The organism is Bacteroides sp., assembly GCF_030151085.1.
Lineage (GTDB): Bacteria > Bacteroidota > Bacteroidia > Bacteroidales > Bacteroidaceae > Bacteroides.
Map to the genome: position 1 here is coordinate 1 of NZ_JASLER010000058.1, position 47,757 is coordinate 47,757.

Annotated in this window: 24 protein-coding genes and 2 pseudogenes; 6 read left to right on the top strand and 20 right to left on the bottom strand. The window is 41.0% G+C overall.

The window, feature by feature from the left end; translation table 11 throughout:
- From Q1W14_RS12105 to Q1W14_RS12115, 3 genes and pseudogenes are all read right to left on the bottom strand, one after another.
- A pseudogene (locus tag Q1W14_RS12105) lies at positions 1 to 1,117 on the bottom strand (hypothetical protein); the annotation flags it as partial.
- A 33-nt stretch (positions 1,118 to 1,150) separates the two neighbouring features.
- A complete protein-coding gene (locus tag Q1W14_RS12110; protein WP_300701781.1) occupies positions 1,151 to 2,854 on the bottom strand; it encodes a RagB/SusD family nutrient uptake outer membrane protein in 1,704 nt (567 codons plus the stop codon).
- Positions 2,855 to 2,871: 17 nt separating this feature from the next.
- Positions 2,872 to 6,042, bottom strand: a complete 3,171-nt coding sequence (locus tag Q1W14_RS12115) for a TonB-dependent receptor (protein ID WP_300701782.1) — start codon at positions 6,040 to 6,042, stop codon at positions 2,872 to 2,874.
- Positions 6,043 to 6,362: 320 nt separating this feature from the next.
- Here Q1W14_RS12115 and Q1W14_RS12120 point away from each other — a divergent pair, with 320 nt between their 5' ends.
- Entirely contained in the window at positions 6,363 to 8,006 is a 1,644-nt protein-coding gene (locus Q1W14_RS12120; RefSeq protein WP_300701783.1) for a sigma-70 family RNA polymerase sigma factor, read from the top strand.
- A gap of 82 nt (positions 8,007 to 8,088) precedes the next feature.
- The gene (locus Q1W14_RS12125) at positions 8,089 to 9,033 is read left to right on the top strand and encodes an acyltransferase family protein (protein WP_300701784.1); all 945 of its coding nucleotides are present in this window, start codon (positions 8,089 to 8,091) and stop codon (positions 9,031 to 9,033) included.
- 21 nt (positions 9,034 to 9,054) lie between these two features.
- On the opposite strand, the gene Q1W14_RS12130 is transcribed toward Q1W14_RS12125, so the two are convergent.
- From Q1W14_RS12130 to Q1W14_RS12185, 12 genes are all read right to left on the bottom strand, one after another.
- Positions 9,055 to 11,370: a DUF5703 domain-containing protein gene (locus Q1W14_RS12130; protein WP_300701785.1), complete on the bottom strand. Its 2,316-nt coding sequence runs from the start codon at positions 11,368 to 11,370 to the stop codon at positions 9,055 to 9,057.
- A gap of 55 nt (positions 11,371 to 11,425) precedes the next feature.
- Complete coding sequence (locus Q1W14_RS12135; protein ID WP_300701786.1) at positions 11,426 to 13,744, bottom strand: glycoside hydrolase family 3 N-terminal domain-containing protein; 2,319 nt, start codon at positions 13,742 to 13,744, stop codon at positions 11,426 to 11,428.
- 59 nt (positions 13,745 to 13,803) lie between these two features.
- Complete coding sequence (locus Q1W14_RS12140) at positions 13,804 to 15,354, bottom strand: alpha-L-arabinofuranosidase C-terminal domain-containing protein (RefSeq protein WP_300701787.1); 1,551 nt, start codon at positions 15,352 to 15,354, stop codon at positions 13,804 to 13,806.
- A 542-nt stretch (positions 15,355 to 15,896) separates the two neighbouring features.
- Positions 15,897 to 17,108, bottom strand: a complete 1,212-nt coding sequence (locus Q1W14_RS12145; protein ID WP_300701788.1) for a glycoside hydrolase family 5 protein — start codon at positions 17,106 to 17,108, stop codon at positions 15,897 to 15,899.
- Positions 17,109 to 17,152: 44 nt separating this feature from the next.
- Positions 17,153 to 19,930 (bottom strand): glycoside hydrolase family 2 protein, encoded by a 2,778-nt coding sequence (locus Q1W14_RS12150; RefSeq protein WP_300701789.1) that lies wholly within the window; start codon positions 19,928 to 19,930, stop codon positions 17,153 to 17,155.
- A 36-nt stretch (positions 19,931 to 19,966) separates the two neighbouring features.
- The gene (locus Q1W14_RS12155) at positions 19,967 to 21,490 is read right to left on the bottom strand and encodes an alpha-L-fucosidase (RefSeq protein ID WP_300701790.1); all 1,524 of its coding nucleotides are present in this window, start codon (positions 21,488 to 21,490) and stop codon (positions 19,967 to 19,969) included.
- A 26-nt stretch (positions 21,491 to 21,516) separates the two neighbouring features.
- Positions 21,517 to 23,499, bottom strand: coding sequence for an alpha-L-arabinofuranosidase C-terminal domain-containing protein (locus Q1W14_RS12160; RefSeq protein ID WP_300701791.1), 1,983 nt, complete (start codon positions 23,497 to 23,499; stop codon positions 21,517 to 21,519).
- 282 nt (positions 23,500 to 23,781) lie between these two features.
- Positions 23,782 to 25,515 carry a RagB/SusD family nutrient uptake outer membrane protein gene (locus Q1W14_RS12165; protein WP_300701792.1) on the bottom strand — a complete coding sequence of 578 codons (1,734 nt, stop codon included), beginning with the start codon at positions 25,513 to 25,515 and terminating at the stop codon, positions 23,782 to 23,784.
- Between the two features lie 25 nt (positions 25,516 to 25,540).
- A complete protein-coding gene (locus Q1W14_RS12170) occupies positions 25,541 to 28,390 on the bottom strand; it encodes a TonB-dependent receptor (protein ID WP_300701793.1) in 2,850 nt (949 codons plus the stop codon).
- Between the two features lie 30 nt (positions 28,391 to 28,420).
- Positions 28,421 to 30,265, bottom strand: a complete 1,845-nt coding sequence (locus Q1W14_RS12175) for a RagB/SusD family nutrient uptake outer membrane protein (protein WP_300701794.1) — start codon at positions 30,263 to 30,265, stop codon at positions 28,421 to 28,423.
- Positions 30,266 to 30,276: 11 nt separating this feature from the next.
- Positions 30,277 to 33,414, bottom strand: coding sequence for a TonB-dependent receptor (locus Q1W14_RS12180; RefSeq protein ID WP_300701795.1), 3,138 nt, complete (start codon positions 33,412 to 33,414; stop codon positions 30,277 to 30,279).
- Between the two features lie 294 nt (positions 33,415 to 33,708).
- A complete protein-coding gene (locus Q1W14_RS12185; protein WP_300701796.1) occupies positions 33,709 to 35,502 on the bottom strand; it encodes a hypothetical protein in 1,794 nt (597 codons plus the stop codon).
- A 238-nt stretch (positions 35,503 to 35,740) separates the two neighbouring features.
- Between Q1W14_RS12185 and Q1W14_RS12190 the strand changes: the two genes are divergently transcribed.
- On the top strand, positions 35,741 to 39,694 hold the full coding sequence (locus Q1W14_RS12190; RefSeq protein ID WP_300701797.1) for an ATP-binding protein: 3,954 nt from the start codon (positions 35,741 to 35,743) through the stop codon (positions 39,692 to 39,694).
- A gap of 66 nt (positions 39,695 to 39,760) precedes the next feature.
- On the opposite strand, the gene Q1W14_RS12195 is transcribed toward Q1W14_RS12190, so the two are convergent.
- Both Q1W14_RS12195 and Q1W14_RS12200 read right to left on the bottom strand, forming a co-directional pair.
- Positions 39,761 to 41,179 (bottom strand): cellulase family glycosylhydrolase, encoded by a 1,419-nt coding sequence (locus Q1W14_RS12195; protein ID WP_300701798.1) that lies wholly within the window; start codon positions 41,177 to 41,179, stop codon positions 39,761 to 39,763.
- 24 nt (positions 41,180 to 41,203) lie between these two features.
- Complete coding sequence (locus Q1W14_RS12200) at positions 41,204 to 42,721, bottom strand: glycoside hydrolase family 43 protein (protein WP_300701799.1); 1,518 nt, start codon at positions 42,719 to 42,721, stop codon at positions 41,204 to 41,206.
- A 226-nt stretch (positions 42,722 to 42,947) separates the two neighbouring features.
- Between Q1W14_RS12200 and Q1W14_RS12205 the strand changes: the two genes are divergently transcribed.
- On the top strand, positions 42,948 to 43,907 hold the full coding sequence (locus Q1W14_RS12205; RefSeq protein WP_300701800.1) for a FimB/Mfa2 family fimbrial subunit: 960 nt from the start codon (positions 42,948 to 42,950) through the stop codon (positions 43,905 to 43,907).
- Between the two features lie 603 nt (positions 43,908 to 44,510).
- On the opposite strand, the pseudogene Q1W14_RS12210 reads toward Q1W14_RS12205, so the two are convergent.
- From Q1W14_RS12210 to Q1W14_RS12220, 3 genes and pseudogenes are all read right to left on the bottom strand, one after another.
- Positions 44,511 to 44,693 (bottom strand): annotated as a pseudogene (locus tag Q1W14_RS12210) (GNAT family N-acetyltransferase); the annotation flags it as partial.
- A 17-nt stretch (positions 44,694 to 44,710) separates the two neighbouring features.
- Positions 44,711 to 45,487 carry a class I SAM-dependent methyltransferase gene (locus Q1W14_RS12215; RefSeq protein WP_300701802.1) on the bottom strand — a complete coding sequence of 259 codons (777 nt, stop codon included), beginning with the start codon at positions 45,485 to 45,487 and terminating at the stop codon, positions 44,711 to 44,713.
- Between the two features lie 30 nt (positions 45,488 to 45,517).
- A complete protein-coding gene (locus tag Q1W14_RS12220; protein WP_300701803.1) occupies positions 45,518 to 46,453 on the bottom strand; it encodes a GNAT family protein in 936 nt (311 codons plus the stop codon).
- A 101-nt stretch (positions 46,454 to 46,554) separates the two neighbouring features.
- On the opposite strand from Q1W14_RS12220, the gene Q1W14_RS12225 reads away from it, so the two are divergent.
- Both Q1W14_RS12225 and Q1W14_RS12230 read left to right on the top strand, forming a co-directional pair.
- On the top strand, positions 46,555 to 46,896 hold the full coding sequence (locus tag Q1W14_RS12225; protein ID WP_300701804.1) for a hypothetical protein: 342 nt from the start codon (positions 46,555 to 46,557) through the stop codon (positions 46,894 to 46,896).
- A 25-nt stretch (positions 46,897 to 46,921) separates the two neighbouring features.
- Positions 46,922 to 47,757, top strand: an 836-nt coding sequence (locus tag Q1W14_RS12230; RefSeq protein WP_300701805.1) for a transposase, incomplete at its 3' end; no start/stop codon positions are given.

Here is a 47,757-nt window from a genome sequence, read left to right on the forward strand (position 1 = left end):
CACCTGATGAAGTGAAAACCAATTTAGTAGCTGCAATCATATCGGCATCATAAGCAGACCAACCATTATTGTAATCTTCAGGCTTAGAAAAATTATTCATCATTGATCCATCCAACGCAGCCCAATCGTACGGAGATTGTATAGACAATGCCCATGTCTTTGATTTGCTGGTTGTAATTACTTCATTAGCATCTCCGTCAATCTCCGGAACGGGATCTGGTTTATCGGCAGGTACGTAGCTATCGGCCCAGTCTTTAGAAACAAAGTTCCATACAAGCCACCAAGGATCTTCACCAGATACATCTTTACCGCCACGCATTACACCAACTTGCATGTGATTTTCATCCAACGCCACCAGTGTCAAACCTTTTGCCCAGTTCAATGTTTTAGAATCCCATCCTTGGGTATGCATAATATTACTATCGGTAAATGTAATCGTATGATTATCTACATCGAGCATAAAAGTTCCGGTTTCATCTTTCACGGCTACAACATCGCCGTTAGTATAGGTATTATGCACCTTTACATTTGCACCGCCATTCAAATCGAAGGTCATATAACTATCCCAAATGTTATTATCACCTGTATGACCTTTACCCGGCAACCAACCCGAAGCTGGAATACCCCATCCCAAAGGACTGGCAGGATCAGAATAGTCCATTTCTCCCGTTGCATAACCATAATTACCATCGTCGTATACCCAAGTTTTAGATTTACCAACACCACCGGTCAAGAATGTCCAAAGATCGTTGTTTACAAACTCTGCACAGAAATCATCGATAGTAAATGTAGCGGGTTCGCCATAAACCACTCCACCACGGGTCTCAACACCAAACTTCACCGTATAAGTTCCTTCAAAAGGAATCTTCAATATAACCTTCTTGTCTTGGCTGCGTCCTTGCGGGTGTTCCCACAGAGGAGTATAGTTATTATTCAGTTTACTCTCCAAATAAATGATATTAGGATTCTCCGAATCATGGGTAATAGTATAGGCAATGCCTTCCACCAAATCATCGGCCGTTATATTCTTTCCTCCCAAATCGAAATCTTCGGGCGAACAAGCCGTGAACAACAGCATCACGCTTGCAATGAATGAATAGATATATTTCAATTTCATATTCTTAGAATTATTAAGTTGTTATTACTCTAATCACCAGCCTTCATTCTGCTTCAATACTTGATTGGAAAGCGTAATCTGGTTATATGGTATCTGAGACAAACCTTTAGTTGCCTTAATCTTTTCGGCCTGAATGGTTACTACATCAGAGGTATTTCCACTCAGCACATTGGTTGAACCGGCAATATGGTCAGCAGCGTAGTCAATACCCTGACGCAATAAATCCCAATAACGTTGTCCTTCGAAAGCAAACTCCAGCATACGCTCTTTCAAGATATTTTCTTTGGTTGCTTCCACTTCACCGAAGTTGGGCGATACGGTACCGTCAGCAGTATAAGCACGTCTGCGCACTTGGTTCAAATACTCTTTTGCATTCGGGCTACCCAATTCGGCCGCCATCAACAGTACATCTGCATAACGCATCACTACGAAATCCTGGTATTGAGAGATTTGGAAATCACCTTCACCCAAACCGAGCACTGCATTAACCTGCTTCCATTCACCAGTTTTTTCGTCTTGACGCCATTCGCCCATCGGAGTATACTTCTTTACAGTGTAGCCGGTGTATTCGCGTTGATCTTTCACATGAGTTTTCACAAAATCCTGCACCTTAGTAATACCTTCGGTTTCAAGATCAATAATAGATGCTACCTTGCGGTTGTCTCCATTACCATAGGCGTTCACTATTTTAGGATTGACGGTACAGGCTCCCCAGCCTTGTCCGTAAGGAGCGGAAGTAATGCCACGAACTCCCATCATCACCAACCAACGGTTGCCATCGGAGTCACCGTTATAGTTCTGTGTATAGTTGAATTTCTGTGCCAATACGGTCTCTTTATTACCGTCGCCGGCATAAGTATTGGTTTGCACATACTTGTTACCATCTTTTGCCCATGAGGATGAAGCTGCCGGCCAAAGGTTCTTGAAATTGTCTACCAAGCCATAACCTTTAGATTCGGCCACGCTAATAAAATCTTCAAGACCTTGCAATACTTCTGCTTTGGTTACGTTAGCAGGCTCTTTGCCGTAATATCCGGTATAGAACAAATATACACGTGCCAGCAAGGCTTTAGCGGCATAAGCTGTGATATGTCCGTCGTTTGTTGCCGCATCCGATTTCGGATATGTGTCTACAGGAATATTTGTAGCTGCATACTTCAAATCTTCAAAGATAACATTGTACACCTCGTCCGGAGTGGCTTGCGCACGGTTCTCATTTACAGGTTCAGTGAAAAGAGGAATATTACCCCACAAGCGTACCATATCAAAATAGCATAATGCACGAAGGGCACGACACTCGCCCATATAAGTTCCTTGGGTTTCGGTGCTGTTCCAAACAATTTGTTCTTCGTGTGTAATCAACTCATTGCAACGATAGATAGCAGCATAATAGCTTTTCCAATCTGTTTCAAACATATTCAAGTCGGCAGAAGACTGAGCTATATCAAAGCGGTCAATCGCTTGATAATTACGTGCATCAGCAGTACCAACGCCACCAAAGCACTCATCAGCCATCATCTCGGAAGCAATATAAAAGCCCACACCACCATTCGAAGTGGTGCATTGCCAACCATCATAACATCCCAACAAAGCCCGATAAGCATCACTTTCCGTCTTGTAGAAGTTACCGGTAGAAGATTCTGTTTTGGACTCCACATCCAAAAAGCTTTCGGAGCAGGCAGTAAGTCCGAGACCTGCAAATCCTAATGCCAATATGTTTATTTTAAACTTATTCATACTTATATGTTTTAGAATTAGAACTTAAGATTTACACCCACAAGAATAGTACGTGGACGAGGATAGTAGCCCAAGTCAATGCCCGATACCCAGCCATTGTCTTCGGTACCATATCCTATTTCAGGGTCCATGCCATCGTACTTGGTAAATGTAAAGGCATTTTGTACTTGCGCATACAAACGAGCCTGGCTGATAGCTTTGCACTTAATCAACTTAGCAAAGTCGTATCCGATTGTGATGTTGCTGATACGCAAGAAATCACCATCGTGTACATAAAGGTCAGAGAATTGCCAGTTAATATTAGTATCTGTAACACGCGGCATACGATTGGATGTACCTTCACCGGTCCAACGATCAAGAATAGCAGTTGTATAGTTAGAAACTTTATTAGTATGGTTGCGGTAAGACTGAACAATCTTATTTCCGACAGAGCCGTTGGCAACAAGAGAGAAATCAAAATTCTTATAGCTGAAACCTAAGTTGAAACCATAAGTAAAATCAGGCATGCCGCTTCCTAGATCGACTTTATCTTTATCGTCGATTATACCATCGTTATTTTGGTCTACGAAGATAACATCACCAGGTTGCGGATTTGATTGCAGAATACCATGTTTACCGTCAGTATTCCAATTTGCAATCTGTTCTTTGTTTTGGAAGATTCCTTGTGTCTGATACCCCCAAAAATAACCAATAGTATGTCCGTTCTGTGCACGATAAAACTCAGGAGTATTGTCATACAACTGGTTGGTTGAACCATGTATAATTCCATCTTCAGTAGGAATGTTTCCAACTTCATTTTTATTGTAAGCACCATTCAAACCTATATTATAGTTGAAATCCTTACCGATATTATCATTCCAAGATAAAGCAAGCTCCAAACCGGTATTCTTTACATCACCTCCGTTTATGTATGGACCACCCGTTCCTGCTGTAGCCAAAATAGGAGCTTGAACCAACCAGTCTTTTGTTTTCTTCACATAGAAATCAGCATTCAAACCCAAACGGCTATTCAGGAAACGAGCGTCAAGACCAATGTTAGTTTGCTCGGATGTTTCCCACTTAATCTTTTCATTAGCCAAGCGGCTAGGATATGCACCCCAGAAACCGGATTGTGCTAATGCCCCGTATTGTGTACCAAAAATATAATAGGTATGATCGGATTTAATAGGAGCTGTATATTGATAATTGGATATATTCTGATTACCTACTTGTCCCCAGCTAGCACGTATTTTTAGGAAATCGAGCCAACTTTGTGTACTTTCCATAAACTTTTCATTAGAAATAGTCCAACCAGCCGATACTGAAGGGAAGTAGCCATAACGATTGCCACGGGCAAACTTGGAAGAACCATCTGCGCGCAACGTAGCATTAATCATATAAGTTTCTTTCCAGTTCCAGCCAATACGACCGAAGTAAGATACACTACGTGACTGGTCATGAGGTTTGCCTTCTGCCTTCATGCCGTCGTCCTGACTGGTAGCTGTGCCATTGTCTACCCAAGCATGATCCCAATCGTCGAAACCTTCTTTCAAGCTACCATTCTGTGCACCAACATACGAGCCTGCATAACGGTAAGATTCCATACCAATCAATGCATTGAAAGAATGGTCTTTAATGGTCCAGTCATACGAAGCTGTATTCGTCCATGTCATCCCCAGGCTGGTATTCATATTCTGCGAGACCTTTGTACGGGTAGTGTTGTACGAATAAATAGAGAATTGATACATCGGAGTGAAGCTACGATATTCTGATGAACCATAAACCGCACCAAATACAGTTCTAATCTTCAAGTTCTTGATAGGTTGAAGTTCAGCATAAATATTACCGGCAAATGTAGCATTCTTATTTTCATTATTTGTATTTGTCATCATTGCACCATAAGGATTACCATCTGCATTGTACCAATCAGAATTGCTGGTATCGTTATAAGGACTACCACTGTAACCATTATCGCTGTAGATAGGAGATAAAGGAGAAGTACCGAATGCACCGCGCAGTGTATTATTATACTGATTGCCTACATTGACTCCATTATTCTGCTTATATACAAAACTTACTTGCTCGCCAATCTTCAAAAGATTACCCAATAACTTGTGGTCTGAATTAATACGGAAGTTATAACGTGAATAGTTAGATATATCTTTTCCGCCTACTACACCTTCCTGATTCAAATATCCTAAAGAAAGAGCATAAGTAGAGGTTGCCGAACCACCGGTAACACCTAATGTATAGCTTTCAGTAGTAGCATCATCCTTAAACATAGCATCTACCCAGTCTGTATCTATCAAACTACCGTCTGTATTATAAATACTTTTGTATGAATCCCAGTTATAAGCGGCATTACCAGAATTCAATGCCTGCTCGTCCATAATTACTTTATATTGCTCAGCATTCAGCATATTTGCTTTGCGGGCAACATTTTGTACACCATAATAGGCATCAAATGAAATCATCGCTTTACCTTCCTTACCTTGTTTGGTAGTAATCAATACCACTCCATTGGCAGCCTGTGCACCATAGATGGCAGCAGAAGCAGCATCTTTGAGTACGTCAATGCTTTCAATGTCGGCGGGATTCAAAGTAGAGATATCCCCACCCACACCATCAATCAAATAAAGAGGACCAGACTTACCTACCGTACCCAAACCACGGATGGTCACCTTCATGTCTGCGCCCGGCTGACCGGAAGTAGAAGCAATGTTGACACCCGGTGTCTGTCCTTGCATTGCTTGCAAAGGATTCGTAGTGTTCAGTTTGGCAATATTTTCACCTTTCACCTGAACAGTAGCGCCAGTTACCAGTTTCTTCTTCTGAACACCGTAACCCACTACTACTACTTCATCCAACATCTCTGTATCTTCTTTCAAAGAAACATTGATAACAGAAGAAGCACCTACTTTAATTTCTTGAGTTGTGTAACCGATATAAGAGAATATCAGCGTTTGCCCTGATTGGGCACTTACAGAATACCGACCATCCATGTCGGTGATACCACCTGTAGAAGTTTCTTTCACCTGGACACTGACACCAATCAATGGCTCATTGTCTGTACCAGATTTCACAACTCCCGTAATGGTTTTGTTTTGAGAAGGGTTAGCCCAAAGACTAACAGGTACCAGCATTAGCAGTACCAATGCAACACGGCATAAATGCAGATTTATGCACTTTTCCAAGAATGTTTTTCTCATTGTACATTGTTTAATGGTTAATATCAAAGATTTTATTGCTTGCTTTTCGTATGCAAAAGAAATCCGATGCAAATGTATGAATGAACACAAGAAGAAAACTGAGAAATTGTTATTTATAGGATACAGATTGGTTAAGACAACCCTCTAAAATGTTACTAACAAAGGTACAATTTGTTTCCACCCCTATCATAATGCCTTCAAAGAGGGGTAAGCGGCTTAAACCATAGACCTTACATATCAGTCTCAGCATTATTACTTTTAAAATGTTAAAAGGAGAAAAGCGATGCAGTCTTATTCTATTTTACGCATCTTATTAAAATATGGATAAGAAAGATTTTGTAGAATTATGTCAGAAAGGAGATGAGCAAGCTTTAAACTTGCTCTACAAAACATATTCAGGAAAGATGATGAGAATATGCCTTTGCTATGTATCTGAAAGACAAATTGCACAAGATCTGCTTCACGATGGTTTCATTGTCATTTTCACTTCCATTGGTTCTTTGCGCAATCCAGAAAGACTGGAAAATTGGATGGGAGTCATAATGAAGAACATTGCACTCCGTTATCTCAACCAGAATAATTCATTCCACACGATCCCCCTATCAGAAATATCCGAAGAGGATGAACCGCTAGAAAGTCCCTTTAAAACCGATTCCGTATCATACGATCAAATGATGGAATTAGTAGAATGTCTACCTGAAGGCTACTCGAAAGTATTCAAATTAGCAGTACTCGAAGGTTTACCTCATAAAGAAATAGGAAAACTATTAAATATTGCTCCCCACTCATCGTCTTCACAACTATACCGTGCAAAAGCAATGCTGAAAAAGCTGCTTCTCAATTACCGGTTAATTCTTATCTTGCTATTGTTATTACTAATTCCATTGTTTTATAGTCCTACTTATTGGAAAAAGAAACAAAGTTATTCTTCGAAGATAGTATTACCCAGCTTAAAAAAAGAAAAGAAACAAGCAAACATACTGGCAAATTCCCACCAACCTGATTTTTTTTGCCCAAAAGATGTACACCTGCAACTACCAGCTCTAACCATCGCTCCACTACCAGTGTATACTGAGAAAGCTCCGTCTACCCTAGTCATGAAAGATGTTACAGCAAGTATACCTTCTGTTACCAAACAGGCTTATATTTCCGAATCACCAGAAGTTACCCTCTCCGACTCTCACCCGGCAGAGAGATTCATCTTCACACATCGAAACAAGAAAACAATGAAGTGGAAGCTTATATTGGCTGGATCAGTAGGTCCTCAACTGGCTCAGAGCTTATTCAAACTTATTGCCACTCCACATTCTGATAGTGGAATAGGTTCCGATTTACCTCAACAAGTTAGCACATGGGAAGATTATTACAATTATCTCAATACCCGCTATCAGGAAGGTACTCTGGGAGACTCAATTGCATTAATGGAAATCGCCAAAAACAACAAGGGACAAATTGTAGAACAACAACACCATGATGCACCTATCACCATCGGACTCTCAGTAAACAAAAAGCTTAATGAACGTTGGAGCCTGGAAACAGGATTGCAATATACCCTCCTGAAATCGGAATTCACCACAGGCAATGAATACCGCATTCAAGAAACACAAAAGATTCATTATGTAGATATTCCACTACGTATTTCTTATCGTTTAGGAAGTTATCGAAAGTTTTCACTCTACTCTACAGCTGGTGTACAAGTGGGTATTCCACTAAAAGGAACTCTTCGTACTGACCATATAACAGATAGTATACCGATGAACATAAGCAAACAGTCGTTGAAAGTACCTTTGCAATGGTCCATCAATGCAAGTATGGGCATACAATATAATTTCACATCCCATACCAGCTTTTATATAGAACCAACGATCAATTATTATATCCCCGACGGAAGTGAATTACGTACCATTCGCAAGGAACATCCAGTAACACTGACCATTCCGGTTGGAGTACGTTTCAGTTGGTAAAGTATAAATCCACTCTAGCCATGCAGTCTTCCATCTAAAAGATTATCCTATTAATAGATAATAATAAAATGGGAAAAGAAAAATGCTGAATAGGATTTTTCAGATAGACTATCTAAAGTGTGTATTTATCATTCTTATGATCATCTTTCATCTAGCATACATCGGTGACAAATACCCTTATGTAAAACAAATCGTTTATACGTTTCACATGCCAGCCTTTCTAATCATCTCAGGTTATCTGGCTAACATTAAAAAAGAACAGTTTATTATTTCAATAGTATGGCTTTTCATTCCTTACGCAATAATGGAAACAGGCTATGTCTTTATGTCAGCAATATTACCGGTACGTGAAAAAGTAGAAAATATCTCTATATCACTCTTATTAAATAAGGTATTTGTATCTCCGATGGGGCCTTATTGGTATTTACACACTTTAATTATTGGCTATTCTATTTATTATGTAACAGAAAAAATCCACTCCCGAATGAATGAGATTTCTTTCTTCATTTTATTAGGAATCAACTTCTGGCTACTATCCTATTGGCTCAATCTTATTTCAATGGCTAATGCCATCTATTTTATGATAGGGATTATTATCAGGCAATGCAAACAAAATTTTCTTTCAGTGTTCCAACCTTCTTTTTCAAGTATATTCCCACTCCTCATATTATGCTATTATCCCATGAACTTAAATAGATTTACTTTAGCAGGAATCATCATTACCTATCTTTCAATAAGCTTCTCTCTTGAAGTATACCGATATATACCCGGTAAAATAAAAAACATTTTGCATTTTATAGGAGAGAATACTTTATCTATATTATTATTCTCCCCTATATTTACTATAACATCTAAAGTTTTAATACCTATATTTTCTTTTGATCCATCCGGTTTATGCTTTATATGCATATCAATAGCCCTTGTTATCAGTGGAAGTTTATTTATTGCATGGTGTATGGATAAGATTAACTTATCCTATTGGTTTTGTGGCAAAAAGAGTTTATTAAACTATAGATTAGCGACTTAAAATAGAGTCGAATTATACCTATTAAAGACCGTTATTACAAAAAACAATATCTTTCATACGTTCTTTAGGAGTAACCAAGCAATTCACAATTTTGCCTTCCCGATAATCCACCTCTACAACAGTGCCTTTAGGAGCATGTAATTTGAAATGTATATCCCAGTCCAAAGGCCATGCCGGAAGTACCAAAATCGAATCTCCTACAGATTGAAGCAGCATTTCTTGTATACCTATCATTCCACTTCCTCCCCAGTTATGATCCGGTGTCCAGTCAAATCCCGGTCCCCAAAATGCAGGGAAGCGGTGCGGGCCATCCGCCATCTTCTGCAAGGTCAATGAACGTGCTTCTTCGGTCAACCCCAAGCATGCCGCCCAAATATTGTCTTGCTTCCAACCACGGTGACTGCGAAATTTCAAAGCTTTGGGATCATAAAGATATGTATCTACAGCTACCTTCAAATCCGGACGACCTATTCCGTACATCCTCCACGGGTAAACCGGATAAAGCTGAGGTGTTTCTTCATTGTTCACACGTTCCCATATCTTGGCGGGTGACAGTATCTTTTTACCATCAATTTCGCAGAAGCTCAATGGAGGTACTCGTTTTAACCACTCAGCCCAACGAGTACGTTCCTCTAGTGTTGTTTCAGTCTCAGGTAGTTCTAACAAACGACGGAGAATGGTTTCTAAAGCAGCTACGGTAGAAGTTGCATTGGTAGCCATCTTGTAAGTTTCGGCAGCCGAACCCGGATATAAAACCCAATGTCCGTCTCCATCCAGCTCCATAGTTCCTCTCTTCGCAGCCAAATAGCGGTAATGCTCGTCAAAAAAGCGAACAGCACTTTCAATAAAAGACAAGTGTGGCCGGATAGGTTCATTATTATAATCGTAAGCATCCAACATCATCAAACCAAACTCTAATGCCGTATCCCAAGTATATTCCAGCCAAGGATTACTCTCTACACCACGATCCATTCCCGGGCGATGTGGTTGCCAGGCATATTCACTTAGATTAGGCAAACCAAATTGCTCTATTTGTTCTGTAAAGCAAGCTCCCTCATGTCCCCAATATACCAGACTTCGTAACTCTGCATTTCTCAACATACGCTCATAGAAGTTAAACTGGGTATGCATCATATCAAAATCACCGCTTTTCAGCATCGGAAAATAAACAAGCCGCTGATTCTGAGCTGTCATCGTTCCACCACCCCACAAACGAAAATCGGGGGTAAAAGCACGTATACTATCTACATATATCGGATCGAATGTAAATAGTCCGCCATTAAATTTCGTCGGTTCACTGCCATAAGCATTACATGCAAGCATGTACCGGAATAATTGATAATTTCTACCTATTTTCCACGCTTCACTATCCCGATTACCCGAATCTATACGTACAAAACTACGTTGCCAAAAGCAATGCCACCAATCCAAAGTGGCGTTCTTACTCTTTTTTCCTACTTTTTGTTCATCAAGTATCAACTTCTGAAGAGCATTCTTCCAATCAGTCACCAATGCAGCCTGTTCATTATGCAAATATAACTTCACTTCATGGCGCTTTGCGGCATGGCTACTCTTCAAAGTCCATCCTTTAAATTTCGTACCCGTATATTCACCTTCATAAGTCCCTTTACTAACAAATGATTTACCTGCCAACATTCCTCCAAAAGTAAGATTTGCCAACGGATTCATCATCTCATTCTTCACTTTCGCCATACCCTGACGTTCTACTGCCACATCAAATACTGTTTCCGCCGGGTTACGATGGTAAAAGCAAATCGCATTATCTTCAAAGTCGATAATATCCTTCGTTATTTTCAGTCCTGCCGGAGGAGCAAATTTATATGAGTTAGCATGGCTTTCGTCCTTTCTCAATATAAAGTCTTCATGACGCCAGCTTTCCAGACTAACTTCCGCCTCAACCTTCTGTCTGCCATCTATTTCGACATGAACTACCGGACGAAATACATCTGCCCAAAGCATTACCTTCACCAGATTATTCCCTTCGCCTCCTGTTATTTCAACACATCCATCATTTAGTTTCAACTCTTGGCGGAAAGCAGATGATAGAAAAGGATTCGGGGATAAATGAATACGAACGCGCCCTCCCTTCAGAAAATCATTGCTTTCATCAAACGTTCCACTATGCGAAAAGTAGAAAAACAGATCCCCATTCTCCACCCAGACATTTGTACCTATGGAGCCACCACCGCAAGGCATCGACTCGTGTGACCCTGTAGAAGGAGTGTTCCACACTACGTTGTACTCTGATGGGTATTGAGCAGTAACCATCACCGACCATCCCAGCGTCAATATCACTAATAGTTGCTTAAGTTTCATAATAGGAAGCAAAATTAAAATTTAATCTGATATTCATAAGAATCTGTATTACTATTTATTTTACCGTTAATACAACACTCTGCAAATCCTCGTCACGAGAAGATGTTCCCAACATAATCTTAAACGTACCCGGCTCAACTCCATATTTCATATCCACATCATAGTAAGCAAGCTTGTCGGGAGTTATATCAAAGGTGACAGTCTTAATTTCTCCCTTTTTCAAGGTGACACGACGGAAATCTTTCAATTCCTTCACCGGACGAGTAGCCGAACTATAGTCATCACGAATATATAACTGTACGATTTCATCCCCATCTACTTCTCCCACATTTGCTATATCTACACTGACTTTCACACTTTCATCTTTTCCAATTTCGGACTTGTCGATCTTCAAGTTATCATACTTGTACTTCGTGTAGCTCAAGCCATAACCGAAAGGATAAAGCGGATCGCTCTTACCAATGGCATACGGGAACCATCCGGTAGTGAATTTGTGGTTATAAATACTCTGTATCTGTCCTACACTGCGAGGTACAGTAACCGGCAGTTTGCCGGATGGATTGACCTTGCCATATAATATTTCGGCAACAGCTTGTCCCCCAAAAGAACCCGGCTCCCAAGCCTCAACTAATGCAGGCACATGTTCGGCAATCCACTCTACACCCAATTGACGTCCGTTTACCAATACAACGACGGTAGGAACTCCCGTATTATAAATTGTTTCTACTAATTCTTCCTGCAATCCCGGCAGGTTTATATCTGAACGGTCTGTGTTTTCTCCGCAAGTCTTATCACCCCACTGCTCACGCATGGAATTCTCTCCTACAACAACAATTGCCAAATCAGCTTTACGTGCCATCAACCCTGCCTCTTTTACTTTCTCAGGACTCATAGTTCGCAAATTCCAACCAAAATCCAAAGTAGAGAATTCTGTTTCGGGAGAAATTGTTTTCAACCCTTCCACGATGGTGACAATATTCTCATCCGGTTGGGGAACTGCCCAATCTCCCAAGATGACATGGGTACTCGCATTGGGGCCTGTAACGAATACCTTTTTGTATTTCTTTACATTCAAAGGAAGTAAATCATCATTCTTCAACAGAACGATTGATTTGCGTGCCATTTCTAAAGCCGTCGCCTGATGTTCTTTGCTGAACAATACAGTCTTACTCTGATTTTCATCATAGTACGGATTTTCAAACAAGCCCAGCTTAAACTTAGCAGTCAATAGCTTACGAACTGATTCATCTATACGTTTCTCCGAAATACGTCCTTCCTTCACAGCTGCGATAATCCCTTCCATAAAATCAGGACCGTGCATGTGCATATCCATACCTGCGGCAACGGACAGTTCGAAAGCATCATTCATAGTCGGTGCAACAGTATGATAATCGTGCAGACGCTCGATATCCATCCAGTCGCTGACGACAAATCCCTCAAACCCCCATTCATTACGAAGTACATCAGTCATCAGCCATTTATTGGCATGAGCAGGTACTCCATTCACTTCGTTATGGGCTGTCATCAGTGAATAGGCTCCGGCATCAACGCAAGCTTTGAATGGAGGAAAAAAGACTTCTCTGATGGTCCGCTCAGAAGCATCAAAAGGCGCACCATTTACTCCATTTACCGGCTGACTACCACCGACAAAGTGCTTGATACAAGCTATTACATTATCGGGCTGGCTAAAATCCGGTCCTTGCAGTCCTTTCACTGTGGCAACTCCCATGCAGGTTACTACATACGGATCTTCCCCAAAAGTTTCTCCTGTACGTCCCCAACGTGGGTCGCGAGCCACTTCAATATTCGGAGTAAATGTCCAGTGTGCCCCTGTTGCACGCATCTCCTTAGCGGTTTCATGAGATGCTTTTTCTACCAAATCGACGTCAAAAGTAGAAGCCTGTCCGATAGGCGTAGGATACACCGTTACGCCACGGCATAAACCGTTTCCGTGAATAGCATCTATACCTATCAACAAAGGAATCTTAAGGCGGCTTTTCTGAGCTAAAGTTTGCAAATAATTAGCCTCTTCCAAGTCAGTAACATGCAGGAAGGAACCTATCAATCCTTCACATGCCATCTTCTCCACTTCTGTAGAGTGTAGATCCTTATAAAAACCTTGAGCATGGCTCTTTTCCATTTCCTCGACAGATATATTCTTCTCTGCCGCCTTCATATGTTTCAATCCTACATACTGGCACATCTGCGCCACCTTCTCCTGCAATGTCATTTGTTGCATCAGGTTCTCCACCCGCTTCTCTACCGGCTGCGAAGGGTCCTTGTATAATTCCTTATTTTCAGAACAACCTCCGCAAGCCATACATAGTAGAGTTACTCCTAACCCTGTCAACCAATGTTTTCTACCTTTTCGCATAACTTTACCTATATAAATTTCTACCTTTTTCCTTACTTACAATCCAATCTTTCTACCTATTATTTCAGCTCCAATGTAATTACCGACTTAGCCGGAATATTCACTGTCAAGCATCCATTCTTATATTTGGCACCTTTAAAGTCTTCTATCTTAATACGATTCAATTCATCAAAAGAGTTATAATCGGCAATATCTTTTGAAGTTAATATTTGTCCCGAAGTCAACTTTTTCACTGATGCACCACGCAAGTCTACTGTAACCTCTATCGGCTTTTTCAGATCGATATTTGTCATGGAAACGTGAATGGCACCTGTAACATCTTTCGAGGCTGTAGCTGTTATGGCATCCACTTCCATCATCGAATGACTGTATTTAGGCGACGTAATATTCAAAGGCAGTAATGTAGCTTCCTGATGTACTTTATACATATCGAAAATATGATAGGTAGGTGTCAGGATCATCTTCTCATCCTTAGTAATAATCAAAGATTGAAGTACATTGACCAACTGAGCGATATTTGCCATCTTCACGCGGTCACAATGCTTATTATAAATATTCAAAATAATAGATGCTGTAATGGCATCACGCATTGTATTCTGCTGAAACAAGAATCCTGGATTGGTACCTTCTTCCACACTAAACCAGTTACCCCATTCATCCACCAATAAACCTACTTTCTTTGTCGGGTCATATTGGTCCATGATGGTGCTATATTTTGTCAACAAACCGTCCATGCTTGACGCATTGAATACCGAACGGATATAGTCGTTCTCAGTAAACTTAGTAGCACTGCCCATATTAGCCCAATCTGCCACTGTATAATTATGAAGGGATACAGATTGCAACTGATTCAGAGGAATATTTTTAAATAATGTTTCCATCCAATGAAGGTCTTCACCGGCAGGACCGCAAGCCACTCTCTCCAATGTATTTCCACTATAGTTTCGGCAATAAGTGGCATAACGACGATAGTTTTCAGCATAACCGGCAGCACTCATATTTCCGCCACATCCCCAGTTTTCGTTACCTACACCCCAGTAACGAATCTTCCAAGGCTTCTCTCTTCCATTCTGACGGCGCAAATTAGCCATTGGGCTTTCGCCATCAAAAGTGATGTATTCCACCCATTGTGACATCTCCTCTACAGTACCGCTACCCATATTTCCACAAATATAAGGTTCGGTACCAAGTTCTTCGCACATATTAAGGAATTCGTGTGTACCGAATGAATTGTCTTCTACTACTCCGCCCCAATGCGTATTCACCATACGTGCGCGACTGCTTTTAGGACCAATACCGTTCTTCCAATGATATTCATCGGCAAAACAACCGCCCGGCCAACGCAAATTGGGGATACGAATATGTTTCAAGGCATCTATTATGTCCTTGCGTACGCCATTTATATTAGGAATTTTAGAGTCTTCTCCCACCCAAAGTCCATCGTAAATACAATGTCCGAGGTGCTCGGAAAAATGTCCGTATATATGTTTACTGATGATTTCGGTTCCTGTTTCAGCATCGATGATTACAGTCGCCTTTTCTTGTGCCTGTCCACATATCGGCATCATCATTACCAATAGGGTACTCCAAACTAGTGTCTTTGTCCTCATAGTTTTATTTTATTGATTTCAGTTACAAAACTACGCCCTTTCCCAACATCAGAGGTTTTATAACTTACAAAAAACGTTTGTTATCCATTACCACCCCCTTTTTTAGCCATTAGCAAACCTTTATTATCAGAAAACAAACTTTTTCAAATGTCCATCAGTAATGAATCAAATGAAGAATGAGGGATGAGGGATGAGGGATGAAGAATTACTTCGCAGCGTGATTGCGCAGCCAATTCTTCGTTCTTCATTCAAAGCATATAAATGCAAAGTATGACTTTTTTACCATCTTCATTCTTATCAGTCATCTTTCATTTTACCACCTTCAGAATATCTTCTGAGAGGGGCTACAATGACTCAGGGACTGAAAGGCATTCAGTCCCTGACTGAATCAGGTTCATTTAGTGAGTGAAATAAGAACTCTTTGCCAGAAGAAGCTTTTGGAAACTTATTTGTAAAAATTATGTATTCTCATTTTACTCAAAACAGTATAGAGAACAAAGAATTGCAGTGAAGGCTAATTATCTTCACTGCAATTTTACTAATTATTTCCAGGGAGTAGGTGTTTGGGTACCTCTCATTATAGCAGGGATAGCTATAGCATCCGCTTGCTTCATTCCGTCTCTGCGATTAAACAAACCGAAATGTTCTTGTCCTCCACCGACAGCAGCTCCATTATCCCACAGGAATGGAATAGCACCGTTCTTACGACATTCGGAGACCATCATTTCCAGATAATAACCGCGTGCGGATTCTATGGCCTCCTTATCTTCACCCGGAGCTACTTCATGACGTACAGCTCCACATTCACCGATGATAATAGGATAGCCCTTATCTGTAAATATGGGTTTCAAAGAAGCCAGACAAGATTTCAAGCGTGCTTCCTGAGCTTCGCCATCCACTCCGAAACGAGTGCAGGGTTTCCCCCAGTATTTATCTGTACCTAGTCCGCAATAATTCCAGGGATCATAGAAGTGCATTTCTACCATCATACGCCCTGGTGTGGGATCAGTGGGAAAACGGAACAGTTCGGGACCAAACTCATAGTTAGTAACGTAAGTCTGAACAATCAATGTACGATAAGCATTACGTCCACCGGTTGCACGGACTGCATCTACAAATATCTGATTGAAACCATTCTGTACATCTACATTTTCTTGTTCGGGACGCCCCCAGTTATCGGGGATATGAACTTCGTTAGTTCCGGCAAAAAGCAAATGTTCATCATAGTCACGGAAATAGATAGCTATCTCTTTCCACAAGGCACGCTCTTTACGATAGACTTCGGCAGAGTCTTTATAGAGTGCATGACTTTCGAGCCACTTCTCGTGGTGTGTGTTGATGATGACGTACATATTATTTTCACGGCTCCAGTCAACCAGTTGCTTCACACGTCGCATCCAAATGCTATCTATCTTTATCACTCCGTTAGCATCTTCCGAAAAATGGGGATACCAACGAATAGGGATACGAATTGCATTAAAGCCGGCTTTGGCCACAGAATCAATCATGCTTTTAGTAGTCTCGGGATTACCCCAGGAAGTTTCACTAGTAACAGAATCTTCGGCATAGGCATCCAGAGAATTACCCAAATTCCATCCTACCTTCATCTGAGATGCCAGTTGTTCCGCAGAATGCTCCATTCCGGTTTTATCCGCAGGAATTACAGAATTATCACTATTTTTGGGAGTACACCCCATGGCTATAGCTGCCAAGAAAAAGGCAGCTATAGTATTATTCCATCTATTTCTAATCATGGTATTTTGTCATTATTGAGTTTTGTGAATGTATCAGTGGTCGTTTACTTGCTGCTAAAGACAAAAGTCGGATTCATAGGATAACGACCGGCATCTTTACCATAAACAGCCAGTCCGCCTTTTACTCCCTGAGGAACTTCCAGACGTACTGTAACCGGCTGTCCGGCTATCAGTATCTCCTTCGGAACATTTACTTCTACCAGATAGCCGTAGGAACCGGCTTCCTGTAGTTTGTTGACCTTTCCTTGTGCAAACCAAGATAAAGCACCACGATGATCGGCAGGATCATCCTCCAGAGATACATTTCCGCAAACATTACCATTTACAATGACACGTACCAATGACGGGAAACGTTTCTCGTCAGTCTGTGCATAGGCATTCTGATTCATACAAGGATCGAGTGTGCCTCTGCCTTTCATAAAGTCCATATCATTATTGATGATATCAAGTCCCTTGGCATCTTTGCCGAAAAGCTCTTTGGCAGAGGCTTCGAAAGCAAGAATGACGTTTTGTACCTCAGCAAGATTGATGTTGGAAGGTAATTCTACCTGATATTCAAAGAAACCGTCTCCGGCACCATTCACCTTTTTGCCATCCATTACGTTCCATTGCTTAAGGCTCCAGTCTGCCTTTGAAAAACTGTCAGGAGAGAAAGAAACAAGCTGTACCGGGCAGTAATCGGCAGGAGTTTTTCCACCCACAACACGATAAAGTATAAAGTTACGGTGCAGGACATTGCCTGCTTTTCCACGAAGAATGAAACGCACGGCATAAAGACCGTTCTGTTCCGGCAGGGTAATATTAACCGGCTGAATTAAGGTATTCATATAAGGTGTAAAATCTACCTTAGACGCTCCGGCTGATTGCTCTTTGACGGCATGTCCCAATTCATCCCAACCGGCAATAGATGTTTCCACTGTCATTGTTCCCGGATTTTCATCGATCATTACAGAGAGATACATCGGTATTTCCACACGGCTACCTGCTTGCACTTCCTGCATCAATTCACAGCGCGGAGAAAGATAATAAGGTGCATGGAAGTCTGCCATAGTCATGCCCGGCACGAAAGCATCCAGACCAAATGTCTTCGGAGTACGGTCATAGCGTACATAGCCGTTCCACTCATTGATTACATCGTGATGCTCCGTATAGAGCCAGCCTGCACATTGCGGATGGGCACGGAAAGCATTCATCATCTTATGATAATCCCACGTAATATCTACATCACCTGTGCTGCCATCGTAGCCCCATACATTACCGCATTCACTATTCAGCATCGGAGCATTGGCTTGTACATTACCACCGATATAGTTCCATTTGGAACCGGTCGATGTATTACGGCAGTTATCATCGAGCATATTTTCCCACGCATAACCGGGAGCATAGGCATGCCATGTATTGATGTCCGTTTCTACATGATCGAGGTTACAGGGAGAGTTATCCTCTACCAGACGGGTAGGATCAAGACTTTTGGTCAGATGGTACATTTGACGCACCCACTCTTGTGTCCCGGGTTTATAAATATTCTTGCCGTCCTCTTTGGTAAAGAGCCCCCAGGTCTCGTTAAAGTTCACCCATGAGAAAATGGAAGGATGGTTGTAGTCACGCTTTACTTGCTGACGCATACAGTGTTCCCAGTCACTTTTTCCCAAGTCATTCACTTCGCCCCACCAATTGGGTACATCAGCCATAATCAGTAACCCGAGGCGGTCGGCCCAATACAATTTACGGGGAAGTTCCACCTTAATGTGAATGCGATTTCCATTCAAGCCCAGGCGTTTGGAAAGCATAATTTCTTCACGCATGAAAGCATCGGAAGGGAATGTATAAAAACCTTCGGGATGATAGCTCTGATCCAGACAAAGTTCCATATACACAGGCTTACCATTCAAGGCAATGTATGGATAAGAAGTTCCGGGCAAAGACACTACACTTACTTTCCGTTGCCCGAAATATGTATTTACTGCATCTACCGTTTTAGCACCATCTGTCAGAGCAACTTCCATTTCATACAGATAAGGAGTTTCTAAATCCCACAGACGCTGGTTTTGGAGTTTCACTTCAAACGTCTGCGTCAGTGATTTTCCGGCTTTGCCCTTCGGAGTATAAACAAAGTCTGCCTGCTCACCGTTGCGGAAGCGCAAACGCAAAGATGTTTGTTTCTGAGGTAGACTGTTCAGTCCTACTTCTACTTTCACCATCGAACGGTCTACATCAGGAGTAAAGTGCACATAATCCACAAAAATTCCTCCACGAGCTTCCAGATAGACGGTTTGCCACAGACCGCGAGCATCGCCATAACCTTGTTTACCTCCCAGGCGTTTGTCGCTTGGGGTATCATCGGCACTTATAACCAGATTTTGAGGTTGCCCATAGGTTGTGATAAACGAAGTCAGTTCAAATTCGAAAGGAGTATATCCTCCCTTATGATTTCCTAACGGCTTGCCATTCAACCAAGCATGTGTATCCCACTCAGATGCTCCGACAACAAGATAGATGCGCTTTCCTTCCCATTCTTTGGGTACAGTTATAGAACGAGCATACCATCCTTGATGACCTTCATTAGCTACACCAGACAATGCACTGCCCCAGCTAAAAGGAACCATGATTTCACGGTCAAACTTGGCAGATACTCCACTCTCGGCAGCGCTCTTTCCCTTTCCGGCATCGAACGTAAACTGCCATTTTCCATTCAGGTTTATCCATTCCGATCTCTCAAAGTCGGGACGCGGATGCTCGGGCAAAGGAATGTTCTGTGCCGACAAACTACCCCAAAGCAGACAAACCACCGCTGCCGCTAAACTTACAATTTTCTGTTTCATAGAAGTCTTTTTGATAATTGTGTTTCTTCATATTATTTATTCTGTTTCTATTTTGAAAGCATAGACTTTATCATCCACTTTGCCTGCATCTGCCGGAATAGAGAATGAAAGGCCATTCTTACCATACAACCAGTTCAATTCTTTATCATATCCCATCAACGACACCTTCTTTATAGTAAGTGGTTTGGACAAACTATCAGTAGCAAAAGCTTTCAACATATATGCTTTTCCCGGTTCGGGCACGCCCAATACCATTGCATAAATATCTTTCCCTTTAGTTGTATAGCGAATATCGTCCGTCGTATAGCGCAATTTCAAAAAGAGATGTGCATTATCAAAAGAACCTTCAGGCTCTTTAGTCGGTCCTTCACCAAAGGTGTACCAAGGTCTGGTGGCATATACTGCTTCGCCATATTTGTGCAGCCAGTCGCCCATGCTCAGTAATACCTGACGTTGATTTTCAGGGATTACACCATATTTATCGGGAGAAATATTCAATAACAGAATACCGTTCTTACTTACAATATCGAGCAATACATTGAGTATCTCACCCGGTTCCTTAATCTGCATATTGTCTACATACGACCAACTGCCGGTACTTACTGTTTCATCCGTAAACCAGGTTATCGGTTGTATCTCCTGCTTGCGTGACTTTTCAAGGTTTTCAATAGCTACTGTTTTGGGTAATGCATTCTTCGATATAATAGCTACTTCCTTTCCCTTCTTGGCAGATTCATTTATATAGTAAGCACAGAACTTCTGTCTCCACTCTTCGGGTACGCAGAAAAGCCATGAATCAAACCAAATGGCATCGGGAGAATAACCATCGATCACTTCTTTCAACTTTCCAAACCAATACTTTTCAGCCCAGGTATCTTGCGGAACATTGCCATACAAAATACGAAGCAACGAGTCTTCACTGGCAGTATCAGTTCCTTTCAGATACGGATAATGACTATTACCAAATTCCTTCTCATCCGGTTTATCCGCATAACGTTGCAGGTTACGGGCATGATGGAACGTAGTAATCATTTTCATATTACGCTTGTCCAATGCCTTTTTCAGTTCGCCGACGATGTCTTTATGAGGCCCCATATCTTTCGCATTCCATGGATTGACTTTTGATCCCCACATAGAGAAGCCGTCATGATGTTCGGCTACAGGTCCGGCAAACTTAGCCCCTGCCTTTACAAATAAATCCGCCCAATCATCCGCATTGAATTCCTCCGCTTTAAACAAAGGTACGAATTTATGATAACCAAACGTTGCCGGATCACCAAAATGTTCCTTGTGAAAACGATTATTACCGTCACCCTCAAAATACATCAGACGAGGATACCACTCGCTGCCGAATGCAGGAACCGTATATACTCCCCAATGAAAGTAAATACCCAACTTTGCATCCTGCAACCACTGTGGTGCCGGCTGATGCTTAGCTAATGAATCCCAATCAGCAACAAAATCGCTTTTAAGTTCTGCTTTCTTTTGGGATGCAGTGCAAGCAGTGAATAGTGCCAAAGTTATCACACTGATTATACCGGTTATTCGATTCTTTCTCATGATCTATAAATGTGTTTAGTTGGTTTCTATTTTCTCACAAATGTATAAATTGCCACTGTTTGCGGATCAAGAGTAGTACTTAAAGAGTTACCGGACAAAGTAACGGTTGTCGTCTTCGGAGTCACTTTATCAGGTTCATCCAAGGTATTCTCCATTTTCAATTCAGAGGCTTGCAAAGTAATCAATTCTCCATTCACTAATTGGTCTTGCTTTTTCAGTCCCTTGAATGATAGTTTCAACGGCATAGCCTTCTCGGTGGTATTCACAATCTTAATGTAATACTTGCCTTGCTTATTATCTACTGATGCCGAAGCGAACAGACCTTCTTGACCGCTCAACGGTTGCTTATCCAAAGTAACCGGTACTACACGATCACCCGTATTGTTTCCAAACATCTGCTGCACATGGTAATTCGGGGTTTTCACCATACGGGTATTATCAAACCATATCATGTCCGGCTTCCACTGCCAACCATCCACATGGGCAAAGAGAGGAGCATAAGTTGCCATCCAGACAACGTCAGCATTTCGTTCCAGACCCGTCATATAGGCAGCTTCGCACATAGCAGAAAGGAAACTGTTTGTATTGGAACCACCTGCTACTCCACCACTGTCATGACAAGCATATTCTCCGGCAAAAACTTTCGGTCCTTTGCGGTCGTAATTATCATACTTCGGTCCACTGGCAAGGAACCATTCCGGAGAGCGATAATCATGCTCATCAACCAGTTCTACCTTCAAGCGTCTCATTTCTTTCCACAGATAATCAAAGCGATCCTGAAAACCAGCCGGACCGGCACTTCCGATAATAGCAACTTCAGGATGCTCTTTTTTCAAAACCTTCATAAAAGCTTCCAAACGCTCTACATATTCGGGTCCCCATTGCTCATTACCTACGCCAATAAATTTCAGATGAAAGGGTTCAGGATGTCCCATATCGGCACGTATCTTTCCCCACTTGGTAGTCGGGGCACCATTGGCAAATTCAATCAGGTCAAGTGCATCCTGAATATAGCAGTCCAAATGATCCATAGGCTGATGCGCATCCATCGTTTCGTTCTGAAACTGGCATGACAAGCCACAATTGATAATAGGAAGTGGTTCTGCTCCTATATCCTCTGATAATAGGAATAATTCATAAAAGCCCATACCACGTGACTGGAAGTAGTCGGGGAACATTCGGTAAGGGAAGCAGAAATTCCAACGGTTTTCATTCAACGGACGGTTCTCTACCGGTCCCAGGGTTTCTTTCCAGTTATAACGGGTATCTAGTGTAGTTCCCTCTACCACACATCCGCCAGGAAAACGGAAGACACCAGGATTCAAATCAGACAGTGCCTGAGCCAAATCTTTACGCAATCCGTTGCTACGTCCCTTCCATGTATCTTTAGGGAATAATGAAATATGGTCTAAATCCAGTGTTGCGTCACCTACAAAAAAGATACGCAAACGGGCATGCTGGTCTGACTTGAAGGTACCTATCATCGTTTCATATTGCTTCCAATCGGTTGATGCAATGACCATTTCCTTTTGCCCGATTGTATTATTATCTTTGCCTATCAGTTCTACACGAATCTTCTGTTCGCCTCCTTTGGGTGAACGTGCCCATACAGAGAAGCGATATTCTTTACCCTGCTCAATACCTATTCCGCGAAATCCTTCATTCTCCAATCCCGTCTGTCTATGAGGATGCGAAGGACGAGACAAACGCACATAATGCGGATTGCGAGGGAAAGGAGCCTCATCGGTGCATACTTCTACTTCACCAAAGGTATTCCACCCCATCAGCGTTTGAGGAAACTCAAACGAACGGTTTTTCACAAGTTCCGCATACAAGCCTCCGTCTGCCCCGAAATTAATGTCTTCGAAGAAGATGCCGTACATAGTGGGCTGAATCTCCACTTTACTCTTATCCGTTTGCACTACCAGTTCACGTTCCGTGTTCTGCGCGTGAAGAGCTAAATTGCCAGCCAACATCGTAGCCAGACATAAAGAAAACAATCTTTTCATGATACTTTATTTACAATATTACTGGGCAATAGTACCCATTTTAGTTCATCATTGAGTCGCTTTGAATACCTGCTGGCAAGGATATTTCTTCGACACCGGGGAGCAAAGGGTTCGACACCGGGGAAGAGTGCCTCCGACACCGGGGAGCGACATCCTTCCCGGTGCCGGAGAAAACAGCACTGACTTATCTTAAAACTCGTATTATATGTGCACAAGAATTTATATTGACAACTTATTCGATCCTTTACAAACTCTTGTGCTTTCTGTTCATCACTCCAACAATTACTCCCAACCTGAATTTTGCGCCATAGTGGTACGCAGAATCTCAGCATAAGGAATAGGGTACAAATTCATCTTCTTACTGAAAGAGCGGTTTTCAATCTCAAATTCCTTCCAGGAAGTTACTTGTTTTGAATCCCCTTCAATACGAATGCCGGATACAGGTTTATTGAGTACCTGTTCACCAATATCCCAACGACGTACATCGTAGAAACGGTGTTCTTCAAAACATAGCTCTATCATACGTTCATGGCGAATGCCTTCGCGTAATGCAGTCTGGTCTGCTGTATGAGTAGCTTCATAATTGGGCATACCTACACGGTTGCGTACTGCATTCAGTGCATCGAGCGCACTCATCGTATAACCGGATGGTTTTTCTGTCGGTCCATAAGCCTCATTCATAGCTTCGGCATAATTCAACAGTATTTCGGCATAACGAAAGATAATCCAAAACTTAGTAGGAGAATCCTGATTATCTTTAATATTGGCATTTGTATCCACAAACTTACGCAAGTAATATCCGGTTTTTGTAGAGCTGGGATCTTTTTCCAGTCCTGACTCCTGGCGTACACCGGTAGCCAAGAAGTAGTCATTCTTCTTCTTGTGTACCTGACAACCATTGTAGGCTATGAAGTAGTAGAAACGGGGATCGAGTCCCTGATACATTTCTTTAGCACCCGATGCACCACCAGTGGCTGCCCAATTTACGGCATGACCATCTGCTGTTTCAAACTCCTTCACAAAATTATGGGTAGGATTGGTATTTCCTTGTCCGCCTTGTGCCTGGATGTAACTTAAGCCAAAAGGAAATTCACGACGTTCCACATTATTGTCAACATTAGCCGAGGTAGCAAACAGCACTTCTTTATTGTACTTCTCTTTCCAGATGCCCAACATATCTTCAAACTTCGGGTCGGAGCTTTGCATTAATCCATATTCCGGCATATCCAGTACAGACTTTGCAGCGGCAGCAGCCGATTTCCAACGTTCCACATCACCGGAAGGATTATTCAATTTGCTAGCTACATAAAGTAATGCACGGGATTTTAACGCATAAGCTGAAGCTTTATTGGCACGGCCCAGGAACCGATCGTTAGCTGCCGTATTATATGCATTGGGCAATAAGCCTGCTGCACGGTCACAGAGTTCAACTATGTGCTTGATGCAATCATCATAAGAAGCACGAGAAATAGAAGTCATATCATCCGTAATATCAAGACGATGCTCCGGCAATAAAGGTACTCCACCAAAACGTTTCACCAATTCAAAATAGAACAAACCTTGAAGGAAATAGGCTTCTCCTTTATATTGTATACGATAGCGATCATTAGCTCCGGGATCTTCAGCAGCGATCTGTGAATTCACAAAGACGGCATCATCCACATTCTCCAAAAAGACATTCGTCTTGCGGATTCCCGTATAGAAATGCGTCCATCTACCACTTTCAGGAAAATCCTTTGCAGTCATTGAACCGTCAGTCAGTTTCATGATCCCCGAGCTATTGTTCACATTCTTTGCCTCATCCACACCACAAGCCAGCATAGCATCGCTTACACTATAGAAACCTCCCGGAATATAGTTGTAGATATTATTGATGAAGCCGTGCGAACGGTTATAGTTCGTGAATATATCCTTCTCAGTCAAGGTGCCGTCAGCTTCCGGATCAAGGAAATCGTTGCACGAAGTGGTGGTCAGTAAAGCCACCAGTAATATCCATGTATATCTTATCTTTTTCATATAATTCATCTTTTAGCTATTGATATTAGAAAGTTACATTCACACCAAAGCTGTAAGTACGGTTATTGGGGTATTTCCAGAAAGCGGTCCAGAATGGGATTTCGGGATCGAAATCTTTTACGCCATCCAATGTAAGCAGATTATATCCGCTCAGATATACCTTAGCTTGGTCTATACCTACAGACTTCAACCAGCTCTTTGGCAAATTATAAGCAATCATAGCATTCTTCAGACGTACAAAGTCACCACTCATAATCCAGAAGTCAGAGTCCTGACCGTTGTTATTCTGTGAACCTACACTATTGGCTCCGGTGGACAGACGTGGGTATTTGGCCGTAGCAGCAGTTTCAGGAGTCCAGCAATCAAAAGCATATTTAGTAGCATTGCCAGTACCCTTATTGAAAGGAATATAAAGATCGGACGGCATACGTACATCCTTATTGAACATACCCTGGAAAAGCAAGCTCACTTCAAAATTCTTCCACGAAAATCCCAAAGTTACATTCGATACCATTTCAGGAATATCTGATTTGCCAATGTAGGTTTTATCATTACCATCCACTATACCATCATTATTCAAGTCCTTATATTTCAAGTCACCTTCATGCAAAGTTCCGAAAGTATGTTCCGGGAAGTCAGGATTGGTCAAATCTTCTTTGGTTACAAACCCATCACAAATCAAACCGAACTGTTGGTTCAACGGATGACCTTTTGCATAACGATACCAATCCTTTTCTTCTTCGTACATTTCCTTCACTTTATTAGTAGTGTACATAAAGTTTGCACCGATTACATAACTAAAGTCCTTACCTATTTTGTCTGTAAAAGTTGCACCCACTTCAACGCCTTTGCTATCTACACGTCCCAAGTTCTCATAAGGAAGATTCACACCGAAGATGCCGGGAATATCACGTCCTCGTTGCAGGAAGATGTCTTCACGCTTTTCAGTAAAGTAATCAGCAGTCAAATAAAGACGATTATTGAAGAATGAGCCATCTATACCGATATTCATCTTATAGGCAGTTTCTCCATGCAGATTAGGATTAGCAGATGATTTCTCTGATTGTCCATTCTGTCCGGTTACTGTTGGTCCGAAGGCATAACCCGTATCATCACCCCATACATCACGATAAAGGAAACGGTCACCTACGCGATCCAATCCCGTCTTACCGTATGAAGCTCTAATCTTCAGATAGTTTACAACCGAATTATCCTTTAGGAAATTCTCTTCACTCAACGCCCATCCTACTGCTACCGCCGGATAAAAGCGAAAACGGCTACCACGTGCATATATTTCCGTACCGCTATGACCAGCAGTAAGATCAATATAATACTTATGCATATAGTTGTATGAAAGGTTGGCACCGGAAAGTACATTCTTATAGTCGGGCACATTACCGGGTAAAGTTTGAGAATCTATCATGAAATGAGCAAAAGCACTTACGTTATGCTTATCGGCAAATGTACGGTCATAGCTGGCTGTCAACTGAAATAGATAGGTACGGGCATCTTTATCCACACCATTACTTTCCAGAATTGTCTTGTCCTCACCATAAGAGTTATAGTTACCATTTTCCTGCAGTTCATAGACACGATAACCGGGAACGGTACGGTCCGAGTGATAGATATTGGTAAAGTCAAATCCTCCGCGCATACCGAATTTCAATCCTTTGACCCACTGGTTCATATCAAAGTTAACACTGGCTGTAGCGTTGAACAAACGGCGTTGTTCATCTTTATAGCCTGTACGTGTTATCATACCATAAATGTTGTTTGTATATTTGGCAGTTCCGCCCATTGACCCATTTTCATTAAAAATAGGATAAGCATTAGCCGGAGTAGCAGCCATCTGTCCAAGGATATTCCCTGCATCTTGCCCGGGCTGATGGCGATATTCCAATCGTCCTGCCATGTCCAAGCTGGCAGTAATCACACTATTAATGCGCATATCTATATTGGAACGGACATTGAAACGACGATACCGGCTATTGGTATTATATTTATTAGCCTCATCTTTGTATTTATAAAGACCATCTTGTTGCAAATATCCTACCAATACAAAATACTGAGCAAAATCATTACCACCCCGCATGGATAAATCATAGTTCTGCTGCCAGGAGAAGTCACGCAATCCCAAATCATAGTAGTCATTATTGGGATATAGATACGGATTGGCATCTTCCTCACCAGCCACAACTTTACGATAGCCTTCCACTTTATCGGGACCATAGAAAGGATTGGCATTTCCATCCATCATATATGCCTGGTCGTAAAGACGGGCGTAATCATAAGAATTTAAGTAACTAGGCAGACGAGTGGGTTGCACCATAGCGCCTTGCATGTGGAGTTGCAGTTCCTGCTTGCCCATATTCTTACCACGCTTAGTAGTAATCAAAAGTACGCCATTGGCTGCACGGCCACCATAAATTACTGTAGCTGCGGCATCTTTCAGCACCGTGACACTCTCTATCTCATTCAAATTCAACTGAGAGAAATCCCGTTCTACATTGTCAACCAAAATCAAAGGCAGCTTATTGCCCGATGAAGTATGCAGACCACGAATGTACATATCTACATATTCACGCCCCGGAGCATCCGGCTGAGCCATTGGAATAACACCACTCAGATGACCTGCAATGGCATTATCGGCAGAGATAACGGGGACAAGAGAAAATTGACTCCCCTTGACTGTAGAAATGGCTCCATTCACATCCCGTATATTCTTTTTCTGAAAGGCTACATTTACCACCTCGTCCAGCGCGGCTATTGTATCGCCGGGAGTATAAGCTGAATTCAAGTTTTGTGCATATCCTCCTCCAGACACCAGGCACAGTAAAAGCCCTGCTATATATTTTCTTCTATATTTGATATTCATAGCTATTAATTTTAACCTGTTATACCTTCGTTATTCTGAAACTTCCCACCCCGGGTTTTGAACAAGGTTGTCGCTCTTCTCTACTTCAGAGACTGGGATTGGATAGAGGTGCATGTAATCTCTGAATACATGTTTCTCCAGTACACGACGATTGATTTTCACGGTATTACCATCTTTGTCAGCTTCAACCACGGCGCAATAAACATTTGTATTGAAAAGTTCTACACCTTGCTTCCAACGTAATACGTCCCAGAAGCGGTGCTCTTCAAGGAAGAACTCTATAGCGTTTTCATTCATGATACGCTCACGCATGCCTACTTTATCGCCTGCAGCCACTTTTACATCACGGTTGACTTTATAACCACGGTTACGAATAATATTCAATGCTTCGCGTGCCGTCATATTCAGACCATCAGCAGCGCTGTTCACATCCGGTCCGAAAGCTTCATTCATTGCTTCGGCATAAATCATATAGATTTCTGTGAAACGGAAGAATATCCATGGCATGAAAACTGTCTCCTGGCTTCCGGCATAGAACTGAGGAGGCCACATCTTACGATTCAGGTAACCAGTATTAAAGTCACCGCCTGTAGTATTGATATTTTCACCGTAAGCTTTGTCACCATCAAGGTAGTTGCCCCACAACTGCATGGGTTTAGGTGTCTGGCTCAAATTGAACCAACGCAACATACCGTTATAAACCACTGTTTTGTAAAAGCGTGGGTCACGGTTTTCGTACATACGTGCATCTGAGTAACCGGATTCAGGATTAATTTTAGGATTCAAGCCGTCATAATCCTTGCCCAGTTTGATAGGTACAGAACCATCTTCCATCTCGAACATATCGACTAAGTTCTGAGTAGGTGCAGTAGTAGTGGCACGAGCTTCTTTTGTCCCGATACCCGGCGCACCATTCCAATAATAAGGAGGTGTCCATCCATAACGAGTACCATCTTCAAACTTCTTGGAGTCTTCCAGACGTTGGAAAATAACTTCTTTATTGGTGTTACCAAAGTACATATTTTCCCATTCATCCATACTATTCAGTTCATAAGTATTCAAATCCATAACTGCTTTGGCAGCTTTGGCAGCAGCAACCCATTTCGTTTTGTCCGTCGACCAATTATCATTATTCAGCGGACTGGCAGCATAAAGTAGCGTACGGGCTTTATAAGCCAGCGCAGCGCCTTTTGTGATACGTCCCCAATCGGCATCTGTACGCTTCAAAGGCAATAGTGCGGCTGCATCATCAAAATCCTTGCAGAGCTTCTCTACACATGTCTCATAGGAATCGCGTGGAATATCCAGATTATCGTTGATAGACAATACATGGTCTATATAAGGAATACCTCCGTAGCGTTTCAGCATTTCAAAATAGAAGAAACCTCTTAAGAAAATAGTCTCACCCAAGTAGTTGTTTCTTTCATCATCAGTAAGATTCTCTACTGTCGAAATATTCTCAATAATCAGATTGCAACGACGAATAGCACGATACCCCTCAGTATAGGGCAATTCCACTTCTTGCTTTGTTCCCGAACTAAGTCCCCAGTCGCCCTTCGTCCATTTATTGGTAGAAGCAAGGTCGCGAGTAGCTTTGCCCAAGTCAGTCATAGCATCGAACGAACCGCTCTGAAAACGTCCCAAGCCGCCATACATCCAACTTGCCCATTGCGACTCATTCTGATTTTCTCCAAAATTACATCCATTCAGGTAGGAGTATAAATGAGATTGGAAGTTCTTGAACTTTTGTGGATCTCTAAACACTTCTTCCTCCGGCATTTGTGAACTCGGAGCGATGTCCAGGTAATCAGAACAGGAAGTTCCGATGAAAAGTAATGCACCTGCCAGCAGGATACTATAATATATATTCTTCATAGCTTGCCATTTTAAAAGATTACATTCACACCTAAATTATAAGAAGTCAGCTGCGGATAGTTATATCCTTGCTCGCGGTTGCTTCCGTAACCGGGCCCTTCGGGGTCAACTACTTTAACGCCACTTATCGTCAACAGGTTATTGGCACTGAGGAAGAGTCGCAAGTTAGAAATATGCAGTTTGGATATCCATGACTTCGGTACTGTATAGCCGAATTCTACATTTCTCAATTTCAGATAGCTACCATCCAGTACGGATGCAGAACTCTGCTGCCAACTGGGACTAGCGCCGCTTGCCGTCAGTCGAGGATATTTGGCAGTGGCACGCGTATCTATCTGTTCACCACTCAACGGGTCGGTATAGTAAGCCCAACGGTCGAAATGATGTTCTTGTACACGACCACCTGCCATAAATTCACGCATTAGTGAACCAGCTAAGGTAATGCTAACACGTTCTACTCCTTGCCACAACATACTGAAGTCAAATCCTTTGTAAGAGAAGCCATAAGAAAATCCATAAGTTATTTCGGGTGTTTGTGTATGTCCTACCGCTACTTGGTCGTATTGATTGATGCGGCCGTCTTTATTAATATCTACATATCTGTAATCACCGGGCTTTGGTGTACCGAAATCATAAATCAAATTGGCATCTGTAATTTCCTGTTCCGTTTGGAAGAAACCATCTACCAGCAAACCGGTAAACTGATCGATAGATCTACCTGCTATCTTTTGCCATGACAATACTTTGGAAGGTTCGTCATAATTCAATATCTTGTTCTTTGCTAATGCAAAATTACCCTTTACCCAATAGTCAAAGTTTTTATTCAGCTGGTTCCTATGCCCTACTTCTATTTCAAAGCCTTTATTCTCTGTTTCACCCACATTGCCAGCCGGAGGATTAATACCCAACAATGCAGATATTTTACGGCGGTTCATTAAGATACCGTTACGCTTTTCGTAGAAGATATCGGCATTCAATGATATCAAACCTTTCATCATAGAGAAGTCAATACCGATGTTAGTCTTCTTCGCTTTCTCCCAAGTTACGTCCAAATTAGGCAAGCTACCCTCACTTACACTAGGCCAAACCATATTGGAATTAACGCCAAGATTAGGATAGCTCTGCTTCCAGTAATCGGGACCTTTTACGTAATCGGAGTTATACAAGAAGCGTTGTCCACCAATCTTGTCATTACCTACCTCACCGTAGGATACACGCAGTTTCAACATTTCAATCCAGGGAGCCTTTTCTTTGACAAATCTTTCTTCTGATATCATCCAACCCAAAGAGAAGGAAGGGAAGAAACCGAAGCGTTTACCCTTTGCAAAATTCTCGGAGCCATTATAACCCATATTGAATTCAGCAAAATAACGACTGTCATAGTTGTAAGTAACACGTCCTACCAGACCCTGATATCGGTACGGAATACCGTAACCGGGATCATAATCACTTTGATTGTACAAAAGCAATGCAGATGCATTATGTTTCTCTGCAAAAGTATGCTGATAGAATAATGAAGCGTCAAAGTAAAGCTTATGATTGCTGCTAGTCGAACTATATTGATTATCATAAGTCAGGGGTTCATCGGTGTTCTTCACTACATAGTCTTCCGGTTTATCACCTGTTGCACCAGGTTTAAGTCGCTTCATACTGCAACTTTCAGTCCATTGCTTTTTCAAGCCGTAGTTACTATCATAGGATACTTGTACTTTGGCAGACAAACCTTTCAGAACTTTGTCGAGTTTATAGTTCAAAGCCAACAAACTTTCCAGATATTTATCCTGATATTTCATATGACCAGTACGGTTCAAATTCACCCATGGGTTACCTCCGCGATTGCCATAAGCCGGCATGCCGTCTGCATAAAACAAAGGAGTTTCGTAAGGCAAATAAGAAGTAATCAAGCTGAATGCATTATTCATTTGTCCCTGCAAATCATCAGGAGGAGCACCGGGACCTTTACGAGTCTGGATACGTGCAGCTAAATTCACGGAAAGGGTCAAATCGGAAGTAACGCTTACATCCACATTCGAACGGAAGTTCAAACGTGAGGAACCAAAGTTAGTGTCCTTACGGTCGCCTGCTGTTTTAAATATACCACCTTGCTCCAGATAGCCTACAGAAGTAAAGTATTTCACATTCTGAGTACCGCCCTGCACATTGACGTTATACTGCTGATTAAAAGTCAAGTCGTTCAGCATTTCATCATACCAGTCGATATCGGGATGGGTATAGGGAGAATCGTGATTCAGAAAGTGATCCAAGTCACTTTGGTCAAACTCGGGAGCGGCACCGTCATTAATCAATGCTTCGTTCTTCAGTTTTGCCGTTTCATAAGAATTGATAAACTTCGGCAAGCGGGTAGGGCTAGAACCTGTAATCGTAGCTGAAAAGCTGACTTGCGGCTTGCTTATATCACCACGTTTCGTAGTAACCAAGATTACACCATTCGCACCGCGCACACCATATACAGCTGTTGCCGAGGCATCTTTCAAAATAGAGATAGTTTCTATTTCATTAGGGTCAATATCCGTAAAGCTGGCACGTTCCACGCCATCCACTATATAAAGAGGATTAGAGTCCACCCAGGTTCCTTTACCACGAATCATTATTTTCGTTTCGTCCAAACCCGGAATAGCTGATGTCTGTACAGTTACCAAACCCGGCAGACGACCGGTCAAGGCATTGCTCAACGTCGGTGAAGAAGCTTTCACGAGATCCTTGGAGCTAACAGTAGAAATAGCACCTACCACACTGGCTTTCTTCTGCACACCATAACCTACAACGACTACTTCGTCCAGTAGTTCGGTATCTTCGCTCATGATGATATTCAAAGGTTTGCTCAGCGAAGTTACGGTAACTTCTTTATTCGCAAAACCTACATAAGATATAACCAAAACACCACCAACAGGGGCTTTCAGTTCAAAATGTCCATCAAAATTGGTAATGGTACCGGTTGAAGAGTCTTTCAGTCGCACGGCGGCGCCAATCAGCGGTTCTCCATTGCCATCTTTAATCACACCTTTCACCATACCCTCCTTTTGCTGTATGGTTTCCATATCGGTGATTCCTGCCGAGGCTGTCTGATAATAGGTAAGTCCCGGTATTCCAAATAAGAAAGATAATAGCAATAAGTACTTCTTATTCATACATCTCTTGTTTTCAGATTAATAATTAATTGGTTAACTAATTCTTGTGAAGGAGATTGTTTCTCATATCCTCCTGCTTTCCATAGAATAGAAAGCGACTTTTCTTTTAAGGTAACTTTTAGTGCATTTTACATAGGCTATTGACTTTATTAACGGTTTTCATATCGAAAGCAAATTAATGCATTTGCCTATAAATTGAGGTTCATTAATAACTAAAAGAAGGTGGGTAAAATGCCAGATATCAATAAGCAAACCTATTATAAACAACAACAAACTTTATGAAATCGCCTCCTCTTAGAATTTTGATGAAGCAATCAATGCCTTGGCCTTTTCTACTGAAGATGATGCACCATATTGTTTATTACCTGATACCCTAATACCACTCTGACCGAAACCATTAGGTTCATAAAGCGAAGCGCACGTAGCAGGATATCTCGCTTCCAACTCTCGGAATTCCTTCCAAAGTTCATCATAGCGTGAAACACTATATTGGAGGTTCTCCAGTTCGGTAGCGAAATCGATAGAAAGTTCATCTTTCAATTCATATTCCTTAAGATAAACGTAAATATGGAAAAGCTCAGAATAGATTTCATGGAGAATTCGTCCATAAGTGGCTCCAACTCTTACATATTCCTCATCGGCAGGATACTTCATACGGACTTTTCCAGAAAGTTTTTCGATCTCTTTCCACATAGCAATACCCTCTTTCTTTTCACCAAGTACTTTATCTTTGCTCAATCCATGGGTGCATCTGACGGTACGCTCCATCATCTCATTCAGTGAACCGGCATCGGATATAAACTGATCACGAGTCCACCAAACATTGAATCCGGTATCAGGCAATTTCGTATAATGTCCACGCAATACTCCCTTCTCGGCGAGCTTTAATATTCGTTCGAAATATTTCACCGAATTCTTCTCTACTCCAAGCATACTTAAGGTTTTATCTAACACTTCATGCTCCGAAAGCGAACGGTTCATTGCCCAAAGTGCAGCTGCATGTGTATTGATATCACAGAATAATTCATTCTTTATATAAGGTCCGCGCCATCCGCCGCCTCTGGACCAAGTCCAAATGCCAACAAAACGAGGATCGCGGTTCAAATCTTCCATACCTTTTGGAGAAGATGCCGGATTTTCTTCGTATCCACGCAACATTCCACCAAACATATAAACAGGAAAAGCTCCCTTTCCAACATATTCGGGTTGTCCTTGAAATTCCACAATATAAGGGTGCTTGCCGTAGCCTAACGTTTGATTGAACGGAGTCATTCTATGAAAGTCGCCATTGGTATATTTGATAGAGAATATTAGGTTAGAATGAGGTTCAACCGCATCGGTTATCTTCAGGTAACGTTCCCTGTTTGTATGCAGCCAGCCAAAATCCCAAGTACGATAAAAGACTTTCTTATTCATCTTAACACAAACTTCTTCGCGAAGGATATTCAATAATTTGATATGTCCCTGTATACCTAAAGTATCTGTAACGATGCCATCCGGTCCTTTTATACTTTCCTTATTGGGGTTATTGCCCGAATGGTAGGGGGTATTCTGTAGATAAGTTTCTCCAAAGCGCACTACAATACCTTCCAATTCAGGAAAGGTTTGGAATATCTCACGAAGTTGTACACGGATTAACTCTTGTGTCAGCGGTTTATGGATATCTGGTTTTCCATTGTCACCTATAATCTCTAATCGGTATTTATCCATTAATAATGTAGGAATGACAAATACATCCGTAAAAGGATAAACAGGTATTCCCGCTTTTATGGCATCTTTCATTCTGCGATGAACGAATTCCTGCTTTTCTACAATCCATTCCCGTTCTTTTGAGTCCTTAGGGATGATATTCTCTTCAAAAGAATCGTAAGTAATACCACATTGTATATACCATTGAGGTACCATCCCTGTAAACCCACACTCCTGAAGATAGGCAGGGTCGGTATATTTACTGATAGTAGCCTCTTCTCCGGGATTGTCGTGTACCATATCTAAGATGTATGGCAATGGTTTGGTCAGGTCGACCTGATTTTGTGCGTATGTGTTCAAACAAAAGAGAACGAGAATCAAAGCAGGGATCTTCTTCATAACATATATTTTAAATGCAATAATCATGGTAGCAAAAATAGGGGAAGCTACCCTAAGAGAAGTTTTATGTCCAACAAAAAAGGTTTGCTATCTACTAAAAAGGTTTGCGGATTATTAAAAGAAGCGGGAATAACTGTTTTTCTTTCCTCCGAATCTAAAAAAAGGCACTTTTTATTGGGCTAAATAATCTGATTATTATACTTTTGAAACACCAAACACACTATTCAATCTAAGAACTATGAGAATACAACTATTTACTATTTCTCTATTTTTATCTTTTCTGTTCTCCATGAACCTGTCCGCCACATCATTGAGGCATCTGGACATGAAAAATGGACTTAGCAGTTATCGTGTTTTTCAGTTAGAAAAGGACACCATGGGTTTCGTATGGATTGTGACTCCCAGAGGTATTGACCGCTTTGACGGCAGCCAAATACGTAACTACAAGCTTATTATGGATAACAAAGTGGAGAGTTGCATGCCTTCTAACAAAATGGTACGCGACCCACACGGCAATGTCTGGATAGGACTTACACACGGAGCTATATTCCGGTACGACAAAATGCTGGATGAGTTTATCCTGGACATAGATATATCTAAAGAAATCCAATCAGAAGGTTTTCAGCTACACTCCATTTTCTGGGACTCTTCTAACCGTTTATGGATATGTACGAACCGCGGTTTGTACATACGAGATAACCAAAATCAGCTTCATTACATTTCTGCATACGAAGAGGGTCTACCCAGTACCGTATGCGAGGTAAATCCCGAAATATTCTACATCGGATGCAGACAAGGAATATTCTTGGTTAAGTGTAACAAGAAACTTGAATTTTCTATCTTAGAAAGTAATTCTTCTACCCGGCAATGTGGTAGGGTGGAGAGTTTGCTTCTACTACAAGACAAACTCTATGTCGGTACTTTTTCAAAAGGGTTATTCATTTATAATAAAGCAACTAAGAGCTTTTCTTCGTTAAGCCCTATGATTCCTAATAAGCCTATTCATTCCATTAAGTCTTCAAAAGATTCCAATATATTAGTAGGTATAGATGGTGCCGGTATCTACAGCATAGATTATCAAACCGACCAAATAAACAAAACCTATACTGCCGATATAAACAATGAGCATGCTGATTTAAGCAGCAATGGCGTTTACACCATTCTGGTGGATGAATTCAACCGTATTTGGGCAGGTACTTTTACGAATGGAATTGATATCATAGACCACAATTCGCTTACAACCACCCTTTGGTTGAAACACGAATTCAGGAATAATAATTCATTAGCCAATAATTGTATCAATACTGTTTTTGAAGATTCACAAGGAAGATGGTGGTTCGGACATAACAACGGTATAAGTGTTTACGAACCTGCCACTCAACAATGGAAACATTATCTGGACAATGAAAAAGATAGAATAGTCATTATCAGCCTGGCAGAAGATAACCGGAAAAGAATATGGGCAGGCAGTTATGGCAAAGGGGCCTTTTGTATCGATACTAAAAGTAATAAGATAGTCCTCCACCAAAAAAGAGCGGAGGATAGTGACAGAGGACTCTACACAAATTACATCTATTGCGCCTACGCCAATGGTGACGATATGTGGCTAGGTGGAATAGAAGGCGGACTCACCCAGTATAACATCACCACTGATACTTATAAATACCACAATATAGAAACTGTTTCAGCCATGGATGCAGTCAATGACAGCATTTTGATTTGTGGCACCTCCTACGGATTCTGCATGCTGAATAAACATACAGGTGCATTTAAGCGACATGCCACCCTCGATGGAGTGCTGAATGGAAACGCAGTCCGTTCTTTCTATGTAGAAAATAAGAACTCTATATGGATGGGCACTGAAGGGGAAGGTCTCATTTGCTACCACCCCAATACCGAAAAGGCGGAATCATTCACTACCCAGCAAGGTCTACCCACAAATCATCTGGTGAAAATAGAAAATGATGAAGAAGGAAGATTATGGTGTGCTACGGAAACAGAAATATTCTACCTTGATCTACAGACCAAGAAGATAGTGACCATGAACGATTATCTTAGCATTGATCAAGTAGGTTATACAGGTGGTGGAGCAAAATCCCGGGACGGATATATAATCTTTGGTACTGTGGATGGCGCTGTCTGCTTTAAACCTTTTGAACGCCCCGATATACAAGCCTATTCAAAAACCATATTCACTGACTTCAGATTATTCTATAATACGGCAAAGGCAATGGCAAATGGTTCCGTTTTGGAAAAAAGCATCAATGAAACGGACAAGATCGTTTTAGATTACGACCAGAATGCATTTGCTTTTGCTTTCTCCTCTATCAACTTTAAATACCCCAATCAGGTAGAGTATGTATACAAACTGGAAGGCTTTGATAAAGAGTGGAATATAACTGAAGGAAACATAGTTAACTATAATAACATGAATCCCGGACATTATATTTTCAAACTTAAATCACAAGACAAAGATACACACGCCTTTATTGACAAGCGCAATATCGAGATTATTATAAGCCCTCCCTTCTGGAAATCAGTATGGGCTATTGCTGTGTACTCTCTGTTATCCATCTTATTGATTTATTTCATTATCCAATATGGACGCAATAGAATAGCCAAGCACAACTCCATTGAAAAGATTCAGTTCTTCATAAATGTAGCACACGACATCCGTACTCCAATCACCCTTGTAAAAGGACCGCTTAGCGATTTGGAGGCCAATGAACAATTCACTGAACAAGGACGCCAATCATTGGAACTAGCCAATAAGAATATAGATCGTCTGTATCAGATGATTACTAAGCTATTGGATTTCCAGAAAGCCGATTTATCTGCCTTGCGCCTTGTTGTGTCTAAGCATGAGTTGAATGAATATATCACAGAAAGAGTCTCGCAATTCCGAATAGAAGCCTGTCACAAAGATATACAGTTGAAACTGGATACTGATATTGAAAAGCCATTCTATGTATGGTTCGACCGGGAAAAAATGGATAGGATATTGAATAACCTGCTATCAAATGCAATGAAATATACTCCTGAAAAAGGAACAATTTTAGTTACTGTAGGACAAAAGGATAAGAAATGGTTCATAACCGTAAAGGATAGTGGCATCGGCATTCCTCAATCCGAGCAGAAATATCTTTTCAAACGTTTCTTCCGTGCCAAGAATGCAATCAATTCCAAAGAGACAGGAAGTGGAATAGGGTTGTTGTTAGTACAAAAATTAGTAGCATTACACCAGGGAACCATATCCTTCGATAGTAAAGAAGGAATTGGAACAGAATTCAAAATTACCCTCAACAAAGGAGACCAATATTTCCACCGGAGCCAGGTTGTGGAGAATTATCTTACGCAAAGCACTCCGAAAGAACAGGTAATAAAAGAAATGCCCAATATACCGACAGCTACTGAAACTGAAGAAGAATTATCCCCGGACGAAGAGAAAGATCGTATTCTAATCATCGAAGATAATAACGAAATGAGAACATTCCTTAAAAACAGCCTCAACAAAGAATACCAGATTATAGAAGCCTCGGATGGCGACGAAGTAGAAGCCAACTTACAGAAGTGGGCTCCCGACTTAATCGTTTCTGATGTAATGATGCAACGTATGAATGGAGATAAACTGGCGCATAAATTAAAATCATCCATAGAAACCAGTCATATACCTATTATATTACTAACTGCTTTGTCCGATAAAGAAAGTATCGTAAAAGGACTGGATAATGGAGCCGATGATTACATCACCAAACCTTTTGATATTTCTGTGCTCAAAGCACGCATCCGCAATTTATTACGGAACCGGAAGAAACTCCAGATAGCCGTTACATCATGCACTCCCGATAATACTGAAATAGTTTATGATAATTTATTGGATAAAGAGTTCATGAGTAGGATTGATAAACTGATAGAAGAGCATCTTGATAACTCGGAATATTCGGTAAACGGGTTGTGTCAGGATATAGGAATGAGCCGTTCATCACTCTATAATAAAATTAAAGCATTGACCGGGCAAGGGCCCAATGATTATTCACGCTTCGTGCGCCTTAAACATGCGGCAGATTTATTGGCTAACAAACGATATAGCATATCGGAAGTAGCTACACTGACAGGATTTGGTGATTCCAAGTATTTCAGTACTGCATTCAAGAAACAGTTCGGACAGAGTCCTAGTAAATATGGGAAATAAAATAATAAAAATAGGGTTACACTTTTCATTATAGTGTAACCCTGTTTTCAAGCTATTAGAGAGCTATTATTTTACGCTTTGAAGAATAGCCTCCAGTATTTCGGGTTCATTCCACTGCAATGTCTTACGGTCAAGTAAGCCCATCCATTGAAAACAGACAATGCCATAACGACCGGCTTCTTTTACTATACACGCAGCATGCTTGGCACGTTCGGGCATATTATTCTTGTCCACCGAACCAAACTCACCGATAATTACCGGAATGCCTTTCGAACAGAAACGGTCATTCAAACGAGACATGACATCGGCAATTCCTTGTGCATCCCGGCTTGTAAATTCAGTTATCGGACTGTCCTTATCAAGAGAAAAGAAGTAAGGATCGTACACGTGTACTTGTGCCATAAGACGGTCTTTCACTATATCGGTAGGTACGGTGAAGTTATTTAGAGTCAATGCTGTATGGGCGGCACTATATGTATTAATGCTTAGATTGCGGTAGCGATTGTTGCCACCAGTCTTACGCACAACATCCACAAAATCTTGCAACAGTGCATTTTGCGCTTTGTATCCGTCGGGGTTAGTCTCAGTCCAATGGTCTTGCTTGTCGAGCATCTCGTTGTATGACTCAAATACCAGTCGCTGGTCATAAGCTTGGAAGCGGGTTGCGATCTGTTCCCAAAGTTTCTTGTAGCGAGCACTGATGGCAGGATAAGTGTTCAAGTCTGCGGCAAGCCATCCGCCAGCCCCGGTGTCATGGTGTACATTGAGAACGCAATACATACCGGTGTTCAGTACATAGTTCACCACTTCTTCTACTCGTTGCATCCATTCTTCGTTTATTATATTATCCTTGTCCAGATGTTGATACCAGGTAACAGGTACACGAATAGCATTAAAACCTGCATCTTTAAACTTTTGTATCATTTCGGGAGTGGTAACAGGATTTCCCCAACCTACTTCGAAGTCTGCTGGTTTGCCGGGAGAGTATTCGATAATCCAATCTCCATGTGTATCCAGTGAATTACCAAGATTCCAACCTATTTTCATCTTATGCACAGCCGAAGAAGCAGTCTCCCACTTCGATTCATCTACCGGGATATATCCGGTCTGACTTATATCGAGCTTTGCATCCGCCGTTCCGGCTACAAGACGGATGTGGGCAGTACGCAATCTGTCTGTGATATTCTTCTCAATACTTATCGTCACCTCTTTGGGAGTGTTCCCGGCAGTTGATTTTCCCGAAAGATTGGATACACGACACCATTCACTGTCACTTTCCAATTTCCAGTCTGTATTTGCTGAAATAAACACTTTCAAAGCGGAAGCTTTATTATCAACTTCCATTTGAGAGGCGCTTTGGCCTTCTAAAGTGATGGAGCAAGTCGGTTCAATCGGACTTCCCGTCGACTCCTCCGACTTACACGAAAACAAGCTGATTAAAATCCATATACAATAGATTTTAGGAATTAAAATGCGATTTCTCATACTATCATAAATTAAAGCAACTAACTATTTTATAAACTTCCATTCATCGAACTCAAAATTTCCTTTCCCGAAGACAAAGCAAAGATTGTGTAATCCGTTTACATTTTTCTGAACTTTTGCCGAAGCAATCTTCCAATCTTTATTGTCGAAATCAATTGAAGCGATAACCGTGCCTTCGGGATTATCTAAGCGAACTTCTATTTTTCCCTTACCTTTAACACGAGCATCAAATCCAGTTGGAGCAGTAGCAAACTCAGCCTTACGTACCATAATACATTGTCCCTCTTTCGAACCCAAAGCAACCATATTACCGGGAATATCCGTGGCTTGGAATTCTATTCCCAAAGTAGCAGCAACTGTCTCTGCTTGCTGAGTTATAAACGGATTCAATGGTTGAACCTGAGAAACTCCTTTAGTTGTTCCTTCTCCCATATAGTATTTCAAACTTTCCTCATCAACCCGAACCTTATCAACACAGATACTACGAAATCCACCCTTTATATCTCTGCTATCTTGCAAACATAATGCATGATAAAACAAATAATATTCTCCTTTGAACTTGCAAAGATGAGTATGATTATTACTGTAAGACATTCCGTAATCACCCGGATTCTTGAAATAATTATCGCGGAACACCCAGCTGTTCTTATCCAACGGCGTTTTGCTTGTCATATAGCACATACTGCATGCAGTCGGTTTGGGAATATCGGTATAAGGCCATTCCGTACGATCTTTCCAATTAGTATTATAAGTATAAATCCAAGTGCCATTGATAAAGTCCAGTTCATTCGCTTCAAAATGATAAGGAGCATTCAACTCCACAATCTCGCTATCCAAACCAGTCATATCTTTACTCAAACGAACAATACGTGCATTACCCGGCATATAATCCGTACCCGACTTGTTCTTATCCCCTCCTCCGAAAGAGAGCCATCCAATACCTTGATCATCTATCACCACACCCGGATCAAAAGGAGCGGCACAGTCCCCTAACCCCTGAGTAGAACGGTCTACAACATTCTTTCCCAGCGGATCGGTCCATGGTCCTACGGGAGAAGTAGCAGTTAATACCCCTACCCCATTTCCACTATTAGAATAGTACAGATAGAAATGTGTTTTACCATCTTCTTCCTTACGTGAAGTGATAGAAGGTGCCCAAGAAGCTTGTGTCCACTGTGAAATGGAACCAACTTCAATAGTTCCATGATAAGTCCAGTTTACCATATCGTCTGATGAAAACATAACTAATGAACGAATATGCTCATAGGTGTTTTTTCCATCTTCACCCACTCGCTCAAACTGTTGATTGTCATTAGTGCCATAGACATAAACTCTTCCTTCATATACCACCGCTGTAGGATCTGCTGTATATTTGAAATCTGATAACGGATTTGCATCGCCGGATGTTAGCTTTGGCGATGCTGCAAATGTTTCTTTCTGCACTTTGCCATTGTCTTTGTCTAAATCCGATGTTTCTGAACCGGCACAACCTACAACAGGAATAGTTAGAGCCAGCGTTACTAATAATACCTTGTTAAACATACTCTGCTATTATTTATAATTCAGTTGCAATAATAGCCTACATTAGTGAGACAATGGTTTGTTTTCTACTTTTAATAGTTCGCTTTCTGATAAACTTTCCGCTTATCCATGCATCGTGCAATAAATATGTTTCAGCAATATAGAATGATACATCGACACACATAAAGATGAACTTTTTAATTTTCAACGTGTTATCAGGAATCAATAACCTAAAACTTTACAAACAATGAAGAAATTAGTAATATATTCAATCTTTGCTATGTTCTTAGCAGGTTGTTCAGATGATGATTCGACTACATGTCCGGAAGATAATACATTAATTACTCCTAAAATTTACATGGATGTGGTTACTGCCAGTGGACAAAGCCCTTTAACGGGTATTCTGACTATATCACCCTGTAATGCGGGAACTTCTATCTATTTTGGTAATTATGTCAATAATCAACTGACTCCATTTTATGCCTATTATCAGGTAAAAGATGGTACATTCTACGATGAAGCTTCCAATCGAGAGTTATCATTACCAACCGGAACCTACAACATGGTTTATTGGGGTACGCCCAAATACGAGAATCCAATTTATGCTTTTCCTGCAATGAAAGAGCCATCATATATTCTCGGAGTAGACTTGTCTAAACAAGCTTTTGGACTATTCAAAATAGCTGCTGATACTACTTATTATCCTGTATTTGATTTAGTACATGCTATTCAGCCTGCAGTAATTGGTACAGAAGATTTAAAAGCATCGCTGCAGCGTGTGGTTGCCGGTCTAAAAGTAACCGTTAAGAATAAAGATAATGGTATTCTCAGTTCCAGTATCGATAGTATGATAGTACGCATCACTAACATATCCGAACAGTTGAATGCTTATACAGGACGTCCTCAAGGCAATCCTCGTACTGTATCTTTCCCATTGGTACGATCAGTAGATGGTACGCAAATGAGCAATGCCACCGTTATGCTCTTTCCATCCATAGGAAAACCGGAATTTCAGTTAACTATTATGCTTAAAAACGGAACTATAAAAACGTTTAAACAAACATTAGACAGCCCTTTAACCGCCAACACCAAATTGACCCTCACTTTAACCTTAGGTGATATTTTCTCTGAGGACTCATCCGGCAATTTCACTATTGACAATTGGAATGAGTCGAGCCAAACGATTGATATACCTATATTGAGTTGATTATAATACCCCATTATAGATATGAATTCATCATTTTTACCTACACTCCTCCATCCATTCCGCATAACTTGCTATTCATAGGTATTACAGAGGTAGTGTAAGCAAATTTAAAAGGTGTAGGCAAATTTTGCCTACACCACATTTTTGTGTTATCTTTCCTTCAAAGTAACATTAAAATAATAATATACAGCACATTGGCATCGTTCTACCCCTTCATTCATGCTTTCTTTCCACGTGTTTGTTACGCAAAAGCTTTGTGCTCCTTCAGTGAAAGCATTATACTATGTACAACAGAGATCTTTGTTTATTAAAGGCTAACAATAGTCAACAAATAAGCTAGCAATTGCCAATAGAAAGGCTGACTGTTGTCAACAGATAAGCCAACATTTGTTATTATATAATTAAGATGTACTTCCCTGATAATGGTTGACTTGTTTCTTACTTATTCCTGCTTAGGGTTGACTTTAAAGATTACTAACCCTACTAGCGGTTGACCACACTGTTTGTTATTCCTGCCTCAGGTTGACTCGTTTTTCTCTTTTCTCTGATACAGGTTGACTAAACTCTTTAAAAGAAGACAAAAGAGAGGGATGTACTTCCCTGATAATAGTGAGTCTTTATCATTTCCTCTATATTGGAAAGATCATCTCCGCATGATGCCCAATCTTCAACTTCATCCTGTGAATAATTACTCCTGTTTACTACAAGCACGGTGTTCTTATACAAATCTCTTAGTTCAGCACTATCAGATTGTTGCGATATTCTGATTTTAAAGTCCATTTTCATCTTTGGTTTTGTTTCTTTTAGTATAATACCTTATTATCATTAAGGGCTAAAACGTATATCTGTTTTTCCGAGTTATCGTTAAATGCTTCTTCTTCAAAACCACCAAACTTGTGAATAACATTAAAACCAGCCCGTTCCAAATATGAATCCAATTCTTGAGGAAAAAACATCCTCATGTCCAAATTCTGGATTGAATGAAACTCACCATTGATAAAATAGTGCCATTCTATACGATTGATTTGGGTTGCACTCTCATAACGCATTGTTTGTTTTATCAACACATCCCGTCCATCGTTCGTCGTATATTCGGCGATTACTGCCTGAGCTTTTTCGCTCTCGACAATATATTGAATGTTGGGATTAAAACAATCTAATAGAAACAAACCTCCTGTCTTGAGATGGTTTCTAACGCATCTTAACGCCTTGAATAGATCTTCATTTCTGTATAAATGGTGGATTGAATTAAATGGAATAAAGATTAGGTCGAATTTTGCATGCAAGTCAAGCATCCTAATATCTGCTTCAACGAAATCAATCACTAATCCAGCATCGGCAGCTTTCACTTTTGCTTTTTCGAGCATTGAAGGGGTGTAATCTACTCCGCAAATACTGTATCCATCTTTGGCGATGGGGATTGTAAGTCTGCCTGTACCACAACACAGTTCAAGTATTTTAGCCTTCTTATTTTTCGGTAGCCATTTTTTGTAGAATTGCAAATCAGATAGAAAGGTGTTTAATCCATCATATATATTTGCGTCATAAATCAACTCACCAACCTTGTAGCCTATATTCATTTATATTTTCCAATATTTATTGTTTCATGTTTATATACCAAACTTATTTCTATTCTCTTTCGTGTCCGGATGGATATACCATAGATTAACCTTATTTTCCTTTATTTCTGCAACCCAAATAGCATGAACATTATTTAGAACCAGATCTGAACAAATGGAATATCCCTGCATAATAACCATAGAACCATTTACTGTTACGCTCTCGAAAATATTTCGATATCCCGGATAAAGTCTAAAAAACGGCTCCCATGCCTTAACTATATTATCAGATTTCCCTACAATTCGATTATTTGCCATATCGATAAAAATATGATTTTCGGTCATTAAACCGGATAATCCGTTAATGTCAGCCCTACTGATACATTCATTAAATTGCAAGGCAATAATCTTGGGGTCTATTATAATCTCTTCTTTACTATATTCATCATCATTACCCCACTCTGTTTTAAGCTTCGCATAAATTATATCATCTACCCAATCCCCACGCAAATAATAGCTTTCTTTAAAGTGGGCTTCCTTTCTGAACCCCAATCGTTCTATTAACTGGATAGAAGCTGTATTTCTCGGATCAATAGAGGCTACAATCCGATGTTTACCGAGCGTTCCAAAAAGATAATCAACCATTGCTTTCAATGCTTCTGTAGCATAACCTTTTTTCTGATAATCTTTATGTAGCGTACATCCAAGTTCAGCCTGCATATTGTTGTGATTGGTAAAGCTGATTCCCATATCGCCAATTAACCTGTTTTCACCTACAAGAATAATGGTAAACTGAAAACATATATTGGCAATATCCATTGTCTCCGGCATATTGCTAATATAATCATGGACTTCTTCAACTGAATCAGGAAACCATCCCTGATACTTATTTTCCGCAAAGTCAGAACGGTAAGAAAAAATGCCTTCTGCATCTTTCTGTTCAGCGAGCCGTATGATTAACCTTTCGGTTTTAATGAGATGTTTCATCTTGTTGTTTATAAATTCATGAGTTGAGCAAAGGGGATCAATGTAAAAACCTGAGGGGATAAAATTATAATTTTTTATCTTTGCCTGCAAATTAATTGATTATGGAGTTAAATGGTTATCGCCTTCTTCTTCCTGAAGGTACTTTGGATTACTTTGATCTTGTTGATGTGCAGGAAAGCATGAGTGAAGTTGTCATTTACCTTGAAGAAAAGAACCTCGTCCCGGAGAAGTATGTCGGTGAGGAAACAGAGAGCAAAGGCTTCTATGATCCTGTTGTTGTTCAGGATTTCCCCCTTCGTGGTAAGAAGGTTTTCCTGAACATTCGCCGTCGTCGCTGGATCTTGAAGAAGAGTAATGAGTATATTTGTCGCAACTGGCGTATGATAGCTGAGGGCACTCGTTTGACGCAAGATTTTGCGTCTTTTTTAAAAGAATTATATTGATAATTATCCTATTAACTGCAAGCTATTGGGTGTTTTATATGGAGTTGACGGCGAATTATTAGAGCGTCAATACCGCAACCATTTGAGTGGCTACCTTCACTGGGAGCAGCTTGCTCACGCAGAAGACTGGCTCCTGTTCGAAAAGAATATCGGTGCTTATATCTGCATTGATGAGGTGGCTCTCTCCCGTGGAGAACTCTATACTATACTGATCAATAAAGAAGCTCACGGTGGTAAAGGTAGTATTATCGCTATCATTAAAGGTACGGATGTTTGTACCGTCACCTCTGTCTTGCTTAAATTATCCCGCCGTCGCCGTTACCAGATACGTGAGATAACTTTGGATATGGCTCCTAATATGGAGCAGATTGCCCGAATCTGCTTTCCTGCGGCCAAACGTGTTACTGATCGCTTTCACGTACAGAAATTAGCTTATGAAGCGGTTCAGGAAATGCGCGTGAAAGCTCGCTGGCAGGCTTTAGACGAAGAGTCCACACAGATTGCTCATGCAAAGGCCTGCGGAAAGATGTATCATGCACCCGTTTTCGCCAATGGAGATACAAGGAAACAGTTGCTGGCAAGAAGTATTTATCTGCTTTACAAGAAAGAATCGCTATGGACTCAGTCTCAAAGACTACGGGCAGAGATTCTCTTCAAAGAATATCCCGATATAAAGAAAGGATATTATCTGGCTATGCGGTTAGGCTTAATCTATCATCTGTGTAAGTTTAAAGATATTGCTTTGACAAGACTTGCAAGATGGTATGATGAAGTGGACAAATCGGGATTCCTTACCTTTGGAAGGGTGGCACGCTCTATACAAACACACTATCTGAATATTAGCAACTTCTTTGAAAGAAG

Coding starts and splice junctions, on each gene's coding strand:
- Q1W14_RS12130 (WP_300701785.1), bottom strand. CDS start 11,370: ATGAAACTTAAGCAACTATTAGTGATATTGACGCTGGGATGGTCGGTG.
- Q1W14_RS12135 (WP_300701786.1), bottom strand. CDS start 13,744: ATGCGAAAAGGTAGAAAACATTGGTTGACAGGGTTAGGAGTAACTCTA.
- Q1W14_RS12115 (WP_300701782.1), bottom strand. CDS start 6,042: ATGAGAAAAACATTCTTGGAAAAGTGCATAAATCTGCATTTATGCCGT.
- Q1W14_RS12180 (WP_300701795.1), bottom strand. CDS start 33,414: ATGAATAAGAAGTACTTATTGCTATTATCTTTCTTATTTGGAATACCG.
- Q1W14_RS12155 (WP_300701790.1), bottom strand. CDS start 21,490: ATGAGAAAGAATCGAATAACCGGTATAATCAGTGTGATAACTTTGGCA.
- Q1W14_RS12185 (WP_300701796.1), bottom strand. CDS start 35,502: ATGAAGAAGATCCCTGCTTTGATTCTCGTTCTCTTTTGTTTGAACACA.
- Q1W14_RS12140 (WP_300701787.1), bottom strand. CDS start 15,354: ATGAGGACAAAGACACTAGTTTGGAGTACCCTATTGGTAATGATGATG.
- Q1W14_RS12150 (WP_300701789.1), bottom strand. CDS start 19,930: ATGAAACAGAAAATTGTAAGTTTAGCGGCAGCGGTGGTTTGTCTGCTT.
- Q1W14_RS12225 (WP_300701804.1), top strand. CDS start 46,555: ATGGAGTTAAATGGTTATCGCCTTCTTCTTCCTGAAGGTACTTTGGAT.
- Q1W14_RS12215 (WP_300701802.1), bottom strand. CDS start 45,487: ATGAATATAGGCTACAAGGTTGGTGAGTTGATTTATGACGCAAATATA.
- Q1W14_RS12200 (WP_300701799.1), bottom strand. CDS start 42,721: ATGTTTAACAAGGTATTATTAGTAACGCTGGCTCTAACTATTCCTGTT.
- Q1W14_RS12190 (WP_300701797.1), top strand. CDS start 35,741: ATGAGAATACAACTATTTACTATTTCTCTATTTTTATCTTTTCTGTTC.
- Q1W14_RS12205 (WP_300701800.1), top strand. CDS start 42,948: ATGAAGAAATTAGTAATATATTCAATCTTTGCTATGTTCTTAGCAGGT.
- Q1W14_RS12220 (WP_300701803.1), bottom strand. CDS start 46,453: ATGAAACATCTCATTAAAACCGAAAGGTTAATCATACGGCTCGCTGAA.
- Q1W14_RS12165 (WP_300701792.1), bottom strand. CDS start 25,515: ATGAAAAAGATAAGATATACATGGATATTACTGGTGGCTTTACTGACC.
- Q1W14_RS12160 (WP_300701791.1), bottom strand. CDS start 23,499: ATGAAAAGATTGTTTTCTTTATGTCTGGCTACGATGTTGGCTGGCAAT.
- Q1W14_RS12145 (WP_300701788.1), bottom strand. CDS start 17,108: ATGATTAGAAATAGATGGAATAATACTATAGCTGCCTTTTTCTTGGCA.
- Q1W14_RS12195 (WP_300701798.1), bottom strand. CDS start 41,179: ATGAGAAATCGCATTTTAATTCCTAAAATCTATTGTATATGGATTTTA.
- Q1W14_RS12120 (WP_300701783.1), top strand. CDS start 6,363: ATGGATAAGAAAGATTTTGTAGAATTATGTCAGAAAGGAGATGAGCAA.
- Q1W14_RS12170 (WP_300701793.1), bottom strand. CDS start 28,390: ATGAATATCAAATATAGAAGAAAATATATAGCAGGGCTTTTACTGTGC.
- Q1W14_RS12110 (WP_300701781.1), bottom strand. CDS start 2,854: ATGAATAAGTTTAAAATAAACATATTGGCATTAGGATTTGCAGGTCTC.
- Q1W14_RS12125 (WP_300701784.1), top strand. CDS start 8,089: ATGCTGAATAGGATTTTTCAGATAGACTATCTAAAGTGTGTATTTATC.
- Q1W14_RS12175 (WP_300701794.1), bottom strand. CDS start 30,265: ATGAAGAATATATATTATAGTATCCTGCTGGCAGGTGCATTACTTTTC.